The sequence below is a fragment of the Curtobacterium sp. ME12 genome, assembly GCF_903970855.1.
Taxonomy (GTDB): domain Bacteria; phylum Actinomycetota; class Actinomycetes; order Actinomycetales; family Microbacteriaceae; genus Curtobacterium; species Curtobacterium poinsettiae_A.
On record NZ_CAJCKD010000008.1, the window covers coordinates 1 to 56245 of the forward strand.

The 56245-nt window shown below is 71.1% G+C and carries 56 protein-coding genes and 1 tRNA gene; 23 read left to right on the forward strand and 34 right to left on the reverse strand.

Going from position 1 to position 56245, the window contains the following annotated elements:
- The 6 genes from H7A73_RS05845 to H7A73_RS18035 all read right to left on the reverse strand — a co-directional run.
- Window positions 1-537: hypothetical protein (locus H7A73_RS05845; RefSeq protein WP_220456594.1), on the reverse strand; the 537-nt coding region annotated here is incomplete at its 3' end.
- 210 nt (window positions 538-747) lie between these two features.
- Window positions 748-1011 carry a hypothetical protein gene (locus tag H7A73_RS05850; RefSeq protein ID WP_182065083.1) on the reverse strand — a complete coding sequence of 88 codons (264 nt, stop codon included), beginning with the start codon at window positions 1009-1011 and terminating at the stop codon, window positions 748-750.
- Window positions 1012-1061: 50 nt separating this feature from the next.
- Window positions 1062-1400 carry a hypothetical protein gene (locus tag H7A73_RS05855; RefSeq protein WP_182065084.1) on the reverse strand — a complete coding sequence of 113 codons (339 nt, stop codon included), beginning with the start codon at window positions 1398-1400 and terminating at the stop codon, window positions 1062-1064.
- A gap of 387 nt (window positions 1401-1787) precedes the next feature.
- Window positions 1788-2141, reverse strand: a complete 354-nt coding sequence (locus H7A73_RS05860) for a hypothetical protein (RefSeq protein WP_182065085.1) — start codon at window positions 2139-2141, stop codon at window positions 1788-1790.
- Between the two features lie 142 nt (window positions 2142-2283).
- Window positions 2284-3093 (reverse strand): BRO family protein, encoded by an 810-nt coding sequence (locus H7A73_RS05865; protein ID WP_182065086.1) that lies wholly within the window; start codon window positions 3091-3093, stop codon window positions 2284-2286.
- Between the two features lie 2 nt (window positions 3094-3095).
- Window positions 3096-3227: a hypothetical protein gene (locus H7A73_RS18035; protein ID WP_259362731.1), complete on the reverse strand. Its 132-nt coding sequence runs from the start codon at window positions 3225-3227 to the stop codon at window positions 3096-3098.
- 323 nt (window positions 3228-3550) lie between these two features.
- Between H7A73_RS18035 and H7A73_RS05870 the strand changes: the two genes are divergently transcribed.
- Entirely contained in the window at window positions 3551-4108 is a 558-nt protein-coding gene (locus H7A73_RS05870) for a helix-turn-helix domain-containing protein (RefSeq protein ID WP_182065087.1), read from the forward strand.
- A 137-nt stretch (window positions 4109-4245) separates the two neighbouring features.
- Entirely contained in the window at window positions 4246-5226 is a 981-nt protein-coding gene (locus H7A73_RS05875) for a tyrosine-type recombinase/integrase (RefSeq protein ID WP_310648855.1), read from the forward strand.
- Between the two features lie 36 nt (window positions 5227-5262).
- On the opposite strand, the gene H7A73_RS05880 is transcribed toward H7A73_RS05875, so the two are convergent.
- From H7A73_RS05880 to serS, 3 genes are all read right to left on the reverse strand, one after another.
- Window positions 5263-5350 (reverse strand) — tRNA-Ser (locus tag H7A73_RS05880).
- A gap of 83 nt (window positions 5351-5433) precedes the next feature.
- Entirely contained in the window at window positions 5434-6297 is an 864-nt protein-coding gene (locus H7A73_RS05885; RefSeq protein WP_182065089.1) for an HAD family hydrolase, read from the reverse strand.
- On the reverse strand, window positions 6294-7559 hold the full coding sequence (gene serS / locus H7A73_RS05890; protein WP_182065090.1) for a serine--tRNA ligase: 1266 nt from the start codon (window positions 7557-7559) through the stop codon (window positions 6294-6296). The genes H7A73_RS05885 and serS overlap by 4 nt, the downstream gene beginning before the upstream one ends.
- Before the next feature lie 55 nt (window positions 7560-7614).
- Here serS and H7A73_RS05895 point away from each other — a divergent pair, with 55 nt between their 5' ends.
- Window positions 7615-8685: a diacylglycerol/lipid kinase family protein gene (locus H7A73_RS05895; protein WP_182065091.1), complete on the forward strand. Its 1071-nt coding sequence runs from the start codon at window positions 7615-7617 to the stop codon at window positions 8683-8685.
- A 24-nt stretch (window positions 8686-8709) separates the two neighbouring features.
- Here the strand turns inward: H7A73_RS05895 and pheA are convergent, their stop codons facing one another.
- The 4 genes from pheA to H7A73_RS18040 are packed head-to-tail and all read right to left on the reverse strand — an operon-like array spanning window position 8710 to window position 12135.
- The gene (pheA, locus tag H7A73_RS05900; RefSeq protein WP_182065092.1) at window positions 8710-9666 is read right to left on the reverse strand and encodes a prephenate dehydratase; all 957 of its coding nucleotides are present in this window, start codon (window positions 9664-9666) and stop codon (window positions 8710-8712) included.
- Window positions 9667-9705: 39 nt separating this feature from the next.
- Window positions 9706-10251, reverse strand: coding sequence for a MarR family winged helix-turn-helix transcriptional regulator (locus H7A73_RS05905; RefSeq protein WP_182065093.1), 546 nt, complete (start codon window positions 10249-10251; stop codon window positions 9706-9708).
- Window positions 10252-10279: 28 nt separating this feature from the next.
- Window positions 10280-10759 carry a hypothetical protein gene (locus H7A73_RS05910; RefSeq protein WP_182065094.1) on the reverse strand — a complete coding sequence of 160 codons (480 nt, stop codon included), beginning with the start codon at window positions 10757-10759 and terminating at the stop codon, window positions 10280-10282.
- A complete protein-coding gene (locus H7A73_RS18040) occupies window positions 10756-12135 on the reverse strand; it encodes a molybdopterin-dependent oxidoreductase (RefSeq protein ID WP_259362733.1) in 1380 nt (459 codons plus the stop codon). The genes H7A73_RS05910 and H7A73_RS18040 overlap by 4 nt, the downstream gene beginning before the upstream one ends.
- Window positions 12136-12225: 90 nt before the next feature.
- Between H7A73_RS18040 and H7A73_RS05920 the strand changes: the two genes are divergently transcribed.
- Genes H7A73_RS05920 through H7A73_RS05930 form a run of 3 tightly spaced genes read left to right on the forward strand, consistent with a single transcriptional unit; the run spans window position 12226 to window position 14966 of the window.
- A complete protein-coding gene (locus tag H7A73_RS05920; protein WP_182065095.1) occupies window positions 12226-13665 on the forward strand; it encodes a glycosyltransferase 87 family protein in 1440 nt (479 codons plus the stop codon).
- Between the two features lie 5 nt (window positions 13666-13670).
- Window positions 13671-14723 (forward strand): GTP 3',8-cyclase MoaA, encoded by a 1053-nt coding sequence (moaA, locus tag H7A73_RS05925; protein ID WP_182065096.1) that lies wholly within the window; start codon window positions 13671-13673, stop codon window positions 14721-14723.
- A 3-nt stretch (window positions 14724-14726) separates the two neighbouring features.
- Complete coding sequence (locus tag H7A73_RS05930; protein ID WP_182065097.1) at window positions 14727-14966, forward strand: MoaD/ThiS family protein; 240 nt, start codon at window positions 14727-14729, stop codon at window positions 14964-14966.
- Between the two features lie 134 nt (window positions 14967-15100).
- On the opposite strand, the gene H7A73_RS05935 is transcribed toward H7A73_RS05930, so the two are convergent.
- Genes H7A73_RS05935 through H7A73_RS05955 form a run of 5 tightly spaced genes read right to left on the reverse strand, consistent with a single transcriptional unit; the run spans window position 15101 to window position 19270 of the window.
- Window positions 15101-16141 (reverse strand): ABC transporter ATP-binding protein, encoded by a 1041-nt coding sequence (locus H7A73_RS05935; protein ID WP_259362734.1) that lies wholly within the window; start codon window positions 16139-16141, stop codon window positions 15101-15103.
- Window positions 16138-16938, reverse strand: a complete 801-nt coding sequence (locus H7A73_RS05940) for an ABC transporter permease (RefSeq protein WP_071246956.1) — start codon at window positions 16936-16938, stop codon at window positions 16138-16140. Before H7A73_RS05940 ends, H7A73_RS05935 begins: the two co-directional genes overlap by 4 nt.
- A gap of 3 nt (window positions 16939-16941) precedes the next feature.
- Complete coding sequence (gene modA, locus H7A73_RS05945; protein WP_182065098.1) at window positions 16942-17745, reverse strand: molybdate ABC transporter substrate-binding protein; 804 nt, start codon at window positions 17743-17745, stop codon at window positions 16942-16944.
- The gene (locus H7A73_RS05950) at window positions 17742-18158 is read right to left on the reverse strand and encodes a molybdopterin-binding protein (RefSeq protein WP_182065099.1); all 417 of its coding nucleotides are present in this window, start codon (window positions 18156-18158) and stop codon (window positions 17742-17744) included. Before H7A73_RS05950 ends, modA begins: the two co-directional genes overlap by 4 nt.
- A gap of 59 nt (window positions 18159-18217) precedes the next feature.
- Window positions 18218-19270, reverse strand: coding sequence for a ThiF family adenylyltransferase (locus H7A73_RS05955; RefSeq protein ID WP_182065100.1), 1053 nt, complete (start codon window positions 19268-19270; stop codon window positions 18218-18220).
- 95 nt (window positions 19271-19365) lie between these two features.
- On the opposite strand from H7A73_RS05955, the gene H7A73_RS05960 reads away from it, so the two are divergent.
- Complete coding sequence (locus tag H7A73_RS05960; RefSeq protein ID WP_182065101.1) at window positions 19366-21018, forward strand: glycosyltransferase family 39 protein; 1653 nt, start codon at window positions 19366-19368, stop codon at window positions 21016-21018.
- 63 nt (window positions 21019-21081) lie between these two features.
- Here the strand turns inward: H7A73_RS05960 and H7A73_RS05965 are convergent, their stop codons facing one another.
- The 5 genes from H7A73_RS05965 to H7A73_RS05985 all read right to left on the reverse strand — a co-directional run bounded on the left by H7A73_RS05965 (window position 21082) and on the right by H7A73_RS05985 (window position 26506).
- Window positions 21082-22014 carry a 4-(cytidine 5'-diphospho)-2-C-methyl-D-erythritol kinase gene (locus H7A73_RS05965; RefSeq protein WP_182065102.1) on the reverse strand — a complete coding sequence of 311 codons (933 nt, stop codon included), beginning with the start codon at window positions 22012-22014 and terminating at the stop codon, window positions 21082-21084.
- A 9-nt stretch (window positions 22015-22023) separates the two neighbouring features.
- Complete coding sequence (locus H7A73_RS05970; protein ID WP_182065103.1) at window positions 22024-23343, reverse strand: O-acetylhomoserine aminocarboxypropyltransferase/cysteine synthase family protein; 1320 nt, start codon at window positions 23341-23343, stop codon at window positions 22024-22026.
- Entirely contained in the window at window positions 23343-24383 is a 1041-nt protein-coding gene (locus H7A73_RS05975; protein ID WP_182065104.1) for an LLM class flavin-dependent oxidoreductase, read from the reverse strand. The genes H7A73_RS05970 and H7A73_RS05975 overlap by 1 nt, the downstream gene beginning before the upstream one ends.
- Window positions 24384-24468: 85 nt before the next feature.
- A complete protein-coding gene (locus tag H7A73_RS05980; protein WP_182065105.1) occupies window positions 24469-25467 on the reverse strand; it encodes a RimK family alpha-L-glutamate ligase in 999 nt (332 codons plus the stop codon).
- Between the two features lie 196 nt (window positions 25468-25663).
- Window positions 25664-26506, reverse strand: coding sequence for a helix-turn-helix transcriptional regulator (locus H7A73_RS05985; RefSeq protein WP_182065106.1), 843 nt, complete (start codon window positions 26504-26506; stop codon window positions 25664-25666).
- Between the two features lie 101 nt (window positions 26507-26607).
- Between H7A73_RS05985 and H7A73_RS05990 the strand changes: the two genes are divergently transcribed.
- On the forward strand, window positions 26608-27348 hold the full coding sequence (locus H7A73_RS05990; RefSeq protein WP_182065107.1) for an SDR family oxidoreductase: 741 nt from the start codon (window positions 26608-26610) through the stop codon (window positions 27346-27348).
- Between the two features lie 15 nt (window positions 27349-27363).
- Here the strand turns inward: H7A73_RS05990 and H7A73_RS05995 are convergent, their stop codons facing one another.
- From H7A73_RS05995 to rsmI, 7 genes are all read right to left on the reverse strand, one after another.
- The gene (locus H7A73_RS05995) at window positions 27364-27849 is read right to left on the reverse strand and encodes a hypothetical protein (RefSeq protein WP_182065108.1); all 486 of its coding nucleotides are present in this window, start codon (window positions 27847-27849) and stop codon (window positions 27364-27366) included.
- A gap of 53 nt (window positions 27850-27902) precedes the next feature.
- Window positions 27903-28442 carry a hypothetical protein gene (locus H7A73_RS06000; protein ID WP_182065109.1) on the reverse strand — a complete coding sequence of 180 codons (540 nt, stop codon included), beginning with the start codon at window positions 28440-28442 and terminating at the stop codon, window positions 27903-27905.
- Window positions 28443-28488: 46 nt separating this feature from the next.
- Entirely contained in the window at window positions 28489-29031 is a 543-nt protein-coding gene (locus tag H7A73_RS06005) for a hypothetical protein (protein WP_182065110.1), read from the reverse strand.
- A gap of 367 nt (window positions 29032-29398) precedes the next feature.
- Entirely contained in the window at window positions 29399-30250 is an 852-nt protein-coding gene (gene rsmA, locus H7A73_RS06010) for a 16S rRNA (adenine(1518)-N(6)/adenine(1519)-N(6))-dimethyltransferase RsmA (protein WP_182065111.1), read from the reverse strand.
- 2 nt (window positions 30251-30252) lie between these two features.
- Complete coding sequence (locus H7A73_RS06015; protein WP_182065112.1) at window positions 30253-31185, reverse strand: TatD family hydrolase; 933 nt, start codon at window positions 31183-31185, stop codon at window positions 30253-30255.
- Entirely contained in the window at window positions 31182-32750 is a 1569-nt protein-coding gene (gene metG, locus H7A73_RS06020; protein ID WP_182065113.1) for a methionine--tRNA ligase, read from the reverse strand. Before metG ends, H7A73_RS06015 begins: the two co-directional genes overlap by 4 nt.
- A gap of 134 nt (window positions 32751-32884) precedes the next feature.
- Entirely contained in the window at window positions 32885-33706 is an 822-nt protein-coding gene (gene rsmI / locus H7A73_RS06025; protein WP_182065114.1) for a 16S rRNA (cytidine(1402)-2'-O)-methyltransferase, read from the reverse strand.
- A gap of 65 nt (window positions 33707-33771) precedes the next feature.
- On the opposite strand from rsmI, the gene H7A73_RS06030 reads away from it, so the two are divergent.
- Window positions 33772-35403 (forward strand): dolichyl-phosphate-mannose--protein mannosyltransferase, encoded by a 1632-nt coding sequence (locus H7A73_RS06030; protein ID WP_182065115.1) that lies wholly within the window; start codon window positions 33772-33774, stop codon window positions 35401-35403.
- Window positions 35404-35521: 118 nt separating this feature from the next.
- Here H7A73_RS06030 and H7A73_RS06035 read toward each other — a convergent pair whose 3' ends face one another.
- Complete coding sequence (locus tag H7A73_RS06035) at window positions 35522-36184, reverse strand: TetR/AcrR family transcriptional regulator (RefSeq protein WP_182065116.1); 663 nt, start codon at window positions 36182-36184, stop codon at window positions 35522-35524.
- Window positions 36185-36353: 169 nt separating this feature from the next.
- Here H7A73_RS06035 and H7A73_RS06040 point away from each other — a divergent pair, with 169 nt between their 5' ends.
- From H7A73_RS06040 to H7A73_RS06070, 7 genes are all read left to right on the forward strand, one after another.
- Window positions 36354-37895, forward strand: coding sequence for an MFS transporter (locus H7A73_RS06040; RefSeq protein WP_182065117.1), 1542 nt, complete (start codon window positions 36354-36356; stop codon window positions 37893-37895).
- A gap of 280 nt (window positions 37896-38175) precedes the next feature.
- Window positions 38176-39036: a sulfurtransferase gene (locus H7A73_RS06045; RefSeq protein WP_182065118.1), complete on the forward strand. Its 861-nt coding sequence runs from the start codon at window positions 38176-38178 to the stop codon at window positions 39034-39036.
- Between the two features lie 112 nt (window positions 39037-39148).
- Entirely contained in the window at window positions 39149-40216 is a 1068-nt protein-coding gene (locus H7A73_RS06050; RefSeq protein ID WP_182065119.1) for an NAD-dependent epimerase/dehydratase family protein, read from the forward strand.
- Between the two features lie 4 nt (window positions 40217-40220).
- Entirely contained in the window at window positions 40221-40751 is a 531-nt protein-coding gene (locus H7A73_RS06055) for an AAA family ATPase (RefSeq protein ID WP_182065120.1), read from the forward strand.
- Window positions 40752-40842: 91 nt separating this feature from the next.
- Window positions 40843-42675 (forward strand): thioredoxin domain-containing protein, encoded by a 1833-nt coding sequence (locus H7A73_RS06060; RefSeq protein WP_182065121.1) that lies wholly within the window; start codon window positions 40843-40845, stop codon window positions 42673-42675.
- A gap of 39 nt (window positions 42676-42714) precedes the next feature.
- Entirely contained in the window at window positions 42715-46566 is a 3852-nt protein-coding gene (gene hrpA / locus H7A73_RS06065; protein WP_182065122.1) for an ATP-dependent RNA helicase HrpA, read from the forward strand.
- Window positions 46567-46585: 19 nt separating this feature from the next.
- On the forward strand, window positions 46586-46954 hold the full coding sequence (locus H7A73_RS06070; protein WP_182065123.1) for a VOC family protein: 369 nt from the start codon (window positions 46586-46588) through the stop codon (window positions 46952-46954).
- On the opposite strand, the gene H7A73_RS06075 is transcribed toward H7A73_RS06070, so the two are convergent.
- On the reverse strand, window positions 46935-47492 hold the full coding sequence (locus H7A73_RS06075) for a YbaK/EbsC family protein (protein ID WP_182065124.1): 558 nt from the start codon (window positions 47490-47492) through the stop codon (window positions 46935-46937). The two genes, H7A73_RS06070 and H7A73_RS06075, sit on opposite strands and share 20 nt — an antisense overlap.
- A 41-nt stretch (window positions 47493-47533) precedes the next feature.
- Between H7A73_RS06075 and H7A73_RS18045 the strand changes: the two genes are divergently transcribed.
- From H7A73_RS18045 to H7A73_RS06100, 4 genes are all read left to right on the forward strand, one after another.
- Entirely contained in the window at window positions 47534-49249 is a 1716-nt protein-coding gene (locus H7A73_RS18045) for a CatA-like O-acetyltransferase (RefSeq protein ID WP_259362739.1), read from the forward strand.
- On the forward strand, window positions 49246-50289 hold the full coding sequence (locus tag H7A73_RS06090) for a Gfo/Idh/MocA family protein (protein ID WP_182065125.1): 1044 nt from the start codon (window positions 49246-49248) through the stop codon (window positions 50287-50289). Before H7A73_RS18045 ends, H7A73_RS06090 begins: the two co-directional genes overlap by 4 nt.
- A 28-nt stretch (window positions 50290-50317) precedes the next feature.
- A complete protein-coding gene (locus H7A73_RS06095; RefSeq protein ID WP_182065126.1) occupies window positions 50318-51331 on the forward strand; it encodes a LacI family DNA-binding transcriptional regulator in 1014 nt (337 codons plus the stop codon).
- 139 nt (window positions 51332-51470) lie between these two features.
- Complete coding sequence (locus tag H7A73_RS06100) at window positions 51471-51857, forward strand: VOC family protein (RefSeq protein WP_247737634.1); 387 nt, start codon at window positions 51471-51473, stop codon at window positions 51855-51857.
- Between the two features lie 80 nt (window positions 51858-51937).
- On the opposite strand, the gene H7A73_RS06105 is transcribed toward H7A73_RS06100, so the two are convergent.
- Window positions 51938-52633 (reverse strand): esterase/lipase family protein, encoded by a 696-nt coding sequence (locus tag H7A73_RS06105; RefSeq protein ID WP_182065127.1) that lies wholly within the window; start codon window positions 52631-52633, stop codon window positions 51938-51940.
- A gap of 71 nt (window positions 52634-52704) precedes the next feature.
- Window positions 52705-53478, reverse strand: coding sequence for an alpha/beta fold hydrolase (locus tag H7A73_RS06110; protein WP_182065128.1), 774 nt, complete (start codon window positions 53476-53478; stop codon window positions 52705-52707).
- A gap of 82 nt (window positions 53479-53560) precedes the next feature.
- Here H7A73_RS06110 and H7A73_RS06115 point away from each other — a divergent pair, with 82 nt between their 5' ends.
- The 3 genes from H7A73_RS06115 (at window position 53561) to H7A73_RS06125 (ending at window position 56059) form a co-directional block, all read left to right on the forward strand.
- Entirely contained in the window at window positions 53561-54088 is a 528-nt protein-coding gene (locus H7A73_RS06115; RefSeq protein WP_182065129.1) for a hypothetical protein, read from the forward strand.
- Window positions 54089-54109: 21 nt separating this feature from the next.
- Window positions 54110-54658: a dihydrofolate reductase family protein gene (locus H7A73_RS06120; RefSeq protein ID WP_182065130.1), complete on the forward strand. Its 549-nt coding sequence runs from the start codon at window positions 54110-54112 to the stop codon at window positions 54656-54658.
- A 102-nt stretch (window positions 54659-54760) separates the two neighbouring features.
- Window positions 54761-56059 carry an NAD(P)/FAD-dependent oxidoreductase gene (locus H7A73_RS06125; RefSeq protein WP_182065131.1) on the forward strand — a complete coding sequence of 433 codons (1299 nt, stop codon included), beginning with the start codon at window positions 54761-54763 and terminating at the stop codon, window positions 56057-56059.
- Window positions 56060-56245 lie beyond the last annotated feature (186 nt).

The window sequence follows — 56245 nt, forward strand, 5'->3', positions numbered from 1 at the left end:
CTCCTTCTCCTTCTCCTTCTCCTTCTCCTTCTCCTTCTCCTTCTCCTTCTCCTTCGACTCTTTCACGACGTCCTCGAACGCATCGCGGTAGGCCACTGCAATCCCCTGCTGCCACGACTGGACTGCCACGATGACGATCATCAACACGACGAACGCAATGAGGGTGGTTCCCACCAGCGCGAACGCGTTGAAAGCCGAATCGAACGCACGGTCGACCATGTCTGAGGCAAGCTGCTTCGTAACCTCTCCTCGCTGCGTTTGCCCAGCGGCAGTGAACTCGTCTGACTTTTTCAGCCAGTACTGCGAGAACCCGATGCTTGAGTTCGACGTCGCGATCACGATGCTGAAGCCGATCGCGATCAGTGAAGTCATGCCGGCGACTGCGGCGGAGACCGTCGGCGCCAGCCATGCGCCCGTTGTCGTCGCACGCGCACGCCACATCGCGAGTGCATCGGTTCGTTCTTCAGGGCTCGCCTGGCCGAACTTCTTGACGCGGGCAGCGAAGTCTCGGCGCGTGAAATATTTGTGCTTCCCCATTTGAGATGCCCCTCCTTTTTCCGGAGACACAGTACCGGAAACGAGCGACCCTCATTTGGGGGTGATGGGGCTGTCGGAGCCACTTCGGTTGGCTCCGGCGACATGGTGGTGGTGACCCACCCGCGGAGCATGTCCGCGACAACAAAGCGTCGTGAAGGCGAGCGGCCGGTCGAATCGCCGGCCGCTTGCCCGCGGCTCAGCCTGAGCGGGTCACTGCCCATCCTTCGCATCAAGCGCGCGCAGCGTCGATTCATCGGCCATCCACTGAATAAGCGCCTTCTCGAGATCGAGAACGTGGGATGCGAGGCCCATGCTGAAGGACTGCAGGCTCAGCACCGCCGAGGCCTCTGGTGTCCCGCTCACGGACAGGGGCTGCAGCAGAGGTTTGAACGCGTCTGACTGCTGAGTGATGAGTGCGCTGAGCTCGAGGATGTGCTGGTGGATCTGCTGGATCGTCGTTGATTCGAAAGCCATGCGAACGAAGCTACCTGCCCCTTAGAGCGCGCGGGTCTGCACCGGACAAATTAGGAGGTTGACTCGTGCGAATCCCCCGGATCCTCCGAACTCGGCGCGTCCATCAGCCCGTACTCCACGGCGAGGGCCCCAGTGTTGTCTTTCAGCCGTTCAAAGAATTCGGTGTCGCCGAACTCCTGCTCGCCGTGAACAAGGTGGATGACGTACGAGCTCGCCGGAGTGATCAGGTGCGCGGTAGTGAAGGACGAACCGGACGCATCGGTACCGCTGACACGAAGCTGACGTACATCGCCTGATTCGACGATGCGCTCGATGACTGCCCCAAGCATCAAGGCTTGGCTTCCCCGCATCGACATTTCGACGCCATTGACTGTGATGCTGCTCTGCATGAGCCGAGCGTAGTCACCCCCAACACTTCCTCGTGCCCGCCGACACGTACCAGCACCGCACCTAGCCGCCGGCCCCGACCTGTCACGTCAGGGCGACACCGGCCGCACAGCGACCCAACGAACGCGGCGCGAGCACGAGGTACCCCCTCAAGACCGTGACCCTGAGTAACCCGCTGTGGCGCGCGGAAATTAGCCGTGAGCGGTCGACCACTTGGCGTACATGGCACACATGGAGGCAACGATGCTGTTCCCCATCGGCACGACCGCCATCTACCGCGAAGAGGTCTGGGCGATCGTCGGCGTACGCAACCAGACACGGCAACTCGAATCCCTCGATGGGGCCCGCACGATTTACGAACCCGCGGACAGGTTTCGTGATGTCGCTCATCAGTCGGTCACCGTCCGCTCGGCGTTCAGGGTGTCGGTGATGTCACCGCAGATGGTCAGGGTTCGGGCGAAGCGCCTCACCTCGTCCGGCGTCGAGTTCTCGTCCCAGACCTCGACCGAGTCCTCCCACGTGTTCGAGCACGAGAGCCGCCCGACTGCGACCCGAAACTTCGGGTCGGTCACGGCAACGTAGTGGTGCATGAACAGCGGGTCTTGGCGGTCGGCCCAGTGGCCGTGGTTGACGTAGGCGCAGTCGGGCTCGTCGCAGGGGACGAGCACGCTCCTGGTCCCCGAACTGGCGAGTTCCTCGTTGTCGGGACCCGTTGCTAGTCTCTTGGCGGACGTAAGCTTCATTTCGGTCTTCACTTCCTTGTAGGGGTTGGGATCGTCGCCTCCGACTGAGTTGCAGCTCTGGTCGGAGGCTTTCTTCTTGACGCCGATGATCTGGCGCAGGTTTCAGGGCAAGGACTCGTCACATCCCCGTCAAGCGTGGACATCACGCGACAGCCAGTTCCATCGGCACCAGTCCCCAAGAGGGCGCCACGCGAGCGATGGCGGCGGCTCCCTTCGGGGTCACCTTCAGCGTGTGCATGACCTCACTCTTGAAACGGGGAGCGTCATGGACCGGGACCGGACGGAAGTAGTCCCTCTTCGCAGCGAACGCGGAGTACCTGGTGGTCATTTCCTTCGCCCGCTTGCTCTCAGACCATCGATCCGTGTGCTCGGCGTAGATCCACCTGTGATCGATGAGCGCATCCCGAAGCGCGCTCTCGGCGGCTCCAATGGACTTCGCGACGTTCCGAAGGAGTCGGAGGTCCTCGGACGCGACGTAGGTGTCGACGTATCCGACTTTCGGGGCGTCCTCCGCGACCTTCGCTTCGAGCGCAGCGTTCTGCTCGACGGTGCTGGCGAGTTCGCGGAGAGCTTCGGCGTACGACTGCGGGGGTGTCGGCTGCACTGTGTAGGTGCCGGTGCGGCGGATCGCCGGGAGGACATCGTGCGTGACCCAGCGCTGGAACTGCTTGATTGCGGCAGCCTGCTGCTCGTCCATGCGGCCGGTCTGTCGCTGCATCACGGCCTGGTAGAAGCCGGACTCGGTGACCGTAGTTATCGCTTGGGTCCCGCCAGGGGTACTCGTCTGATGAGTACCCCTCTCGTCGGCGTCGAGCGAGCGGACCATGTTGCTCGCGTCGCGGTGTCCGAGGAAACGGGCGACGTCCGCAGCGGCGAACCAGGGTTCGCCGTTCTCGCCGATGCCGGCGCGCAGGTCAGCGTCACCGTGGCGGAAGATTCCGAGGGTGCTCATGGCTACTCCCCCGCCTCGGGCTTGCCTGCTGCAAGCCAATCGGTGAACCCGTCGAGGTCCGGCTCCTCGGACGCAGCACCAGAGGATCCGTCGAGGCTCGTGCCACACATGACCGTGCCGAACGAGTCACTCATCAGGAGACCTCCTGAAGCGTGCCAGTCTGCGTCCGCGCAGACGCCTCGATCCATGCCTGTACGTCTGCCTCTCGGTAGCGGATTGTTTGAGCGCTGAGCTGGCGGTAGACAGGACCAGTACCTCGATACCGCATCTGCGCGAGGGCCTGCTCGCTGACTCCAGCGATCTCGCCTACCGCCTTCGGAGCGAGAAGGACTTCCATGACGACTCCTTGTGTGGTGACTGCGCAACTTGTGTTTTCAGTACACAGTAATGTGCGCAGAAAAACAAGTCCCGACGCTGAGGTCGTCAGCGTGTCGTGGACTTGGTTAGTGTGTCGATCATGACTTCGCGCCCTAGCACCGGCCTCGGTGACCGCCTTGCCCGCTACCGCAAGATGGCTGGCCTCAGCGCTCAGGACGTCAGCGAGCGCCTTGGCGGCGAGCTCTCGCGATCCGTCATCGCGAACATTGAGTCGGGGCGCAAATCGGACATCACCGTTGACCAGCTCCTTGCCCTCGCTTGGGTCCTCGACATCCCACCGGTCGCTCTTGCACTCCCGATTCACGAGCCGTTCCGACACGTACAGGTTGTCAAGGGGGATTCGGTTACCCAGTCGATGACAGCCGCGACGCTGATCGACTGGTTCCTCGAGCGTCCAGGATTCAACGAGCGCCTTAAGCCCGCGGGGCCCGGACGCACACTCGTTCTCGCCATCCTGAAGGCGCTTAGCAGGTACCAGTCCGATCGGCGCCGGGCATACCTTGACAGTCGCCGCACCGATGAACAGAAGAACTCCGACCCGGCTCGATACGCAGAGAATGAGCGCGAGCTAGCTGCCAGCCGCCAGGAACTCCTCGACCTCGGGGTCGACGTCGCCGAACGCGGACCACTTGACTGATGGGTTCCGTCGAGCCGTACACAACGAAGGCCGGCCGCCGGTACCGAGTCCGCTACCGCACGCCCGACCGAATGCAGACCGACAAGCGCGGGTTCACGACCAAGCGCGACGCCGGGCTGTTCCTCGCCTCAGTCGAGGTGTCGAAGGCCCGCGGCGAGTTCGTCCGGCCGGAGGACGCCCGGGAAACGATCGGCGCACTCGGCCCGGTCTGGCTGGCGAACCAGACACACCTCAAGCCGTCGTCGTTCCGTCCCCTCGAGATCGCCTGGCGACTCCACGTCGAGCCGGTTTGGGGCGCAAAAAAGGTGTCCGAGGTGAAGCACAGCGCGGTGCAGACCTGGGTGACGTCGATGAAGTCAGCGAGCGCAACAACGGTGATCCGGAACTACGGGGTACTCGCGAGCATCCTGGACACCGCGGTGAAGGATCGGCGCATCCTGAGCAACCCTGCGCGTGACGTGAATCTTCCGCGGAAGAAGCGCAAGGAGCACGTCTACCTGACGCATGAGCAGGTGTCTGACCTCGCGCTCGCTGCAGGCGACCGGTCGACGCTTGTCCTGGTGCTGGCATACACGTGCCTTCGGTGGGGAGAGGCCGTCGGACTCAGGGTGAAGGACGTGGACTTCGCGCGCCGGCGGCTGAACGTGACGGTGAACGCGGTCGAGATCGCGAACGTCATCACGGTCGGGACGCCGAAGACGCACAAGCGGCGGTCTGTGCCCTTCCCGGCACTGCTGGCGGCAGCCCTGCGCGAGCGCTGCTCGGGGAAGGGAGACGACGACCTCGTGTTCGCCACGAAGCACGGAACCCACGAGCGTCGCTGGCACAACGACCACGGGTGGTTCCCGGCCGCGGTGAGGAAGGCGGGCATCCCGTCGACGACACCGCACGGACTTCGGCACACAGCCGCGAGCCTCGCGGTCAGCGCCGGCGCGAAGGTGAAGGCCGTGCAGCGGATGCTCGGCCACGCCTCCGCAGCGATGACACTCGACGTGTACGCCGAGCTGTTCGAAGACGACCTGGACGTCGTTGCGGGCCGCCTCGATGACGGGCTCGCGCAGACGGTTGTGGGCAAGATGTGGGCAGAGGCCGCCCGGAATGAAGACGAGGCCCGCTAGATCCGCGTGTTGCTGCGGATCTACGGACCTCGGTAGTGGCGGAGGGTGTGGGATTCGAACCCACGAGACATCTCTGCCCACCTGTTTTCAAGACAGGCTCCATCGGCCGCTCGGACAACCCTCCAGTGACGCGACCACGTGGCGAGACGTGATCGCGTCCCGGGAAGTCTACCCGGGCCTCCAGGCTGGGGTGCGCGCGAGCGCGGACTAGCGGGGCAGGGAGTCGAGTGCCGCTGCCAGGCCGTCGTCGGTGATGCCGCCGGTGAGCTCGTTGCCGGCGTCGACGACGTCGTCGGGGGCCTGGCCCATGACGACGCCGCGACCGGAGGTCGAGGCCCAGCGGAGCATGTCGATGTCGTTGCGACCGTCGCCCGCGGCGAAGACGCGGGAACGCGGGATGTCGAGCCACTCGCGGACGCGCTCCATCGCGGTGGCCTTCGTCACGCCCTCCGGCGCGATGTCGAGCCACGACGTCCAGCCGACGGAGTACGAGACCTTGTGCAGACCCATCTGCTCGACGATCTGCAGGAAGTCCTCGGTGTCGTGGCCGGGCGAGATGACGACGACGCGGGTGGCCTCGACGCCGAGCAGCTGCTCGAACGGCACGTGCTCGCCCTCGACGGTCATGGTGTCGTCGGGGAAGTTGCCGGACAGCAGGAAGTGACCGGTCTCGTCCTCGACGCCGAAGGCGGCGTTCTCGAGCGCGCCGTGGATGGTCTGCAGCACCTCGGACGGGTCGAACCGCTCGACGTGTTCGCGCACGTAGGAGCCGTCGGCGCGGCGGGCCAGGATGAGCGCTCCGTTGGCGCAGACCAGGTACTTCGGCCGGATGCCGAGGGTCTCGAGCAGGGGCACGGTCATGCCCTCGCTGCGGCCGGTCGAGAGCATGACCTCGTGCCCGGCGGCCTCGGCATCGCGCACGGCGGCGACCACCGCTTCGGTGATGACACCGTCCTCGCGCATGGTGGTGCCGTCGATGTCGAGCGCGACGAGCCAGCGCTTGGTGCGGGCGGGCGCGTCGGTGCCCGCGCCCTGTCGGGTGCCGTCCACGAAGCGTCCCTGGGTGCTCATCGGGGCTCGATCACCTCGACGCCACCGAGGTAGGGGCGCAGGACCTCGGGCACGACGACGGAGCCGTCGGCCTGCTGGTGCGTCTCGAGGATCGCGACGATCCAGCGGGTGGTGGCGAGGGTGCCGTTCAGGGTGGCGACCGGGGCGGTCTTGCCGCTCTCGGTGCGGTACCGGATGTCGAGGCGGCGTGCCTGGAACGTCGTGCAGTTCGACGTCGAGGTGAGCTCGCGGAACGTGCCCTGGGTCGGGACCCAGGCCTCGATGTCGTACTTCTTCGCCGCGCTCGTGCCGAGGTCGCCGGCGGCGACGTCGATCACGCGGTAGTGCAGCCCGAGGTCCTGGAGCATCTGCTCCTGGTGCGCGACGAGCCGCTCGTGCTCGGCCTCGGCCTGGTCCGGGTGGACGTAGGCGAACATCTCGAGCTTGTTGAACTGGTGGACGCGGAGGATGCCGCGGTTGTCCTTGCCCGCCGAACCGGCCTCGCGCCGGTAGCAGGTCGACCAGCCGGCGTAGCGGTGGGCCTGTCCTTCCTCGAGCGGCAGGATCTCGTCGGCGTGGAACCCGGCGAGGGCGACCTCGCTCGTGCCGGTCAGGTACAGGTCGTCGGCTTCGAGCCGGTAGACCTCGGCCGCGTGCTCACCGAGGAACCCGGTGCCGGCCATCGTCTCGGGGCGCACGAGCGTCGGGGTGATGAGCGGCTCGAAGCCGGCGGCGATCGCACGGTCGAGGCCGAGCGACATCAGCGCGATCTCGAGCCGGGCGCCCATGCCGCGCAGGAAGTAGAAGCGCGAGCCGGAGACCTTCACACCACGCGGGATGTCGATGATGCCGAGGTGCTCGCCGAGGTCGGCGTGGTCCTTCGGCTCGAAGTCGAACTCGGGCTTGGTGCCCACGGTGCGGAGCGTGACGAAGTCGTCCTCGCCGCCCTCGGGCACCCCGGGGAGCACGACGTTCGGGATGCCGCGGACGACGGAGTTGAAGGCGTCCTCGGCCGCGGTGACGGTGGCCTGCGCTTCCTTCACCTTGGCGGCCAGGGCCTGGGCCTGCTGCACGAGCGCGGCCTTCTCGTCCTTCGGGGCCTTGGCGACGGTCTTGCCGAACGCGTTCTGCTCGGCGCGGAGCGACTCGAACGAGGTGATCGCACTGCGGCGGGCGGAATCGGCGGCGACGGCTTCGTCGACGACGGCCTCGGAGGCACCCCGTGCCCGCTGTGAAGCCTTGATGACGTCCGGGTTGTCGCGAAGCAGCTGTGGATCGATCACTCGCCACATCCTAGACGGGGCGAGCGCACGCAGCCTCGATCGGTAGCGTGGACGCATGTCGACCCCTTCGGAGACCGCGCCCGCGGATCAGGACGCCCTCCCCACCGAGCAACGGACGGCCGCGGTGGTCTACAACCCGGTCAAGGTCCACCTGCCGACCCTCAAGTCCACCGTCGAGCAGCACCAGCAGGAGGCCGGCTGGGCCGAGACCCTGTGGTTCGAGACGAGCGAAGAGGACCCGGGCGGCGGCATGGCCCGCGAAGCGATCGAAGCCGGTGCCGACGTCATCGCGGCGGCCGGCGGTGACGGCACGGTCCGTGCGGTCGCCGAGGTCGTGCACGAGGCCGGTTCGACCCTGGCGCTGCTGCCGAGCGGCACCGGCAACCTGCTCGCGCGCAACATGAAGCTCCCCCTCGACGACCTTGCCGCGAGCGTCCGGACGATCTTCCACGGCGACGACCGGAAGATCGACTTCGGGATGCTCAAGATCGAGCGCCCCGGCGGCGAGCGCGAGCGTTTCGGCTTCCTGGTGATGGCGGGCCTGGGTCTCGACGCCCGGATGCTCGTGAACACCCGTCCCGAGCTGAAGAAGAAGGTCGGCTGGCTCGCCTACGTCGACTCGCTGTTCCGCTCCGTGCGCGACGCGAACGCCTTCGAGTTCCGCTACCAGCTGGACGACGACGGCAACCGCTCGCTCCGGGCGCACTCCCTGATCGTCGGCAACTGCGGCATGCTGCAGGCCGGCGCGATCCTGCTGCCCGACGCCGAGATCGACGACGGTGTGTTCGACATCGCCGTGATGCGTCCCCGCGGGTTCTTCGGCTGGGTGCGGATCGGAGCCCGGGTGTTCTGGGAGAACGGGATCCTGCGGGCGTTCCGCCGGTCGAACCTGTCCAAGACCGCCGTCGGCAAGAAGATCGTCTCGAAGTCGCGCGAGGAACGACCCCTGCGCTACCTGCGCGGGCAGGAGTTCACGGCGCGGCTCGAGCGGCCCGACGAGTTCGAGATCGACGGCGACCCGGTGGGCGAGGTCATCGCCTTCCGGTCGCGCATCGACCCGATGGGGCTGTCCGTGCGGGTGCCCGACCCGGCGGACGACCGCCACGGCTCGCGCCAGGTGCCCTGAGCTGAGCCGGGTGCGGTTCCGCCGCTACCGAGCCCCGGGCTCGCCGGACACGATCGCGCGCAGCCAGTCGCGCGCCTCGACGAACGCGGCGTCCGAGTAGCGCGCAGGCACCTCGGGGCGGGCTCCGTCGGCGCGCGGGTACGACCCGAGGAACGTCACGCGCGGGCTGAAACGGCGCAGGCCGAGCAGCGCGTCCGCGACGCGCTCGTCCCGCACGTGCCCGTCGAGGTCGATGACGAACCGGTAACGACCGAGCTCGTCACCGATCGGCCGTGACGACAGCAGCCCCATGTTGATGCCCCGCGTCGCGAACTGCTCGAGCATGTCGACCAGGGCGCCGGGGTGGTCGGCGGGCAGCTCGACGATGACGCTCGTCTTGTCGGCACCGGTGGGCTCGGGCAGGGCGAGGGTCTTCGACACGAGCACGAACCGGGTGACCGCCGAGGCGTTGTCGCCGATGGACGACGCGAGCACGACGACGTCGTGGTGGTCGGTGATGCCGGGCGGTGCGACGGCGGCGTCGGCCGTGGGGTCCGCCTCGAGCAGGGCGAGCGCCGCGGCGACGTTCGACGACGCCGGGATGTGGCCGTGGCCGGGCAGGTTCGCCTCGAGCCAGTTGTGGGTCTGCGCGTAGGCGACCGGGTGTGCGTTCACGGTGCGGACGTCGGCGAGCGTGGTGCCGGGCCGGGCGACGAGCACGAAGTCGACGGGGACCAGGTACTCCCCCACGATCCGCACGCCGGGGATCCGGGCCAGGGCGTCCTGCGTGGCGCTGACCCCGCCGTCGACGCTGTTCTCGATCGCGATGACTGCCCCGATCGACCGGCCGGACACGACGTCGTCCAGGGCCTCACCGACGTTGTTGACGCTCCGCCAGGGCTTACCGGCGGCGGCCTCGACGAGTTTCAGGGCCGCCTCGGTGAAGGTGCCGGCGGGTCCGAGGTAGGAGTACGTGTCGGACGGCGCGGCGGGGTCGGTCATGCGGCGAGCCTATTGCAGGGACGCGACGGCCAGGCAGCCTCAGTCCGTCGCCGCACCCGTCAGCCGCTGCTCGCAGATCGCGGTGTCGTCGTCCTCGCGCGGGTACGTCAGCGCCGCGAACCGGCCCTCGGGGTCGAGCCGGGTCAGGAGCGACGCGGCGATGCCGTCGAGCTGCGCGACCTGTTCGTCGGAGAGCGCGTCGATCACCACCCGGCGGGCGGTGCGGACGTGGTCCGGAGCGGCCTCGACGATGGTGGTGTACCCGGCGTCGGTCAGGCGGACGTCGGTGGCCCGGCGGTCGGAGGTCGACGGGCACCGGGTCACGAGCCCGCGCTTCTCGAGGCGGGACACCACGTGCGACAGCCGCGGCAACGAGGCGTTCGTGGCCGAGGCGAGCGCCGACATCCGCAGGGTCCGGGTGTCGGTCTCGGAGAGCATCGCGATGACCATGTAGTCGAAGTGCGTCAGGTCGGCGTCACGCTGCAGCTGCTGGTCGAGCGCGGCCGGCAGGAGTTCCATGACGGCGACGAGCTTCATCCACGCGCGCAGCTGCTCGCGGGTGAGCCACGGGGTCTCGTCGGTCATGAGCTGATCATACCGAAAGGTTGTCCCTTCAACCAGTGGTGCGTACCGCGGACGAACCAGCCGGACCCGCCGGACCGGACGAACCGCCGGTCCGACGCGACCGCACCGCCCCGACCACGAGCACCACCACCACGACGACGAGCAGCGCCCCCTCGACGAGCAGCAGCCGCGTGCCGTAGTCGAACGGCAGCACGGTGGGGTTCTTCTGCCCGTGGTCCTTGGCCGCGATCTCCGGCAGGACCACCAGGGCGAGCACGCTGCCGAGGACGATCGCCGCCTGCACGACGACGAGCACCCAGGCCCGGAGCGAGCGTCCGGCCCGACGCAGCAGCAGCCCGGCACCGACCACGAACGGGGACAGGACCGCGTCGTGCAGCACCACCGCCGCGAGCAGCCACACCCCGAGCCCGCCGATGCGGTTCGGCGTGACGGACGTCACGAGCACGTACGCCCCGAACGCGATGACCAGCACGCCGATCACCACGAGCACGATCCGCGCGGCCTTCACCGGAGCACCTCGATCTTCTCGATCCACTTGGTCTGCAGCACACCGGGCCGTCCCGGAGCGATGATCCGCGCCGGGAACCCGTGGTCCAGGTCGAGCGTCGCACCGTTCAGCTCGAGGGCGACGAGCGTCGTCGGATCCTCGGCGTACTCCGGTCCCATGTCCATGATCCGGTAGCCGCCGTGCCGCTCCAGGCTCGTCACGCGCACGTGCGACCCCTGCGGCGCCTGCACGGCGTCGAGCAGGTCGCGCATCCGCACGCCCTTCCAGGTCGCCATCTGACTCCACCCCTCGACGCACGAGATCGGCAGGTCGACCTGCGCGGTGCCGAGCGCGACGAGTTCCGCCCGGACGAACGTCCGGCTCACGTCGTGGCCGACGACGGTGAGCGTCCAGTCGGCGGCGGTCGCGCTGGCGAGCACACCGGCCGCACGCGCGGTCCGGTTCACCGGCAGCCCGTTCGCCCCGATGCCCCGGCCGCGGGCGCCGAACACGTTGAACGGTTCCGCGAGCTTCGAGGACTGCCCCGCCGTGAGCGCGACGACACCGACGGTCGCCGCCGTCACGCCGGCGAAGAACCCGCGTCGGGCGATGCGCTGGCGTCGTCCGGTGGCTGCTTCCGGCGTCGGCCGGGAGGCCCGGCTCGCCTCCGGCACGTCGGCCGTCGGCTGGGCGGGACTCGGCTCCTCGGACCCCTCGCGGGTCTCCGGGGCCGTGTCCGGTCCGGTGGGACGGGGCTCGGCGCCGCCGGGGGCGGCGTCGACGCCGTCGATCCAGCGGAACACGCGGCCCAGCAGGCCGGGGGCGGTGGACCCGGTGGTCTCGGCGACCGCAGCGTGCGGGGCGGACGCGGGATGCGCCTCCAGGCCGGGTGGGAGCAGCTCACTGCCGGACGCGGGGTCCGCGATGAACCGGCCGTGCACGTCGTAGGAGTCGCGCTTCCGCCAGTAGCGGGCGATGACCGGCAGCTTGGCGGCGATGTGGATGGCCAGCGACCCGATGATCACGTAGGCCATCGCGTTGTGCACCTGGCGGAACGGGAACGGCCACGGGTACCACTGGTACGTGTTGAGCAGGCCGGTGACGACCTGGATGATCGACGCGGACACCAGCACCGCGATCGACAGCCGCTCGAGCAGGTGCAGCACGCCACGCACCGGCGGCACCTGCACCAGGGCGGGCATGACGGTGTTGAGCTTGGCGAGCAGCAGCGGGATGATCGCGATCCCGGTCGTGATGTGCAGGCCCTGCGTGAACTGGTACAGCTGCGTCGGACGGGTCGGGAACCGCATCCAGCCGAGCGGTTCCTGCAGCAGGTGGCTGTAGATCCCGGTGCCGAAGCAGATCAGGAACGCGATGCCGAGCAGACGCCCGAGCACCACCGCCGAGCGGGCGTTGCGGTTGGGGGACGCCAGAGCTGCTCGTCCGTCGTGCAGCAGGCGCTGGAGGCCGGATAGCCTCGACCCACCATGAGCGACCGACTGCGTGCCCTCCGACCGTCCCTGGCCGACGGCACCGCCGCCCGGATCGGCACGGTGCTGGCCGTCGTGGGAGTACTCGCCCTGTCGGGCGTCATCGCCGTCGGCGTCACGCATCTGGGGTTCCTCCGATCGGGCCATCGTTCTGCATTCGTTGCGTGGACGCTGATCGCTTGGACCGTCTTCGTCATCGCCGTGCTCGGGGTGCGCTTCGTGCCCGTCCGGTGGATGACCACCGTGGTCATCGGCGGAGCGGTGGTGATCGGCATCGCCGCGCTGGTCGGCCCGCCGAACACGAGCACCGACTCCGCTCGGTACGCGTGGGACGGCATCGTCCAGCATGCCGGTGTCTCACCGTACGCGCACACCCCCCAGTCCGCGGCACTGTCCGGTCTGCGACCCGACTGGTTGTTCCCCGACAAGGTGGACGGCACGTGCGATCCGCTGAAGCCCCGGTTCCGCGGGCTCGGCGACGGCGCCGACGGGCACTGCACCGCGATCAACCGGCCGGACGTCACGACGATCTACCCGCCGATGGCGCAGCTGTGGTTCGCCGCGGTGCGGTTCTTCGTGCCCGCGACCGCGCAGTACCTGCCGTTCCAGGTCGCCGGACTGCTCGTGTCGCTCGGCGTGTCCGTCGGACTCGTCCTGGTGCTCCGTCGGATCGGCCGTCCGACCTGGTGGGCGGCGCTCTGGGCCTGGTCGCCGCTCGTCGCCTCCGAGGCGGTCACCAACTCGCACGTCGACGTCGTCGGCGCCGCACTCGCCACGGCCGGTGTCGTGCTCGTCGCGTTCGGCCGGCCGATCTGGGGCGGCATCGCGCTCGGGGCCGCGACCGCGACGAAGCTCATCCCGGCGATCGTGTACCCGCCGTTGCTCGGCCGCGGTCGGGCCTGGTGGGCGATCCCGATCGGCATCGCGGTGTTCGGGTTGCTCTACGTGCCCTACGTGCTGACGACCGGGCTCGACGTGCTCGGGTACCTGCCCGGCTACCTGAGCGAGGAGGGCTACGAGGACGGCTCCCGGTTCGCACTGGTGTCGCTCGTGGTCAAGGGCGACGCGGCGACCCTGGTGGTGGGGCTCCTGGTGCTGCTGGCGGCGTTCGTGGCGTGGCGGCTGTCCGACCCGGCGCGGCCGTGGTCGGGCGAGGTCCTGATGATCGGCGTGACGTTCCTCGCCGTGACGCCGCGCTACCCCTGGTACGCGCTGCTGCTCATCCCGTTCGTGGTGCTGTCCGGGCGCTGGGAATGGCTGTCGATCGGCCTCGCCATCGCACTGCGCGGGGTGTGGCCGTCGGCGGACGCCTACCGGTGGTGGTTGCTCGCGGCCGTGGCGGTCATCGTGCTCGTCACGCTGCTGCGCACGGAGCGGTCGGAGTGGCGACGGTGGTGGGAACAGCTGTCGTTCCGGCGCGTGGAACACGTACGCTGACGACCATGGCACCCGCGATCCTGCTCGGCACGACCGGCTCCGTGGATCCGGCTCCCGCCGGGCTCGTCGACCGGTTCGGGCGACGGGCCGTCGACCTGCGGGTCTCGTTGACCGAGCGCTGCAACCTGCGCTGCACGTACTGCATGCCCGCGGCCGGGCTGCCGTTCGCCCCCGACGAGGCCCTGATGACGGCGACCGAGATCGAGCGCCTGGTGCGGATCGGCTCGTCGCGGTTCGGCGTCCGCAAGGTCCGGTTCACCGGCGGCGAGCCGATGCTCCGGCACGACCTGGTCGACGTGATCGCCCGGTGCGCCGCGCTGCCCGACGCGCCGGAGCTGTCGCTCACCACGAACGCCATCGGCCTGGCCCACCGCGCCCAGGGCCTGTACGACGCCGGGCTGCGGCGCGTGAACGTGTCGCTCGACACCGTCGACCCCGACGTCTTCACCACCGTGACCCGCCGCCCGTTCCTCGACAAGGTCATCGCCGGGCTGTCTGCCGCGCACGACGCCGGGCTCGACATCAAGGTGAACGCGGTGCTGCTGCGCGGCATCAACGACGAGGCCGCCCCGGAGCTCCTCCGCTGGTGCCTGGAGCGTGGCTACGAGCTGCGGTTCATCGAGCAGATGCCCCTCGACCCCGACCACGCCTGGGACCGCACCTCGATGATCACCGCCGCCGAGACCCGCGCGCTGCTGGCGACGTCGTTCGTGCTCACGCCCGACGACGCTCCGCGCGACGGTGCCCCGGCCGAGCGGTACCGCGTGCACGATGCGGTCACCGGGGAGCCGCTCGGCACCGTCGGGATCATCGCGAGCATCACCGAGTCGTTCTGCGCCGACTGCACCCGGACCCGGCTGACCGCCGACGGGCACGTGCGCAGCTGCCTGTTCTCCGACGAGGAGACCGACGTGCTCGGGCCGATGCGCTCCGGGGCCGACGACGACCACGTCGCCGAGCTCTGGCGGCTCGCAATGTGGGCGAAGCCGCGCGACCACGGTGACGACAGCGACGAGCTCGTGCACCCGACGCGCGGCATGAGTGCGATCGGCGGCTGAGGCATGACCACGATCCGGTTCTTCGCCGCTGCCCGGGCCGCCGTGGGTGTCGACTCGATGACGACCACGGCCGACACGATCGACCAGGCGGTGCGCGAGGTCGTGCCCGCCGACCCCGAGCGCTGGACGGCCCTGCAGGAGCGTTGCTCGTACCTGGTCGACGGCGTGACGACGCGTGACCGGGCGACTGCGCTCCACGGTGTCGAGGTCGTCGACGTCATGCCGCCCTTCGCCGGGGGCTGAGCGGCGCCCGTTCCTTCCCAGAACACCCGCGATACCAGGCGTTTTCGGGCATACCGTGTCGGAACTCCTGACCAGGTACGCCCGAATCGACCCGGCATGCCCGATGCGACCAGGTACGCACGCAACGGCCTGGTTCAACCAGGGGGTGCGTAGACCGCCACCTCGGCTGCGGGGACGTCGATGCGCACCGCGTCGCCCGGGGCGATCCCGAGCGCGGTGAGCCGGGCGAGCGTCAGGTCCGCCACCAGGTCACCGGCCCGGACACGCACCAGTCCGTCGCGCGGTTCGAGCGACGAGACGGTGCGCGCGGCTCCGGCACCGTCCCGCGTCAGCACGGCGGCCGTCGGGTGGAACGCAGCCAGGGCGGGCCGGCCGGGAGGCACGGCGTGCGTCCTCGACGCCAGCTCGCCCCCGCCGTCGATCGCGATCCCACCCCCGGTGGCGGTCCCGCGCACCAGCGCGAGCCCGGAGAACGTCGCGGCGAACGCACTCGTCGGACGACCGAGCACGGCCGCGGGGGTGCCCTGCTCCACCATCCGTCCGCCCTCGAGCACGACGACGCGGTCGGCCAGGGCGACGACCTCGACCGGGTCGTGCGTGACGAGCACGGCGGGCCGGCCGGCGACCGCGGTCCGGAGTGCCGCGCGGACCTCGTCCTGCGCGCCGACGTCGAGCGCCGAGGTCGGTTCGTCGAGCAGCAGCACCGCCGGTTCGGTGGCGAGCGCCCGGGCGATCGCGACGCGCTGCGCCTGACCGCCCGAGAGTGCTCCGGGGTGGCGGGTGGCCAGGTCGGCGACCCCGACGGTGTCGAGCGCGTCGAGGGCACGTTCCCGGGCCGTGGCACGACCTGCTCCGGCCGCACGGGGCCCGAATGCGACGTTCCCGACGACGTCGAGGAACGGGAACAGGTCGGACCGCTGCGCGACGAGTCCGGTCCGTCGACGGTGCGCGGGCACGGTGTGCCGTGGACTCGAAGCACGGACCCCGTCGAGTTCGATCCGGCCGGCGTCGATCGGCAGCAGGCCGGCCAGGGCCTCGAGCAGCGTCGACTTGCCGGCACCGTTCGGCCCGATGACGGCCAGGCACTCCCCCGCTCGGACCTCGATCGCGACGTCGACGTCCCGCGACCCGACGACGACGTGTGCCCGGACGCCCACCGTGCCCTCGGCCGTCACGCCAGGGCTCCGCGGGTCCGGAACGACGAGGCGCCGATGACGACGACGGCCACCACGACGAGCACGACCGCCAGGGCCACCGCGGTGTCCGGGTCGACCTCGCGCTGCAGGTAGACCTCGAGCGGCAGGGTCCGGGTGACCCCCTGCAGGCTGCCGGCGAAGGTCAGGGTGGCGCCGAACTCGCCGAGCGCCCGGGCGAAGCAGAGCACCAGCCCGGACACGATCCCCGGCAGGACCCGCGGCGTCGTGACGGTCAGGAAGGTCCGGGTCGGTCCGGCGCCCAGGGTCGCGGCGACCCGCTCGTAGCGGTCGCCCTCGACGCGGAGTGCCCCCTCGACCGAGGACACCAGGAACGGCATCGCGACGAAGGTCTGCGCGATGACCACCGCCGTCGTGGTGAACGCGATGTGCAGGCCGTGGTCGTCGAGGAAGGCCCCGACCACCCCGAGCCGACCGAAGGCCGCGAGCAGCGCGAGGCCGCCGACCACCGGCGGCAGGACGAGCGGCAGGAGCACGACGGCCCGGGCGACGCCGACCCACCGTGACCGCGACCGCGCGAACAGCACGGCGAGCGGGTACCCGAGGACGAACGCGACACCCGTGGCCGCGAGCGCCGTGCCGAGGCTGAGCCCGAGCGCGGTCAGCGACGCGGTGGAGGTCACGAGCCCGACGAACGACGACCAGTCCACCCGGCCGAGCATCGCGAGCACGGGCACGACGACGAACAGCCCGCCGAGCACCGCGGGCAGCGGGAGCCACCACGCGACCGGCGGCCGTCCGTCAGCGCGCGGAGCCACGGGTCAGGGCTTCCCGAAACCCGCGTCGGCGAGCACACGCTGCCCGGCGGCGGAGCGGACGTACTCCGAGAACGCCTGCGCGAGCGCCGGGTCCTCGGAATCCCGGAGCACGCCGATCGGGTACGTGTTGACGGCCGTGGCCGACTCGTCGAACGGCACGCCGTCGACCTTGCCGCCGGCCCCTCGGACGTCCGTCACGTAGACGAGTCCGGCGTCGGCCTGACCGGATTCGACCTTGCCGAGCACGTCGGTGACCGACTGCTCCTCGCTGACCGGCTCGAGATCGACGCCCGATGCGGACTCGACCTCCGCCGTCGCGGCACCGCACGGCACCGGGGCGGCGCACGTGACGAGCTGGACGCCCGGAGCCGTCAGGTCGTCGAGGTCCGTGATGCCCTTCGGGTTGCCCGGAGCGACGGCGATCTCGAGGACGTTCGTCGCGAAGTCCCGCGGCGATCCGCTCGCCAGGTCGGTCGACGACAGCTTCGCCATGTTCGCTTCGTCGGCGGACGCGAACACGTCGGCGGGGGCACCGTTCTGGATCTGGGTGACGAGGTCGCTCGAGCCGGCGAACGAGAACCGGATCGAGGCGCCGGGGTTCGCGGTCTCGAACCGCTTGCCCAGGGTCGTGAAGGTCTGCTGCAGGGACGCGGCGGCGAACACGGTGATCGAACCGGTCGGCCCCTCGGTGTCGGACCCCGCCGAGGCCTGAGCCCCCGAGCCCGTGTCCGGAGCCGTGCACGCTGCGAGCCCGAGCGCGACGGTGGCGGCGAGGGCCAGCGCCGCGAACGGCCGGAGGAGGCTCATCGTTCGTCCTCGTGCCGTGCGGGTGCCTCGACCGCGACCATGGTGGCCTTGACGGACGCCACCGCGACGGAACCGACCTCGAGCCCCAGGTCGCGGACGGCCTCGGCACTCATCAGGGACACCACGCGGTGCGGGCCGCACTGCAGTTCGACCTGCGCCATCACGGTGTCGACGACCAGGTCGGTGACGATCCCGACGAAGCGGTTGCGCGCCGAGCTCTTCACCGCGGACGCCGGGTCGGTCGGCTCGGTGCTGCGTTCCCGTGCGTACGCGGCGACCTCGCGACCGTCGACCACGGCTCGCCCCGCGTCGTCCGTGGCACGGGTGAAGGTGCCCCCGTCGACGAGCCGTCGCACGGTGTCGTCACTGATCCCGAGGAAGGCCGCAGCGTCCCGTACCCGCAGTAGCGTCATGATCGACCAATCCTACCCGCAGACGCGGCGGCAGGCGCAGTGGACGTGACCGAACGAGGTCAGGACCGGTGCTCGATCGCCACGGGCAGGCCCTCGCGACGCCAGGCCTCGAAGCCGCCGTCGAGGACCGCCACGCGCCTCCCGGCCGGCTGCCGCGCCGCCCACGCGTCTGCACGGGGTCCGCGCGCGCAGTAGACGACGACCTCGTCCGAACCGGTGTCGTCGGTGACGGCACCGGCGACCACGCCGGCCGCGCGTTCCTCGGCGGTCCGGACGTCGACGACGACCAGCGGATCCGACGGGTCCGCCACCCTGGCGGCCAGGGCTGCCGGCGCGATGCGCGGCGCCGCGGCGCCGGCGGGTGCCGGTCGACGCGAGGCGGGACCACGACGGACGGGGCTCTCCGTCCAGCGCCACCGGCGGGCGTCGACGGTCAGGACGCGTCCGAGCAGGGGGTCGCCGCTGCCGGTGACCAAGGCGAAGACCTGCCCCGCCATCACCGCACCGACCGCGCCGCACAGTGCCGGGACGACGCCGTCGAGGGCGCACGAGCCCTCGTCGGGCAGGGCGTCGGGGTGCAGGTCGTGGAAGTCGACGCCGTCACCTCCGGCGTCGCGGAAGACGCTGACCTGCCCGTCGTGGCCGAGCACGGAGCCCCACACGAACGGCACGCCGGCCGCGGCGCAGGCGTCCGAGACGGCCCGGGTGACCACGACCGAGTCGGCGGCGTCGACCACGACGTCGTGTCCGGCGACCAGGTCCGGCGTGAACGACCCGACCACGGCGACCGCGTCGAGTTCCGGGTCGACGGCGACGGCTCGGGCGACCGCGACCTGCGCCTTCGGCGAGCCGACGTCCGCGGCCGTGAAGAGCGTCTGCCTGGCCAGGTTCGAGGCGTCGACCACGTCGGGGTCGACCACCGTGAGTCGACCGATCCCGGCGAGGTACGCGACCACCGGCGCCCCGAGCCCGCCGGCCCCGACGACGAGGATGCGCGATGTGGCCAGGCGGCGCAGCCCGGTGACCCCGACGTCGGCGAGCGCGGCGGTCCGCGAACCGAGCTGCGTCCGTCCCGGGGAGAGCGCGGCGGCGGGGGCGGCGAGGGGTTCCATCCCGTCATTCTGGCCCGTCGCACCGAACGCCTGCATGTGAGAGTTCAACGCCCGGACGCGGCGGATCCCCAGAGCAGATCGGTACGGTCGCGGACGTGAGTTCCCCGCGTACCGGTACCGTCCCGGTCCGACGCACGACGTCGGACGCGTCGGTGCGTGCGCGCTCGCGCGGGGTCGTCGTGGCGGCCGTCCGGGCCCTCGCGCGGACCCCCGAGATCACCGTCGGCGCGCTCGGCGTCGTCGTCGCCGCGGCCTTCAGCTGGGTGCCGTCGGTCTGGTACGACGAGGCCGCGACCATCGCGAGCGCGCAGCGGAGCTGGCCGGCGCTCTGGGCCGAGCTGCAGAACGTCGACGCCGTCCACGGCCTGTACTACGCCGTGATGCACGTCTGGTTCACGCTCGTCGGGTACTCGCCGTTCACGCTGCGGTTCCCGAGTACCCTGGCCATCGGGGTCTCCGCCGGGCTCGTCGTCGCCCTCGGCCGTCGTCTCGGCGGTGTGCGGCTCGGCGTCGTCTCCGGGATCGTGTTCCTGGTCCTGCCCCGCGTCGCCTGGGCCGGCACCGAGGGGCGCCCGTACGCCACCGTCACGACCTTCGCCGTCGCGCTGACCCTCGTGGGGATCACCGCGGTCCGGCGCACCCGGACCCGGCACCACGCGACCCGGTGGTGGGTCGTCTACGGCCTGCTCGCCGTGGCGGCCGTGCTGTTCAACGTCTACCTGGCCCTGGCCGTCGTCGCGCACGGGGTCGTGCTCCTCTGGACCGCCGTCGCCGACCGTGCCGCACGGCGCGACGCCGTGCTCTCGCAGCGAAGCGGTCCGGTGGCCGCGCCGATGGTCGACCGCGCCGCGCTCGTGCGCTGGGGTGTCGCCGCCGTCGGGGCCGCCCTCGCGGTGTCGCCGTTCATCGTCCTCGCCGCAGGTCAGGCCAAGCAGGTCGGCTGGATCACCGGCGTCGGGTGGGCCACCGTGCGCCAGGTCGTCGCGACCGCCTGGTTCGGTGCCGTCTGGCCGTACGCGGTGCTCGGGTGGGTCCTGATGATCGTCGGCGTCGTGCTCGCCGTGCGCGCGGCGCGACGCCCCTCCCCCGCTTCCCGTGACCTGCTGCGGATGCAGGCCGTGCGCGTCGCCGTCCCCCTGACGGTCCTGCCCACCGCACTGCTCGTCGGCGCGACCGCGGCCGGGGAGCACCTGTACTCCCCGAAGTACGCCAGCCTGAGCCTGCCGTTCGTCGCGCTGCTCATCGGCCTGGCGATCACGGCGATCCGGCCTCGGCGGTGGCTGGCGCTCGCGGTCGTCGGGATGCTGCTCGTGTCAGCACCGACGAGCACGATCGTCCGGCTGCCCCACGCCAAGCAGGAATCGCACTGGGCGAACGCGGCGGCGATCATCGAGCGCGAGCGGGACCGCCGCACCGACCAGAACGAGGGCGTCGTCTTCGGCAGTGTCTGGGAGCACCCGGGCACCACCGCGCAGGTGATCGCCGACTCCTACCCCGAGGCCTTCACCGGGATGCGCGACCTCGCCGTCGCCGAGACCGGTGCCGAACGCGGCCAGCTCTGGAACGTCAACGGCGACATCGCGACGACGGTGCCCGAGCGGGTCTCGGGGATCGACACCGTGTGGTTCGTCGGCGGCAAGTCGCGGAACATCCGCCCGCAGGTCACCGACACGCTCGTGGCCGAGGGGTTCCACGTCGTGCGCTACTGGCACACCGGCACGGTCATCCTCTGGAAGTACAGCCGCTGACGGTGGCGGTCCAGCCGCTGACGGTGGCGGTCCTGCCGCCGACGGCTGCGCCGGGGCGTCGGGTCAGTGCACCACGCGTGCGCCGTGCACCGGGCCGGTGGCACGGAGTGCGACGAGCCCGGCGGCGCTGAGCTCGACCTGCAGCTCGAGCGCGGCGTCGCGGTCGCCCACCAGGAACGCCACCGTCGGGCCGCTCCCGGACACCAGACCGGCCAGGGCACCGGACTTCTCGCCGAGCTCGAGCGTCGCCGCGAGCCGGGGCTGCAGCCGCATGGCCGGAGCCTGCAGGTCGTTGTGGACGCAGTCGGCGAGCAGGTCGGGGTCGCCGGCGCGCAGGGCCTGCAGCACGTTCGCCTCGACCATGGGGTGCGACGGCGCCGGGGAGATGTCGGCTCGGTACCGCTCCCGGTGCTCGTCGAGCGCACGGTAGACGGCCGGGGTGCTCAACCCGTCGTCACTCAGGGCGAGGACCCAGTGGAACTCGCCCTTGGCCAGCGCCGGGCTCAGCTCGTCACCGCGGCCCGTGCCCACGGCGGTGCCGCCGGCGAAGGCGAACGGCACGTCGGCGCCGAGCTGCGCGGCGAGCCGGAGCAGCTCTTCGCGACCGAGCGCGGTGCCCCAGAGCGTGTCGACGGCGAGCAGGGTCGCCGCGGCGTCCGCGGAGCCACCGCCCATCCCGCCGGCGACGGGCACCTGCTTGTCGATGGTCAACCGCACCCCGCCGCGGTGTCCGGCCGCGTCGGCCACGAGCCGGGCCGCACGGATGGCCAGGTTCGACTCGTCGACCGGCACGGTGCTGGTGTCGATCGGACCCGTGAAGGTGACCGAGAAGTCGTCGGCGGCTTCGGCGGTGACGTCCTCGTACAGGGACACCGCCTGGTACGCCGTGGCGACGTCGTGGTAGCCGTCGTCCTGCAGCGCCCCGACGGACAGGAACACGTTGATCTTGCCGGGGGCGCGCGTCCGTACGCGGGTCGGTGCGGCCAACGTGGTCATGCCCCCAACCTATCCCGCTGCGGCTGCCGTGAACCCCCGCGCCAGGTCCGCGGTGATGTCGTCGATGTGCTCGAGGCCGATCGACAGGCGGATGAGACCGTCCCCCACCCCGGCGGCCGCCCGCTCGGCGGAGGACATCTGCACGTGGGTGGTCGATGCGGGGTGCACGACGAGCGAGCGGACGTCACCGAGGTTCGAGACGTGGTCGAACAGCTCGAGCGCCGCCACGAACCGTCGGCCCGCGGCGACCCCGCCGGCCAGGTCGAACGACAGCACGGCCGACGGCCCCTTCGGCACGTAGCGCTGCTGCAGGTGGTGCCACGGCGAGTCCGGCAGGCCGGCGTAGTGCACGTGCTCGACCTGGTCGTGCGCGTCGAGCCAGGACGCCACCGTGGCGGCGTTCGACACGTGCCGGTCCATGCGGAGTGACAGCGTCTGGATGCCCTGCAGCACCAGGAACGCGTTGAACGGTGCGATCGCTGGCCCGAGGTCGGCGGACAGCTTCGAGCGGGTGCGCTGGATGAACGCCCGTCGCCCGAACTTCTCGGCGAAGTTCGTGTTCGCGAACCCGGACTGCTCGGTCGAGGCCAGCTGCGGGTACTGCTCGGCGTGCGCCGCCCAGTCGAAGTTCCCGCTGTCGACGATGAGCCCGGCGATGGCGCTGCCGTGCCCGGCCAGGTACTTCGTCGCCGAGTGCACGACGATGTCGGCACCGTGCTCGATCGGGCGCACCAGGTACGGCGTCGCGATGGTGTTGTCGACGATGAGCGGCACACCGGCCTCGTGCGCGACCGCGGCCACCCCGGCGAAGTCCAGGACGTCCCCGCGGGGGTTCGGGATGGACTCGCCGAAGAACGCCTTCGTCTCCGGGCGCACGGCCGACGCCCACTCGGACAGGTCGGTCGGGTCCTGCACGAACGTGAAGGTGATGCCGAGGTCCCGCAGGGTCGAGGCGAACAGCGTGTAGGTCGCGCCGTACAGCGAGGCGCTCGACACCACGTGGTCACCGGCGCGTGCGACGCCGAGCACGGCCAGCGACGTCGCCGCCTGTCCGGACGCCAGCGCCAGCGCACCGATCCCGCCCTCGAGGTCGGCGATCCGGCGCTCGAGTGCTGCGGCCGACGGGTTGTTCACCCGCGTGTAGGTGTGGCCGGCGGCGTCGAGCATGAAGCGTGCGGCGGCGTCCTCGCCCGACGGGTAGACGTACGCGGCGCTCTGCGCGATCGGCGGTACGTTCGCGCCCCAACCCGGGTCGGCCTTGAAGCCGGCGCGGATCTGGCGGGTCTCGAACGCCCAGCCGTCCTCGGCGTTGGTCGACGCGGCACCCATCAGGACTGCGCCCCGACCGACTGCCGGACGAGCGGGATGACCTGCTCACCGAACCGGTCCATCTCCTCGAGCTGCGGCGAGAACTGCAGCAGGAGCGTGTCGACCCCGGCGTCCTCGAACTCCCGGATGCGGTCCGCCACCTGCGACGGCGTCCCGACGAACCCGGGGCGCAGGCCGCGGTTCGACACCGAGTAGTCCTCGAGCGAGGGCACGTGCTCGAGCTGCGACTTCGAGATGAAGTCCTGGTACGACTCGTACGCCCCGCCGTGCTGCACGTCGGTGATCCGGGCGAGTTCCGCCTGCGCCTCTTCCTCGGTCTCGCGCACGATGACGTACGCGGCCATGCCGAACGCCTCGAACGGCGGCAGGCCGGCGTCGACGCGGCGCTGCTTCATCTCGTCGATCTTCGCGCGGAGTTCCTCGACGGTGCCGCCGTGCGTGACGTAGGCGTCGGCGTACCCGGTGATCGCGGCCTTGCCGGCCTCGCTCTCCCCACCGGCGTAGATGCGCGGCGTCACGCGGGGCTTCGGCTCGAGGTGCGCGTTCTCGATGTCGTAGTACTCGCCCGAGAACGAGTACGGGGTCTCGCGCCACAGGCCCTTCATGACCTCGACGAACTCCGCGGTGCGCTTGTACCGGTCGTCGTGCTCCGAGAAGATCCCGCCGTACTGCTTCGCCTCCTCCGCCCACCAGGCGCTCACGACGTTGAAGGTGAACCGGCCGCACGAGATGTCGTCGATCGTCGCCGCCTGCTTCGCCGTCACCGCGGGCAGGTGGTACCCGGGACGCATCGCCGCCATGATCTCGAGGCGCTCGGTCGTCGCCGCGATCGCCGCCGCGAGCGACCAGGCCTCGAGCGAGGGCGCCGCGGTGCCCTTGATGTCGTTGAGGTTGAGCTCCGGCACGAGCGTCAGGTCGAAGCCGATCCGCTCGGCGCGCTGCGCCAGGCGCTTCACGTAGTCGAAGGTGACCGGCATGTTCTCGTTGTCGACGTTGCGCAGCCAGCCGCCGAAGAGCGGGGTCCAGTATCCGAATCGCACGATGGTTCCTTGGGGGTGTGGGAAGGCGGACGGGAGGTCCGTGGCGGGCCCGCCACGGGCCTCCAGTCCGGTGGGTCTAGCGTCCTCAGGCCGTGAGCTGCGCCGCGTACTCGTCGGCCAGGAGGCCGCCGAGGTACCGGGCGATGGAGCGCGGGCCGGAGGCCGGCGCGGACTCCTCGACCGTGGGGTTGTAGTTCGTGTTCGTGTTGATGTCGTAGACCACGGTGCGGCCGTCCGTCGTCTCCATGAACTCGACGCCCGCGATGGTGATGCGCTGGTCGGCGAGGAACGTGCGGAGCTGCTGGACCAGCGGGTGCTCGGCGGTGACCTCGGTGCGCACGCTGAACGCCGGGGGCGCGCCGGCGATCTCGGTGCCGGGGACGTCGCAGACCGCACCCGCGATGGTCTGCGGGACCTCGCACGCGTCGGCCGGGCAGAGCTCGAAGCTGCCGGCGCTCGTGTCGACGCGGACGGCGTAGACGAACTCGCCGCCGACGAACTCGACGCGGGTGATGAAGGGCTCTCGGGCCGTCAGGTACTCCTGCAGCAGGGTGATGCCGTCGACCGGGGCCTCGAACTCGGGGCTGTCGACGTAGGCGTCGAACTCGGCGAGCGAGTCGAACCGCCGCACGCCCAGGCCCTTGCCGCCCTGGTTGTGCTTCGTGATGAACGGCACGTCCTGCCCGTCGGTGAAGGTGCGGGCGGCGTCCTTGAGCGTCGACGTGCCGAACACGGCGGTGGTGCGGGGCACGTCGAACCCGGCCTGCTGCAGGAGACCGTGCTGGGCGACCTTCGACACCTCGAGCTCGAGCACGTGGCTGCCGCCCACGACCTGGCGGCCGGCGCGCTCGAGCCAGCCGAGGATCGCCCGGGTGTACTCCTTGCTGTGCTCGTGGCCGCGGGTGTGGGAGCTCGCGGACATGCGGCTCCAGTAGACGCCGGGTGCCGGCTCGGCCGCGAGGTCGATCTGCCCCTCGGTCAGCAGGATCTCCTCGACCGGGACACCCTCAGCCTGGAAGGCGGCGGCGAGCGGCGGGAACCACTCGGGGTTCTCGTGGATGACGTACACGCGGGGAGTGCTCACGCCCCCACCCTAGGCACGGTATACCGCACGTGCCCAAGTGTGTGACGCGGCGTTGCTTCGCGGCGAGGGCCGCACGGGGTCCTGGTCGCTCGGTGCGAGGTTCCGTACTCGGTGCGACCTGCTCGCCGTCGCACGGCGTACGGAACCTCGCACCGTTCGGTACCGGCGGTGGTCGACCTCGCACCGTGCGAGGTCCTCAGCCGGCGAAGGTCTGCTGTCCGACGACGCCGAGGAGCTCGAGCTTCTGCGCGTCCTCCGATCCCGGAGGCGCCGTGAACAGCAGCAGTGCCTGCGCCTGGTCGTCGGTGTGCAGCACCTGGCAGTCGACGGTGATGCGGCCGAGCTCCGGCTGCACGATCGTCTTGTTGTCCGACCAGCGCGTGGCGACCTCGTGCTTCGCCCAGAGCTCGCGGAACTCGGGGCTGCGGGCCTCCAGCTCGGCGATGAGCTCGGCGGCCCGGCGGTCGCCCGGGCCGGCCAGGCCGACGGTCGCGCGGAGCGACGCGACGACGGTCCGCCCCAGTCGTCCGTGTTGCTCGGGTGCGTACTTGGCGCGTTCCTCGCCCGTCACGAACCACCGCCACGCCTGGTACCGCTGGTTGCCGGCCAGGCCGACCGAGCTGCCGAGGAGTGCCGCAGCGAGCCGGTTCTCGACCAGGGTCTCGCCCAGGTGGCTCACGACGATCGCCGGGGTGTCCTCGAGCCGGTCGAGCACGCGCAGGATGGCGGGGTCGACGTGGTCCGCGCGGTGCATCCGGGTCGGGGCGTTCTGCCCGGCCAGGTGGAACAGGTGGTCGCGCTCGTCGAGGCTGCAGCGCAAGGCCCGGGCGATCGCCGCGATCATCTGCTCGGACGGCTGCGGACCGCGCTGCTGCTCGAGTCGCGTGTAGTAGTCGACGGACATCCCGGCGAGGGCGGCGACCTCCTCACGGCGGAGCCCCGGGGTCCGGCGTCGCGGACCCTGCCCGAGACCGACGTCCTCGGGGCGCAACAGCTCCCGGCGACGGCGGAGGAAGTCGGCGAGCGCGGCACGGTCCATGGGTCGATCATCGTCCGGTTCGCGTCGAGGTGCCAGGGATCGCCGATCCCCCGATGACCGCGCTCTGGTTGCACCCCTGCCCGCGGAGCATCGTCGTGGTCATGGACATCACGAACTCCACCGTCTTCATCCCCGGCGCGACCTCGGGCATCGGTCTCGCGCTCGCCCAGCGCCTGCAGGCCGCCGGCAGTACCGTCGTCATCGGCGGGCGTCGTCAGGCGCTCCTCGACTCCCTCGCCGCCGAGCACGGCTTCGGCACCGTGCAGATCGACGTCGCGGACGCGGCGTCGATCGAGGCCGCTGCCAGCTCGGTGCTCGAGGCGTACCCGACCCTCGACGCCCTCATCACCATGTCCGGCATCATGCGCAACGAGGACCTGCGTTCCTCGGATCACATGGACGACGCGATCGAGACCATCCAGACGAATCTCGTCGGGACGATCCGGCTCATCGACGCCTTCCTGCCGCACCTGCTCGCCCAGCCCGCCGCGACGCTGATGACCGTCACGTCCGGTCTCGCGTTCGTGCCGCTGACGGCCACGCCGACCTACAACGCCACGAAGGCCGGGGTGCACTCGTACACCCAGGCCCTGCGACAGCAGCTCGTCGGTTCGTCCGTCGAGGTGCTCGAGCTCGCCCCGCCGGCCGTCATGACCGACCTGATGGGCGGCGCCGACTTCGGCGGGATGCCGCTCGACGCCTTCGCCGACGAGGTCATGGCGCTCATCGAGTCCGGCGCTGCCCCGGAGATCCTGGTGCAGAACGTGCACCCGCTGCGCTTCGCCGAGCGGAACGGCAACCACCAGCAGATCCTCGAGATGATGGCCGGCGCGGGGCACTGAGCCCGGCGAGCAGGTTCAGCCGGCGGCGTTCTCCGGACCGGGGGCGTCGCCGGCCTCGCGTCGGGCAATGACCCGGTCGAGGAACTGGTTGAGCACGGGGAGGCCGCACACCACGACGAGGCCGAGCGCGGAACCCCACACGGTCCATCCGAACCACGACCGGAGGATCTCGTAGGCCCACGCCGCGATCGCGGTCCACATGAACGCCGTGGCCGCTCGCTGGACCGGACGAACGGGCGTGGAGCCGAGCGCGACGGCGTCGTCGGCGCCGCGCGAGTCGGCGGCGTCGTCGTCGTCGGCATTCGCGTCATACCGGCCGAGCATGCTGAAGGCGACGCCCCAGCCGATGATCGCTGCACCTGCCAGCAGTCGCACCCAGACCACGTCGTCGGTCGGACGCTGCACGAGGTCACGCACCGAGAGCACGATGATCGCGATGCCACCGATGACGGCGATCAGGGTGATGGCGATGGCGAGGCGGCTGACGGGTCGACGGGGCACGGAGTCGATCGTAGGGGCGTCCGCGCTCGGCCCGCGCACCCCCGTTCGCGGTGTCAGAGTCCGGCGAGGAGCCGCTGCAGTTCGGCCTTGGCGTCGGGCATCCGCTCGGGGCCGGTGAGCCGCTCCCGCTGCACCGAGATGCGGACGGTGTCCGGCCGGGGACCGTCCTCGGTGGTGAGCAGCACGGACTCGCGGTCGGGGAAGGTCCACCGTGCCGACGGGCGCTTGCCGCCGCGGCGTCCGGACGTCGGCGCCGACCCGAGTGCGGCCGTGAACACCGGCACGATCCGGTCGAGCACCGCCTCGCGTTCACCCGGGACCTGTCGTGACGCCGACACCGCGAAGGTGCCGTCCGTGCGCTGACCGGGGATGCGGAGTCCGCGGGCCTGCTCGTAGCCGATGGTGATGCCCTGCGCCCACCACGGTTCGACGCCCTGGTCGATCAGCCAGGACGCGATCGCCGCGTGCCCGATGGTGGTCCCGTCTGCGCCGTCGATCAGGGCGTGCCACTCGTCCGGTGACCTGCCCGTCGCTGCGAGGACGCGGTCGGGCGCCATCCCCTGTGCGTGCGAGCGAACCGTGCCGTCGGTCATGCCGTCATCGTAGGGCGCAGAGCGTGCGGAGCACCGCCAAGTCAGGTCAGGTCACGTCACGACCGGACCGCGCCCGCAAGCGACGCGCCTGCTTCGCGCCCCCGGCGTCGATGATCAGCGGCAGGCGCTCCTTGTCGACCCCTCCGAATGCCGGATCGACCGTCACGAAGCCGTCGACCTCCCAATCCGACGCTGTTGCGACGTGAACGGCACCCGAAACGGTCAACCCGAACTGCTCCATGAGGTGCGGGACCTCGTCGCTGACGGCATCGATCCCGACCCAGTGCAATTGAGTCGACCGCAGCAATTCCCTCCAAGCGGCGACGTGGCGACGAGCGGCTTCCGCGCCCATCCCGTGAGCAGCCTGCAGCACCTCGAACTCCGTGTAGGCGCTGTACAGGATCTCGGTGCCGACCAGGTCGAGGTGATCGAGGAAGGTGACCACCTCGGCATCCTGACGCTCGCATCGGCGCAGAGCGCTCCGGATGAAACTGGAGTCGACGAGGACGACGTCCGGCCGGGCGGCGCAGTCGTTGAACTCGAGGACCCGGTACTCGTCGAACTGATGCGGCTCGAGTCGATCGAACACGGTCAGAGTCGACCGTGGAACGCCGCGGTCGGCTCGACCCAGAAGTCCGGATCGATCAACTCGGACGCTCGCCGCCGACGCTCGCGACGTTCTTCGAACGTGCCCTCCGGCCGCGGTGTCCCGGCGAAGAGGGCTCGACGTTCCGCCGCAGTGGAGATGCTCGTTGCTCGCTGATGATCGAGGTCAGCTCGCCGCAGCGCTCGAAGACGTCCCTCTGCGGCCTGCGCCTCGGTCGGGACACGGCGGAGCGGATGGGGTGATTCGGCTGGTCGCACGGTGCCTCCTTGGTCGATGGAGTCAACCGTAGGAGCGCCGAACGGACGCCACAGAACATTCCGTATTTCGCCGCCTGTCCGTCGACCAGACGTCACTCGGCAGCAGCGAGGACCGTCCGCCCGAGCCGCACGAAGTCGTCGACACCGATCGCCTCACCCCGGGCGGTCGGGTCGATGCCCGCCGCCGTCAGGACCTCAGAGGCGTGCGCACTGCCGCCGAGCACCCCGGACAGGCTCTGCCGCAGCATCTTGCGCCGCTGCTGGAACGCGGCGTCCACCAGCGTGAACACCCGCGACCGCAGGAGTTCGTCGCCCGGGGGCTCGTGCCGGTCGAACGCCACCAGGACACTGTCGACGTTCGGCACCGGCCAGAAGACCTGACGGCTGACCAACCCGGCGGTGCTCCACGCGCCGTACCAGGCGGCCTTGACGCTCGGTGAACCGTAGACCTTGCTGCCGGGGCCGGCGGCCAGCCGGTACCCGACCTCGGCCTGCACCATGACGAGCGACCGCTCGATCGACGGGAAGGTCGCGAGCAGGTGCAGCAGCACGGGGACGGAGATGTTGTAGGGCAGGTTCGCGACCAGGTGCGTCGGTGCGGTGTCGAGGTCCGACGCGGCGACGGTCATGGCGTCCTGCTGCACGACGGTCAGCGTCGCGTCCGGCTGCATGGTGCTGACGGTCGACGGCAGCTTGGCGGCCAGGCGCTTGTCGATCTCGACCGCTGTGACAGATGCGCCGGTCTCGGTCAGGCCGAGCGTCAACGACCCCAGGCCGGGCCCGATCTCGAGCACCCGTGCCGACGGGGTGACGCCGGCGACCGCCACGATGCGTCGCACGGTGTTGGCGTCGTGCACGAAGTTCTGCCCGAGCTTCTTCGTCGGGGTGACGTCGAGTTCGGCCGCGAGCTCCCGGATCTCCGCCGGGCCGAGCAGTGCACCCACGACTACTCGTCCACCGTCACGGGCTCGGCGTCCCACGCGCCGTAGACGAGCTCGGTGTTCGAGGCGATCTGGGCCGCGAGCATCGAGGCGTCCGTGCCGAGCGTCTCCGCCATCGACCGCAGGGTGAGGGGGATGAGGTACGGCGCGTTCGGGCGACCACGGAACGGGGTGGGCGTCAGGAACGGTGCATCGGTCTCGATCATGATCAGGTGCCGCGGGGCGACGACCAGGGCTTCACGCAGCACGGCGGCGTTCTTGAACGTCACGGTGCCGGCGAAGGACATGTACCAGCCGCGCTCGGCGCAGAGCCGGGCGAGGTCCGGGCCGCCGGAGAAGCAGTGGAAGACGGTCCGCTCCGGGGCACCCACGCGGTCGAGGACCTCGACCACGGCGTCGTGCGCGTCGCGGTCGTGGATCGTCAGCGCGAGGTCGTGCTCCTTGGCGATGCGGATGTGCTCCTCGAACGACCGGACCTGGGCGTCGCGGCCGTCCTCGCCGGTGCGGAAGAAGTCCAGGCCGGTCTCACCGATCGCCCGGACCCGCGGCAGCCCCGCGAGCAGTTCGATGCCGGCGAGGTGCTCGTCGAGCAGCCCCTGCTCCTGCAGCACGGGGGCTTCGTTCGGGTGCAGCGCGACGGCGGCCAGGACGCGGGGCTCCCGGGCGGCGATCGCGGCGGACCACTCAGAGGTGGCGAGGTCGGTGCCGACCTGCACGACCCCGCGCACCCCGACGCTCGACGCGCGGTCGAGGTGCTCGCGGTACTCCAGGGGCCCGTCGCCGCCGTCGCCCACGCCGTCGGCGATCTCCATGTGGGTGTGGTTGTCGTACACCGGCACGACGAGCGCCTGCGGAAGCGGCGGGTACGTCAGGTCGCGCTTCGAGCCACCGGACGCTCCGTCACCGCGGGACCGGACGTGCGACTCGGCGTCGGTCACGCGGAGGCCTGCTCGATCCGGGGGAACAGCCCGCTCTCGAGGGGCACCACGTGCGACGCACCCTGCCACTCGTACGCGCGGTCGACCCGCTGCTCGGCGACGGACCCGCCGGCGCCGATCGAGGCCCAGAGCTTCTCGGTCGCCTTCGGCATGACCGGGGACAGCAGGACGGTGACGGTGCCGAGGCCGCGGAGCGCGGTGGTCAGGACGGTACCGAGGCGCTCGCGGTCGGCGTCGTCCTTCGCCAGGGCCCAGGGCGCCTGCTCGGTGATGTACCCGTTCAGGGCGTCGACGAGCTCCCACACGCTGGCGATGGCCTCGTGCGGGGCGAAGGCGGCGATGGCGGCGTCGGCACGCTCGGTGACCGACACGGCCAGGGTGTCGATCGCCTGGTCGGACTCGGTCGACTCGGCGCGCACCGGGACCTCGCCGTCGTAGTACTTCTGCAGCATGGCGACCAGGCGCGACGCCAGGTTGCCGTACCCGTTCGCGAGCTCGGCCTGGTAGCGCGCCGAGATGTCCTCCCAGCTGAAGTTGCCGTCCTGCCCGAAGGTGATGGCGCGCAGGAAGTAGTAGCGGAACGCGTCGGAACCGAACGTGTCCGTGATCTCGGACGGCGCGATGCCGGTCAGCTTCGACTTGGACATCTTCTCGCCGCCGACGAGCAGCCAGCCGTGGCCGAAGACACGCTCCGGGACGGGCAGACCAGCGGCCATGAGCATGGCCGGCCAGATGACGGCGTGGAAGCGGGCGATGTCCTTGCCGACGATGTGGACGCTCGGCCAGAGGCGCCGGAAGGCCTCGTCGTCGTCGGTGCCGTAGCCGAGGGCCGTGACGTAGTTGAGCAGGGCGTCGAACCACACGTACAGCACGTGGTCGCTGTCCCACGGGATCGTGATGCCCCAGTCGAAGCTGGAACGCGAGATCGACAGGTCACGGAGCCCCTGCTTGACGAACGAGATGATCTCGTTGCGGACGCTCTCGGGCTGGATGAACAGTGGGTTCGACTCGTACAGGTCGAGCAGGCGCTGCTCGAAGTCGGACATCCGGAAGAAGTAGTTGCGCTCGGCCAGGACCTCGACCGGGATCGAGTGGATCGCGCAGACCTGCTGACCCTCGTACGCACCGGTGCCGGCGACCAGGTCGCTCGGCTGCTTGTACTCCTCGCACCCCACGCAGTAGAAGCCCTCGAACTCGCCCGCGTAGATGAAGCCGTCGTCGTAGAGCTTCTGCAGGAACGCCGTCACGCCACGCTCGTGCCGTTCGTCCGTGGTGCGGATGAAGTCGTCGTTCGCGACGTCGACCGTGTCGAGCAGTGGCTTCCAGGCATCGTTGACCAGGCGGTCTGCCCATTCCTTGGGCGAGACGTCGTTCGCCGAGGCGGTGCGCAGGATCTTCTGCCCGTGCTCGTCCGTGCCGGTGAGCAGCCAGGTGTCGTCACCGCGCTGCCGGTGCCAGCGCGCGAGGAAGTCCGCGGCGACCTCGGTGTAGGCGTGCCCGATGTGGGGCACGTCGTTCACGTAGAAGATCGGCGTGGTGATGCTGAACGAGGACCCGGCGGACATGCGGACCATCCTACGGGCGCACCGAACCCTGATGACGCGCGCGGCGGTGGACCGTGGAGAACCGGGTCCGGGAGGCCCGCGACGGGCCCGCCCCGCGCCTCCAGACCGGCGAACGGGAACGTGACGAGCCCCGCTCAGCGCGCCGCGAGCGCCCCCTCGTACAGGTCCCGCTTCGACAGCCCGGTTGCGTCCGCGACCGCTGCGGCGGCCTCCTTCATGCGCATACCGGCGGCCACCCGCTCGAGCACCAGGCGCACCCCGTCGTCGAGCGTGGCTTCCTCGGTGGCCTCGGCGGCTCCGGCGACGACGATGCAGATCTCGCCTCGGACGCCCTCGGACGCCCACTCGACGAGTTCGTCCAGCGGCCCACGGCGGACCTCTTCGTAGAGCTTCGTGAGCTCACGGCACACCGCGGCGCGGCGGTCGCCCCCGAACCCGACGGCCATGTCGGCCAGGGTCTCGGCCAGCCGGTGCGGGGACTCGAAGAACACCATCGTCCGCTGCTCCCCCGCCAGCGCCTGGAACGCCCGGCGACGCTCCCCGGCCTTGCGGGTCGGGAACCCCTCGAACGTGAAGCGGTCGGTGGGCAGCCCGGACACGGCGAGCGCCATGAGCACGGCCGACGGCCCGGGCACGGCGGTGACGGTGACCCCGGCGGCCGCGGCGGCCTCGACGAGGGGGAAGCCCGGGTCGCTGATCGCGGGCATGCCGGCGTCGGTCAGGACCACGACGTCCTCGTCACGGGCGAGCTCGACGACCTCGGACGCCTTCGCCCGCTCGTTGTGCTCGTGCAGGGCGATGAGCCGCGGACGGTTCTCGATGCCCAGGGCGCGCATCAGGTGGATGGCGGTCCTGGTGTCCTCCGCCGCGACGACCGTGGCGTTGGAGAGGGTCTCGACGAGACGGCGCGAGGCGTCCCCGAGGTTGCCGATGGGCGTTGCTGCGAGGACGATCACGCACCCATTGTGGGTGCACCGCCGTCCGAGCGGGGACACGCGGTCGATCCGTAGGATGCTCAGCGATGACCAGCGAGCTGACCGACGACCGCACGGCCGTGCCCGACGGGCCGGTCGGCTCGCGCCTGGACGACTGGTGGGGGCGGGTGCTCTCCACGTCGCAGCGGGTCGCCGTGTGGCGGTGGACGGGTCCGCTCGCGGTGACGCTCCTCGCCGCCGTGCTGCGGCTGGTGAACCTCGGCAACCCGCACTCGCTCGTGTTCGACGAGACGTACTACGTCAAGGACGGCTGGTCGATCGTGCACCTCGGGTACGAGGGCACCTGGCCCGCGAACCCGAGCGGTGACACCGCCCCGACGACCGACGGCCGGTTCGTCCGCGGTGAGACGGACATCTTCACGAGTGCCGCGGAGTTCATCGCGCACCCGCCGCTCGGCAAGTACCTCATCGGGCTCGGGATGCTGCTGTTCGGGGCGGACAACTCGTTCGGCTGGCGTTTCACGGTGGCCGTGCTCGGCATCGCGACGGTGTTCCTCACCGCGGTGATCGCCCGGTCGCTGTTCCGTTCGACGATGATCGGCACGCTCGCCGGCTTCCTGCTCGCGATCGACGGGCAGGCGATCGTGATGTCGCGGGTGACGCTCCTCGACGGCGTCCTGACCTTCTTCGTCATCCTCGGCTTCGGGGCGCTGCTGCTCGACCGTCGGCAGAGTCGACGGCGGCTCGACGAGTGGGTCGCCGCCCGCGCCGCCGCCGGCCGGCCCACCCTCTGGGGGCCGGTCCTCTGGTGGCGTCCGTGGCTGTTCGCGATGGGCCTGGCCCTCGGGCTGGCAGCGGCGACGAAGTGGTCGGGGGTGTACTTCCTGGCGTTCTTCGCCGTGTACTCCGTGCTGAGCGACATGATGATGCGCCGTCGCGCCGGGGTCGAGTTCTGGTCGTCGAGCGCGCTGCTGCAGCAGGCACCGGTGTCGTTCCTGCTGACCGTGCCGATCGCCGCGTTGACCTACGTGGCGTCCTGGACCGGCTGGTTCGTGTCGAAGGACGGCTGGGACCGCAACTGGCTGTCCTCGGGCGGCGAGCGGTGGACCGGAGTGCTCGCCTGGGTGCCGGACAGCCTGCAGAACTGGTGGCACTACCAGTCGGAGATCTACGCCTTCAACATCGGGCTGCACACCCCGCACTCGTACCAGGCGAACCCGCTGCTCTGGCTCGTGATGCAACGCCCCACGTCGATGTTCTACGTCGGCACGGACGCCGGACAGGACGGCTGCTGGGCGAACCGCTGCGGCGAGGCGATCACCGGCATCGCGAACCCGTTCATCTGGTACGCCTCGGTCATCGCGACGGTGGCGCTGCTCGTGCTCTGGATCCTGCGCCGGAAGTGGGAGTACGGCTTCGTCCTGCTCGGGGTCGCGGCGGGGTACCTGCCCTGGCTGATGTACGTCGACCGGACGGTGTTCCAGTTCTACACGATCGCCTTCGAGCCCTACATGGTGATGGCACTGGCCGCCGCGATCGGGGTGGTGCTCGGCAGGCGGAGCGACGAACGGTCGCGCAGGTCACGGGCGATCCTGTGGGTCGGTGTGTACCTGGGCGTCGTCGTGCTCGCCTCGGTCTACTGGTACCCGATGTGGACGGCGATGCAGGTGCCCTGGGACTTCGTCCGGTCGCACTACTGGATCCCCAGCTGGCTGTAGCCGGCCGGGCGGATCCGGCCGGTCCGGTCGCGCGCGTCGCGCCGCGCGCTCTGGTGGCGACCACCGCCGGACTGGAGGCCCGTGGCGGCGCCGCCACGGGCCTCCGGTCCGTCCCTGGTCAGGACTGCGCGTGCAGCGCGCGCTCGATCGACTCGCGGTCCAGCGGTTCGCCGAGCATCGGCGCGGTGTCGTCCGTGCCCGGCAGGACGCCCTGGACCAGGAGTTCCGCGTAGCGGCGCCAGGCGTCCGGGTCGTGCTCGCGGGTGGCGTCGGCGACCGCGCCGACCATCGCGGTGAGCATCGGCAGGTCCCGGGAGTCGAAGCCGGGGCGGACGACGCCGGCGCCCTCGGCACGGCCGATGATCGCGGCGACCTGCCGTTCGAGTCGGTCGCGCTCCTGCACGATGGACGGTCGGGCCTTGCCGGCACGGACGATGGCGTCGGCGAGGGCGCGGTCGCGCGCACGGAACGCGAAGACGCCCATCAGGTAGACGCGGAGCGCCTCGCGCGGGTCGGACACGTCCGCGGCGCGCGCAGCGGCCTCGTTCATGGCCTCGAACTTGGTGGCGAGCAGCGCCTCGATCAGGGAGTCCTTGTCGGCGAACCTGCGGTAGACGGTGCCGACCCCGACGCCGGCCTCGTGCGCGATGTCGTTCAACGTGACGGAGAGCCCGCGCTCCGCGAAGCACTTGCGCGCCGTCTGCAGGATCAGCTCGCGGTTGCGCGCTGCGTCGGCGCGCAGCGGTCGCTCGAGGTCGGACGCGGACTCGGTGGTGCTCACGAGGACGAACCTAGTTGAACTATCTGGGAACAAGTGGATGCGGTTCCTCCGTTTCGGTCTACACTGGCCACAAGCGGATGCTGTGCATCCGGTTCGACCCCCTCTCCTTTCGGAGCGCCCGACGGTGCGCGCTCCGAGTCCCCCTCCAACCTTCATGAAGGAGGCTGCCGTGACGGCAGAACACACCGTGCCGACCCCCACCGGGACAGCACCCACGACTCCGGGCACCACCCCCGCCAAGAGCAACCACCGCTGGATCGCCCTGGCGGTCATCGCCCTCGCACAGCTGATGGTCGTGCTCGACGCGACCATCGTGAACATCGCCCTGCCCTCGGCCCAGGCCGACCTGGACTTCGGCACCGACCAGCGGCAGTGGATCGTCACCGCGTACTCGCTGGCGTTCGGCTCGCTGCTGCTGCTCGGCGGTCGTCTCGGCGACCTGTTCGGCCGCAAGAACACCTTCATCATCGGGCTGGTCGGCTTCGCCGTCGCGTCGGTGCTCGGTGGCCTCGCCGATTCGTTCGGCCTGCTCGTCGCGGCCCGCGCACTGCAGGGCGTCTTCGGCGCGCTGCTCGCCCCGTCCGCCCTCGGCATGCTGACCACCACGTTCCGCGACCCCAAGGAACGCGGTCGCGCGTTCGGCATCTTCGGGTCCATCGCCGGCTCGGGTGCGGCCATCGGCCTGCTGCTCGGCGGCGTGCTGACCGAGTACGCCTCGTGGCGCTGGTGCCTCTACGTCAACGTCGTCTTCGCCGTGCTCGGCGTGATCGGCGCGCTCGTCTTCATGGAGCGCCCGCCGAAGGTCGAGCGTCCGCGCATCGACGTGCTCGGCGTCATCACCATCACCGCGGGTCTGGTCGGGGTCGTCTACGGCTTCTCGAACGCCGAGACCAACGGCTGGGACTCCCCCGTCACGATCGCCATGCTCGCCGCCGGCGTCGTGCTCATCGCCGCGTTCGTCTTCATCGAGACCCGCGTCGCTCACCCGCTGCTGCCCCTGCGCGTCGTGCTCGACCGTGACCGCGGCGGCTCGTTCATCGCCATCGGCCTCGTCGCGATCGGCATGTTCGGCATCTTCCTGTTCCTGACCTACTACCTGGAGCAGACCCTCGGGTTCAGCTCGCTGCAGACCGGTCTGGCCTTCCTGCCGATGCCGCTGTCGATCATGATCTCGGCGACGCAGATCGGTGGCCGTCTGCTGCCGCGCGTCGGGCCGAAGGTGCTCATCTTCGCCGGCGGCCTGGTCGCCGCGACCGGGCTCCTGCTGCTGCTCCGCACCGACCTGGACAGCTCCTACGCGGGCACCGTCCTGCCGGCGCTGATCGTGATCGGCCTCGGCATGGGCACGATCTTCTCGTCCGCGATGAACACCGCGACGACCGGGGTCGCCCGAGCCGATGCCGGTGTGGCATCGGCGACGGTCAACACGATGCAGCAGATCGGTGGCTCGATCGGCACGGCGCTGCTGTCGACGATCTTCGCGGACGTGGTGTCGAACAGCCTGTCCGGGCTGTCGGCCGCACCGACGAAGCTGCAGCAGGCCCAGGCCACGCTCGACGGGTACCACGTGGCGTTCGGCATCTCGGCCGGCGTGCTCGTGCTCGTCGCCCTGGCCGGCGGACTGCTCATCAACCGGCAGTCGGTGCGGGTCGAGCGGCTCGCACGTGCCGGGTCCGCCACGACCGGGAGCATCCCCGCCGCGGCGCACTGACGCTCGCGGCTCGCTCCGCACCTTCGGCCCGTTCCGGTTCTACCGGGGCGGGCCGTTGCGCGTGCGGGGGGCGCACCCGTTCCCCGACGATCCACCTGCCGAACGACGCGTGCATCGTCGATGGATGCGCACGCACTCGGTGCCCACGCACGTTCCGACTCACCACTCGTCGAACGACCGGCGCATCGTCGACCACTGCCCACGCATCCACCCCACCCCCGGTTGCGCCGTGTGTCCACGTCCCTGGCCCACGTCAGGGGTGCGGATTATGGTGTGCGACATGGCCCCCGTCCTGACCTCGCCACTCGTGTCGACGCAGTGGCTCGCAGACCACCTCGGTGCTGACGAGCTCGTCGTGCTCGACGCGTCGGTGCACACGGTCGGGGCCGGGTTCGACACCACCTGGCGCCCCGGGCGGGACGCCCACGAGCAGCGCGGCCACGTGCCCGGCGCCCGCTTCGCCGACCTGATCGACGACTTCTCCGCCGCAGACGCCGACGTCCCGTTCACCCGCCCCGGCGCCGAGCGCTTCGAGGTCGCCGCAGCACGGCTCGGCGTGACGAACACCTCGACCGTCGTGGTCTACGACGACAGCGTCGGCGAGTGGTCGGCACGCCTGTGGTGGATCTTCCGTTCGTTCGGCTTCGACTCGGTCGCGGTGCTCGACGGCGGCTTCACGAAGTGGCGCGACGAGGGCCGCCCGGTCCGCGTGGGCGCACTCCGCACCCCCGCGGCGCCGTCCGACCCCGATGCCGGTGCGTTCCTGGCCGGCGAAGAACGTGCGCTCTGGGCCGACCACGACCGCGTCACCCGAGCGGTCTCCGGCGAGGAGCCGGCGTCCCTGGTGTTCGCCGCGCCCTGGGCCGCCCTCGGCGACGACCACCCGCCGATCGTGCCGGGCAGCACCCCGATCACGGCGGACACCCTGGTGGACCCCGAGACGAACGCGTACCTGCGCGGTGCCGAACTCGAGCGGGCCTTCGCCGCGGTGATCGGTGCCGACGAGATCGTCACGTACTGCGGGGTGGGCAGCGCCGCGTGTGTCGACGCCCTCGCCCTGACGGTGCTCGGGCACGACCGGGTGAAGGTCTACGACGGCTCGCTGGCCGACTGGTGGCGGCACGAGCAGCTCGCCTCCTGACGGAACCGAAAGCGGAACGAGGACCCCGTCTGGCCGACGGACGCGGACCGAGGCCCGGCAGCCGAGGACCGACGGCAGCGGAACGACGGCCCCGCCGCACTACCGTTGCACCATGAGCACCAGACGCGCGGTCATCCTCGGCGGCACCGGCGGCATCGGCTCGGCCGTCGCCCGCGCACTCCTCGACGCCTCGGGCCGCGGCGGCGACGACTGGCAGGTCGACCTCGTCGCCCGACGCGGTGGCCCGGTCGCCGACAGCCTGACGGCTTCCGGGGCCACGTTCGTCCCCGGCGACCGACGCGACCGTCCCGTCCTGCGTGACCTGCTCCGCCCCGGGGCCGACCTGCTCGTCGACACCGTCGGTGTGACGCGCGACGACGCCCAGCAGCTCCTGCCGTTCCTCGACGACGTCGGCTCGACGGTCTTCGTCTCGTCCAAGGCCGTCTACGCCGACGAGCAGGGTCGGCACGCGAACTCGCTCGACAAGCCGGTGTTCGGCGGCGCGGTCACCGAGATCCAGCCCACCGTGAGCGCCGGGGACGGCGACCCGACGAGTCGTGACGGGTACGGCGCCGCGAAGGTGGCGGCTGAACAGGTCCTGCTGGACCACGGTGCTCCGGTCACGGTGCTCCGTCCGTCGAAGGTGTACGGCGTCGGCATCGGCCGCCCGCGGGAGTGGTTCGTCGTCCGCCGTGTGCTCGACGGCCGGGAGCGCATCCTGCTCGCCGACCACGGCCGCGGCGTCGACCACACGACGGCGGCGAGCGGCATCGGTTCGCTCGTCCGACTCGTGGCGGACGCGCCGGACCGCCGGATCCTCAACGTCGCGGACGCGTCTGCCCCGACCGTGCTCGAGATCGTCCGCACGATCGCCGGACACCTGGACCACCGGTTCGACGAGGTCCTGCTCGACGAGGACGCGCCCGCCTTCGTGGGCGGCACGCCCTGGTCGTCGCCGTCGCCGTTCGTCCTCGACACCACCGCAGCACGTGGCCTGGGTTGGGAACCGCCGGCGTTCGCGACCGCCGTCGCCCCGGAGCTGGCATGGCTCGTCGAGACCGCCCACGCGACGCCCGCCGACGGCGACGTCCCGTGGGCCGACGACCCGTTCTGGGACCACATGTTCGACTACGGCCCCGAGGACGCCGCCCTCGCACTCCTCTCCCTGAACCTGGGCTGACACGGTGCCCCGGTCCGAGGTCCTGTTCATCGGTGGACGCTCCGGTGTGGGCAAGTCCACGGCGGCCGAGGCACTGCACGACCTGCTCGTCGCGGCGAACGTCCGGCACGCGGTGATCGAGGGCGACGTGCTCGACCTCGCCCACCCGGCCCCGCACGTCGACCACCCCGAGGCCCACCTGGCCGAGCAGAACCTCGCCACGATCTGGGCCGGCTACCGGGCGATCGGTCACCACCGACTCGTGTACACCAACACCGTGTCCGTGCTCGAACACGAGCGACTCGCGGCGGCGATGGGCGACGACCCGCTGGTCAGCGTCGTCCTGCTCCGCGCGTCCGACGACACGACCGCCGACCGGCTCGCACGACGAGCGGGTGGTGCGGTCCCGCAGGCGCAGCTCGCGCACAGCACGCGGACGGCCGGGAGGCTCGACGCGGCCACCGCGGACACGGTCACCCGGGTGGGCACCGACGGCCGGAGCCCCGCCCAGGTGGCCGCACGGCTCGCGGCGGTCACGGGGTGGCTCGAGCGCTGATCTCTCCGCACGGCCTGTGCAGAGTGGCCAACCCGTCCACAGATGTCCCCGGGCGGTGGTCCGCTCAGTGGTGGGCGGGCACGCTGGAGCCATGAACGACAACCGCCTCGGCACCTCGGTCAGCCCGTACCTGCGTCTGCACGCCGACAACCCGGTCGACTGGCGCGAGTGGGGTCCCGAAGCCTTCGCCGAAGCGCGCGAGCGCGGGGTCCCGGTGCTGGTGTCCGTCGGGTACGCCACGTGCCACTGGTGCCACGTCATGGCGCGCGAGAGCTTCGCCGACCCGGAGATCGGCGAGCTGCTCCGGCGGGACTTCGTGTCGGTGAAGGTCGACCGCGAAGAACGGCCGGACGTCGACGCGAGCCTGATGGCTTCGGCGAGTGCGTTCACGCAGCAGCTCGGCTGGCCGCTGACGACGTTCCTGACGCCGGACGGGCACGTCTTCTTCGCGGGGACGTACTTCCCGCCCACTCCCGTCGGGCAGGTCCCGGCGTTCCGGCAGATCCTGGCCGCGGTGCTCGATGCCTGGACCGAGCGTCGGCACGAGGTCGACGCGAACGCCTCGGCCATCGCGACGGCGATCCGGCAGGGTGCCGTGGCGGACGCGACCGCCCGCTCGGGCGAGGGCGGTGCCGGCGCCGACCCGGGCCTCCCGTCCGTCGACGCCATCCGGGCCGTCACGGACCAGCTGTCCCAGGCCGAGGACACCACCTACGGCGGATTCGGCGGCGCGCCGAAGTTCCCGAGCACGCCGTTGCTCGAGTTCCTCGCCGACGCGGCGGCCGACGGGGACGCCGAGGCCGACGGGCTGCTCGAGCGGTCGTTGCACGCGATCCGCGCGTCCGAGCTGACCGACGCCGACGGCGGCGTCTTCCGGTACGCCACCAAGCGCGACTGGAGCGTGCCGCACTACGAACGGATGCTCTACGACAACGCGGGGCTGCTCGCGGTCGCGGGGGCCGAGCAGGCGCGCGGCATCGCCGACTTCCTCCGGGACACGCTGCGGCGCGCCGACGGGGCGTTCGTCGCCGCGCAGGACAGCGAGTCGACCATCGACGGCCGTCGGGTCGAGGGCGATTGGTACCGCCGGCCGGTCGCCGAGCGCGCCCAGCTCGACCCACCACCGCTGGACGACCAGGTGCTCACGGGCTGGAACGGCCTGGCGATCCGGGGGCTCGCGATCGCCGGCGCACGGCACGGCGATCCGGAACTCGTCGCGCTCGCGCGGGGCGCGGCCGACGCGGTCCTCGCCGCCCACGTGCCGGACGGCCACGTGGCGGTGCGGTCCAGCACACCGCGCGGGGTGTCCTCCGCCCCGGCCACCGTCGAGGACGTCGGACTGCTCGCCGAAGGGCTGCTCGAACTGGCCCTGGTGACGGGCGAGGTCTCCTACGCGACCGTCGCACGCTCGCTCGTCGACGACGGCCTGGCCGGGCGCTTCGACGTCGACCCGGTGCTGGCCGCTGCAGGGACCGCCACGGGCGAACAACCGCAGACCGCGATGCGGTCCGGCACCGTGGCGCTGGCATCGGCCGCCGCGACGCTCGGGGCGCTGACGGGCGACGAGGCACTGCGGAGCGCCGCGGCACGACTCGTCGCCGACCGCGCCCGCACCGGGACCGAGCGACCCCTCGGTCACGCGGATGCCCTCGGAGTCGCCCTGGCCCTGCAACGGCCGTCGCGTGAGATCGTCGTCGTCACGAGCGGCACCGACGACCCGATGCGAGCCGTGGCACACCGTGCTCGGCGCCCCGGCACGGTCGTCGCCACCACGACGCCGGAGCAGGCGCGCGGCTGGGCCGAGGCGGGCTTCTCGGTGTTCGAGGGACGCGACGTGCTCGAGCCTGCCGCGTACGTCTGCCACGACCGGGTGTGCGAACTGCCGACCCGGTCGGCGGACGCCCTGGCCCAGCAGATCGCCTGACGCACCAGCCGCCCGGCGCGCCTGTATCCTGGAATGCTCATGTCTTCTCCGCTGCCCGTCATCACGTACCCGCCCGAACTGCCGGTCTCGCAGCGGCGGGACGACATCGCGGCCGCCATCCGTGACAACCAGGTGGTCATCGTCGCCGGGGCCACGGGCTCCGGCAAGACGACGCAGCTGCCGAAGATCTGCCTCGAGCTCGGTCGTGAGCACATCGGGCACACCCAGCCCCGCCGGATCGCGGCGCGGACCATCGCCGAACGCGTGGCGGAAGAACTGGGCGGCGGGGAGCTCGGCGGGCTCGTCGGCTACCAGGTCCGGTTCACCGACAAGGTCAGCTCCGAGACCCGCGTGAAGCTGATGACCGACGGCATCCTGCTGAACGAGATCCACTTCGACCGCGACCTCAAGCGGTACGACACGATCATCATCGACGAGGCGCACGAGCGCTCCCTGACGATCGACTTCCTGCTGGGCTACCTGAAGCGACTGCTCCCCCGCCGCCCCGACCTGAAGCTCATCATCACGAGTGCGACGATCGACCCGGAGTCGTTCTCGAAGCACTTCGACGACGCCCCCATCATCGAGGTGTCCGGCCGCACCTACCCGGTCGAGATCCGGTACCGCCCCCTCGTCGCCGAAGACCAGGACGACGACGCCGACGACGAGTCGGACTCCCGCACCGGTGACAGCGGCAACGCAGCCGACGACCGCGACACCCTGCAGGGCATCACCGACGCCCTCGACGAGCTGGCGCAGGAGGACCCGGGCGACGTGCTCGTGTTCCTGTCCGGCGAGAACGAGATCCGCGACGCGCAGGACGCGATCGAGGGCAAGCGCTACCCCGGCACCGAGGTCCTGCCGCTGTACGGCCGCCTGTCCGCCGCCGACCAGCACCGGGTCTTCGAACGCCGGCACACCCCGGGCATCCGCCGTCGTGTCGTCCTCGCCACGAACGTCGCCGAGACCTCGCTGACCGTGCCCGGCATCAAGTACGTGATCGACACGGGGACGGCACGCATCTCGCGGTACTCCCCGCGGGCCAAGGTGCAGCGCCTGCCGATCGAGGCGATCTCGCAGGCCAGCGCCAGTCAGCGCTCCGGTCGAGCGGGCCGTACGAGTGCCGGCATCGCGATCCGGCTCTACTCCGAGGACGACTTCGGCCGACGTCCCGAGTACACCGACCCCGAGATCCTCCGCACGAACCTCGCCGCGGTGATCCTGCAGATGATCTCGCTCGGCTTCGGGGACATCGAGTCGTTCCCGTTCCTGCAGCCGCCGGACAGCCGCGGCGTGAAGGACGGCCTCGACCTGCTCCGCGAACTCCGTGCCGTCGACAAGGACGGCCGCATCACGAAGTCCGGGCGACAGCTGACCCGACTGCCGATCGACCCCCGGCTCGGTCGCATGGTGCTCGAGGCGGGGCGGCAGGGTGTCGGACGTGAGGTCATCGCGATCGTCAGCGCCCTGAGCATCCAGGACCCCCGCGAGCGCCCCCTCGAGAAGCGCGCGCACGCCGACCAGTTGCACGCCCGGTTCGCCGACCCGACGAGCGACTTCCTGACCCTGCTGAACCTCTGGAACCACATCGAGGACCAGCAGGAGGAACTGTCGTCGAGCGCGTTCCGCCGGCTGTGCAAGGCCGAGTTCCTGAACTACCTGCGCATCCGCGAGTGGCAGGACCTGTACCGGCAGCTCTCCCGTGCGGCGAAGCAGGTCGACGTCCGAGTCGGGCAGTCCCGTTCCGACGACGGTGACGCCGTGCACCGTGCACTGCTCGCCGGACTCCTCAGCCAGATCGGCCTGCGGGACCGCGAGAAGCGCGACTACCTGGGCTCGCGGAACACCCGGTTCGTGGTGTTCCCGGGCAGCGTGCTCGCGAAGAAGCAGCCCGACGCCGTGATGGCCGCCGAGCTCGTCGAGACGAGCCGGCTGTTCGCCCGGACCGTCGGCCGGATCGACCCCGCCTGGGTGGAGCCACTCGCCGGTGACCTGCTCAAGCGCACCTACGGCGAGCCGCACTGGGAGAAGAAGCAGGGCGCGGTCGTCGCCTACGAGCGGGTGACCCTGTTCGGGGTCCCGATCGTGCAGCGCCGACGCGTGCAGTACTCGCGGATCGACCCGGAACACTCCCGTGAACTCTTCATCCGGCACGCCCTGGTCGAGGGCGAGTGGGAGTCGCAGCAGGCCTTCGACCGTGCCAACCGGAAGCTCCGCAAGGAACTCGAGCAGCTCGAGGAACGCACCCGCCGCCGGGACATCCTGCTCGACGACGAGAACGTCTACGAGTTCTACGACGCCCGCATCCCAGCCGACGTCGCCACGACTCGCGACTTCGAGGGGTGGTGGCGCACCACTCGCCGCGAGCAGCCGGACCTGCTCACGATGCGCCGGTCGGACCTGCTGGACGAATCAGCGGCCGAGGCCGCCGAGGACGACGTCGAGTACCCGACCCAGTGGCGGAGCGGCGACCAGCGTCTCGCCATCCAGTACCGCTTCGAACCCGGCGCACAGGACGACGGGGTCAGCGTGCAGGTCCCCCTCGCGCTCCTGCCGCGGATGCGTGAAGAGGGCTTCGACTGGCAGGTGCGCGGCCTCCGCAAGGAACTCGTCACCGCGCTCATCAAGTCGCTGCCGAAGCAGATCCGCAAGAACGTCGTGCCCGCTGCCGACTGGGCCGAGAAGATCGTCGCCGAGCTGCCCGACGACGCCCCGACCGAGCCGACGGAGTCGTTCCGCGCCACCCTCGCCAAGGCGATCCAGCGCATGACCTACGTGCCGGTCTCCGAGTCCGACTTCGACCTGTCCCGCGTCCCCGCACACCTGCTGCCGACGTGGGCCGTGGTCGACGAGCGTGGTCGCCGGGTCGAGACCGGCAAGGACCTGTCGGCCCTGCAGACCAAGCTCAAGGACCGGACCCAGCAGAGCGTCGCCTCCGCCACGGCGAAGGGCGCGGGACGGACCGGAGGCGCGGCTCGCGTCGCATCCGCCGGTACCGGTCGTCCGCTGGAGCAGTCCGGACTCACCGCCTGGCCCGACCAGGACCTGCCGCAGACCCTCGACACCAAGCAGGCCGGCGGCGTCATCCGCGCGTACCCGTCCCTGGTCGAGGAAGGCACCGGCCCGAAGGCGACCGTGGGCGTGCAGCTGCTCGCCACCCCGTCCGACCGCGTCGTCCGGATGCCCGCCGGGGTCCGCCGTCTGGTGATGCACGCGGTGCCGTCGCCCGTGTCGTACATCCAGTCGCACCTGACCGCGCAGGAGAAGCTCGCGCTCGCCGCCAGCCCCTACCCGTCGACCGCCGCGCTGTTCGACGACGTACTGGCCGCCGTGGTCGACGCCGGCATCCGTCGTGCCCACCCGGACGGCCTCGTCTTCACGAAGGCCGAGTTCGAGTCGGTCCGCGATGCCGTTTCGGCCTCGGTCGTCGACACGATGTTCACCGCGGTGTCCGAGGTCGCGGCCGTCCTGGCAGCACAGCGCTCCGCCGAACGAGCACTCAAGCAGGCGAACTCGATGTCGCTGCTCGCCGCCCTCAGCGACATGTGGCAGCAGATGGAGCGCCTGGTGTTCCCGGGGTTCGTCGCCGTCGCGGGGCTCGACCGACTGCGCCGCATCCGCGTGTACCTGCAGGGCATCGAGGCGCGCGTGCAGAAGCTGCTGCAGAACCCCGGACGCGACGCCACCTGGATGCGCGAGGTCACCGTGGCGACCGACCGCTACACCGATGCCGGTGGCACCTTCCCGCCCGCGGTCGGTGCGCACCCCGAGCTCGTGCACGCGCGGTGGATGCTCGAGGAGTTCCGGCTGAGCCTGTTCGCGCAGGAACTCGGGACCGCCGAGACCGTCTCGTTGCAGCGGATCACGAAGGCTCTGACCGCCGCGCGCTGACGGGTCTACCGTGTCGGCCATGATCGGCACACTCGACGTCGTCGTCCTGGACTGCCCGGACACCCGCACCCTCGCCCGCTTCTACGCCGAACTGCTCGGTGGGGAGATCGTCGGCTTCGACGAGGACTGGGCGGAACTCGCCCTCCCGTTCACCGACCACCGTCCGATCCTGGCGTTCCAGCAGGTCGACGACTACCGGGCGCCGGACTGGCCGGGGCAGACGGTCCCGCAGCAGAGCCACCTCGACGTGAAGGTCGACGACCTCGACGACGGCGAGGCAGCGGTGCTCGCGATCGGTGCGACGGCGACGGGGTCGGGCACGGAGACGTTCCGCGTCTACCTCGACCCCGCAGGGCACCCGTTCTGCCTCATCCGGCCGTCGGACTGACCGGTTCGGTCGCCAGACCCTCGACCACGGTCACGTTCGGCAGCGCGGTGAGTGCGGCGCCGGGCAGGAACAGCTTGGCGGCGCGACGACCGGCACCGATGACGACCTCGGGGGCGTCGAGGACGCGCGCGTCGATGTAGAGCGGCCACGAGGACGGCAGCCCGATCGGGGTGATGCCGCCGTACTCCATGCCGGTCAGCTCGACCGCTTCGTCCATCGGGGCGAAGCTCGCCTTGCGGACGTCGAGCAGCTGCTTCACGACGCGGTTCACGTCGAGCTTGGTCGACGCCAGGACGACGCAGGCGGCGTAGCGGACCTCGTCACCGCGCTTCCCCGCGACGACGATGCAGTTCGCACCGCCGGCCAGCGGGTAGCCGTACGCCTCCGAGAACGCGGCGGTGTCGGCCAGGTCGGCGTCGATCGGGGCTCCCTCGATCTTCGCGACGACCTCGGCCGGCAACGCGACGAGGGCTTCGGCGACGGGGATGGCGAGGAATCCGGTGGCGACCAGGGCGGGAACACGTTCGAGCGTCGGCATGGCTCCACCGTAGGGAAGCGATCCCGCACGAGGGTGGAGCCATGACCGAACTCCGGGCGATCGACGTCGACCAGTGGCCCCGCCGGGAGCACTTCGAGCACTACCGGCACCGCGTGCCGTGCGCATACGAGGTGACCGTCGAACTCGACGTCACGGCCTTCGTCGAGCGCGTCCGAGCGACCGGCCGTCGGACCTACACGTCACAGCTCTGGGCGATCGCGACCGTGGTGAACCGGCACGACGAGTTCCGGATGCAGCTGCTCGACGACGGTTCCCCCGCCGTGTGGGACCGTGTCCACCCGATGTTCACCGTGTTCCACCCGGACACCGAGACGTTCTCTGCCCTCGTCGTGCCGTACGACGACGACTTCGGCGCCTTCCACGACGCTGCGGTGTCGACGATCGAGCGGTACCGCGACGACACCCGGATGTTCCCGCAGGACGACCGGCCCAGCAACGTCTTCGACGTCTCGACCCTGCCGGGAGCGTCGTTCACCGGGTTCTCGCTCCAGGTGCGCGACGGCTGGGACCACCTGCTGCCGATCATCACGCTCGGCGGGTACCGGACCGCTGCTGACCGGACGCTGCTGCCGCTGGCGCTGCACATCGACCACGCGGCTGCCGACGGGTTCCACACGACCCGGCTGCTGCGCGAGCTCGAGGAGCTGTTCGCCGACCCTGGCTGGCTCGGTCGACCTTGCCCGTCGTCCCACCGCATCTCCTACGCTGACCCCATGACGTCGCAGTCGGAGTCCTCGGCCCGCAAACGCATCGGCCTCGTCGGCGCGGGCGGTATCTCCGTCGCCCACCTGCCCGGGCTGCTCCGCCTGGGTGACGTGGTGGTGCACGCTCGCGAGGGCGCCCACGAACTCGTCGCCGCCTTCACCGACACCGCCCGGGCCGAGGGCAGCACGATCACCGTCGCCGACAGTCTCGACGACCTCCTCGCCGGGGTCGACGTCGTCGACGTGGTGGTCCCGACGCACGCGCACGCCGAGGTCGTCCGTGCGGCGATCGCGGCCAGCAAGGACGTCGTCTCCGAGAAACCCCTGGCCCGGACCGACGCGGACGCGGCGGACCTGGCGGCGCGCGCTGCGGACGCGGGCGTGCAGCTCTACCCGGCCCAGGTGGTGCGCTGGTTCCCTGCGTACGCGCGCCTGCACGAGGCCGCGACCACGGGCCTCCTGGGCGACCTGGCGGTGTTGCGGTTCTCGCGGTCCGGCGCTTTCCCCACCCACGTCCCCTGGTTCGGCGACCGCGCGCTGTCGGGTGGGATCGTGATGGACCAGATGATCCACGACCTCGACATCGCGCGCTGGGTGGCGGGCGAGGTGACCCGGGTGTCGGCGGTGAGCGTCCGCGCGGGTTCCGAGGCCGAGCCGGTCGAAGCGGCGCACGTCCTGCTCACGCACGAGTCCGGCGCGATCAGCCACGTCGCCGGGTTGTGGGGGCCGCAGCACCTCGCCTTCACGACCGAGTACTCGGTGACGGGGACGCTCGGCAGCCTGTCGCACTCGTCCCGGGCAGAAGAGGACACCCGCAGCGACCTCGCGGCACCGGCCTCCGTGGACGGTTTCCTGCCGACGGTCGACCCGGCGGACGACCCGTACGCGCTGGAGCTCGCCGACTTCCTCGCCGCGTTCGACGGTGGTGCACCGCCCCGGGTGACCGTGGACGACGGCGTCGCTGCGGTGCGGATCGCGAACGCGGCGATCGCCTCGATCGAGTCCGGCCAGCCGGTGGAGGTGTCGCGGTGACGCTCCGGGTCGGGGTGCTCTCCTTCGCCCACACGCACGCCATCAGCTATCTCGGTGCCCTTGCGGCGATGCCCGACGTCGAGGTGCGCGGGACGGACCCGGACGGGCTGTCGACGGGCGCGGTGTCGACGGGGACGGAGCTCGGCGACCTGCGCGGAGCCGAACTGGCACGCGCGCTCGGCGCCGGGTACGCGGACTCCGTCGACGAGCTGCTCGACTGGGGGCCGGACGCGGTGATCGTCACGAGCGAGAACGCGCGGCACCGCGAGTACGTCGAGCTCGCGGCGGCAGCCGGGGCGCACGTGCTCTGCGAGAAGCCGCTCGCGACGTCGTGGCAGGACGGCCTCGCCATCCGCGATGCGGTGGACCGCGCCGGGGTGCTGCTGATGATGGCCTTCCCGGTTCGCTTCGCCTCGGCCTTCGACCGGCTGCGTGCGACGCGGGACTCGGGCGCACTCGGCACGGTGTTCTCGGTGCGGGGCGCGAACAACGGCATGCTCCCGCTCGCCCGCGACTGGTTCACCGACGTCCGACTGAGCGGCGGCGGCGCCCTCGTCGACCACGTCGTGCACGTCGCCGACCTGATCGACGGACTGACCGGAGCGGCACCGGTGTCCGTCACCGCCGTCGCGAACCGGGTGCTGCACGCCGACCGCGCGAACGCCGAGACCGCGGGCTTGGTGACCATCACGTACGACGACGGCACGATCGCGGCGATCGACTGCTCGTGGAGCCGCCCGGACACGTCGCCGGTGTGGGGTGGGCTGACGCTCGACGTCGCCGGGACCGGTGGCACGGTGTCGGTGGACTTCTTCGGCGCGGCTGCTCGCGGGATCGACGCGGTCGGGGGCCGGCCGATCGAACTCCGGTACGGACCCGACCACGACCTGCCGATGCTCCGGACGTTCCTGGCGGCGGTGCGGTCCGGGGAGCAGCCGCAGCCGGAAGTCGGGGTCGGGCTGCGGACGCTGTCGATCGTGCTGGCGGCGCAGGAGTCGGTGCGGACGGGCAGGACGGTGCCGGTGCAGGTCGCGGACTGAGCACCGCCGGCGCGCTACGCTCGTCCCGATGCGCGCAACCGTGCGGGACGTGGCCGCCCTCGCCGGGGTGTCCCCGAAGACCGTCTCCAACGTCGTCAACGGCGGCGTGGTCGTGCGCCCGGAGACCCGCGAACGCGTCGAGCGCGCAGTCGCCGAGCTCGACTACGTGCCGAACCTGTCCGCCCGCGGGCTCCGGAACGGCCGCTCCGGAGCGATCGCGCTGACGCTGCCGGAGATGGGCAGCGCGTACTCCGCCGAACTCGCCCAGTCCTTCGTGGAACTCGCCCGCGAACGCGGCTGGGTCGTGCAGCTCGAGCAGACCGGCAACGACCCGGCCCGCGAACGCGAACTGGTCTCCCGTGCCCGCGCGCACCTGGTGGACGGGCTGATCCTCAACCCGGTGTCGCTCAGCGCGAGCGTCCTGGCCTCGACCGAGGGGCTGCCGCCGACCGTCGTCATCGGCGAGGTCGAGCCCGAGCACGTCGACCAGGTGCACGTCGACAGCCGCGCGGCGGCCGAGCAGGTCACCGAACACCTCATCGCCCACGGGCACCGGCGCATCGCGGTCGTCGGGGCGTCACCCGAGGGCGCAGCGACGGCGACGAGCGAGCTCCGCGAACGCGGCTACACCGCCGCGCTCACCGCCGCCGGCATCACGCCCGACCCGTCGCTCCGAGTCCCGCTGCCGGCGTGGACCACGAGTTCCGCGGCGACGACCTTCGCGGCCTGGCTGGACGAGCGCCCCCTGCCCGACGCCGTCTTCGCCTTCACCGACTCGATCGCGTTCGGGGTGCTGCACGTCCTGGCCGCCCGCGGCGTCCGCGTGCCCGAGCAGGTCAGCGTCATCGGGTTCGACGACGTCGACGCGGCCGCGTACGCGATCCCGTCGCTCAGCACGGTGTCGTTCGACCGTCGGGCCTTCGCGACGGCGGCACTCGACCTGCTGACCCGGCGGATCGCGGACCGCGGTGCCGCGCCGGAGACCGTCGTCGTTCCGCACCGGATCGTCGAGCGGGCGAGCGTCGGCGACCGCCCGCGCTGACGTCGACGCCGTTCCGCGCTGACCGACACCGCACGCGGTCGCACGCCCGTGGGGTGTCGCTCAGTGCGAACGACCGCCGGAGCGGGAGCCGCTGCCGGACTGCCGCCGCCGTCTGACCGTCAGGCGTACGCTCCGCCGCATGACCAGCGAAGACGCCTCGATGCCGACACTCGCCGCGACCGTCCTGCAGTCCCCCGAGCCGGTCGCCCTCGGCCGGTTCTACGGTGCCCTGACCGGGTGGACCGTCCACGAGGACGGGCCCACCTGGGTGCGCGTGCGCCCCGACGAGGGTCCAGGCCTGTCCGTGCAGTACGAACCGGCCTACGTCGCCCCGGTCTGGCCCGGCACCGAGGATGCCCCGGGCATGCAGCTGCACCTCGACTTCCAGGTCGAGGACCTGCCTGCTGCGGTCGCGCGCGCCGAGCAGCTCGGTGCCCGGCAGGCCGCGTTCCAGCCACAGGACGACGTCCGGGTACTGCTCGACCCGGACGGCCACCCGTTCTGCCTGTTCCTGCCCGGGGCGTGACGCGTTGCCCCTGCTGCCGCCGCTGCCGCGCAGTCGCGCTGACCGACACCTCGGGCGGTCGCGCGCCCGTGGGGTGTCACTCAGCGCGAACGACCGCCGGAGCGGGAGCCGCCGCCCTCACCCGGGTCCGCCGCCGCCAGCACCGCCGACCGCGTCCGCGCATCTCCGAGGATCCGGAAGTGCCCACCCACCGGCAGCCGCACGTTCGTTGCCCCCTGGAGCGCACTGCCCTCGGGGATGAGCGTGTCGAACACCCCGTACACCGACGTGATCCGCGCGTTCGCGTCGAGTTCCCGCGCGAGCCCCGCCAGCACCGGGTCGGCCGCCCGGAACGCCCGCAGGTGCGGCACCGGCGCGAGCCGCGCGTAGACCGAGCCCGCGAAGGGCGTCGACACCGCGACCATCCGGTCGATCCGCTCGTGCTGGTCGAGCTGCGTCATCGCGTACTTGCCGATCAGTCCGCCCTTGCTGTGTGCGAGCACGAGCACGTTCCGCAGGTCCTGGTCCTCCAGGTACGCGATCACCTCGCGCGCCGAGTCGGGCACGGGCCGCAGGTTGTGGCGCAGGACGGGCAGCACGTGCACCGGGTGTCCCCGATCGTGGAGCGCGTCCATCAGCGGCCGCATGAAGTGCCAGGTCTCGTAGACGCCGGGGACCACGACGACGGGCTGCCCGGTGCCGTTCCGGTAGTCGTCCGCGGTGGTCGGGCCGAGGCTCCGGACCTGCCACCTCGCCGCGTACCCCCAGTCGAGTGCGGCCCACCACGCACGTCGCACCAGCGGGACACGGCCTGGAGGCCCGGATCGCCCCGTCCGCGCCGCATCCGTCCCCGACGTGGCTGGCCGGGTCATCGCAGCCCCTCCAGGCGCTCGGCGCCGCGGAACGACTCGAGCAGGCGCGCGAAGGCGTCCGGCTGCCGTTCCTGCACGTGGTGCGGGCCGGCCAGTTCCGCGAAGGTGCCGTCCGGCGCGGCGGCCGCGACCCGAACCGACCAGTCGTGCCGCGCGATCGGGTCCTGGCTGCCGCGGACGACGAGGACGGGCTGCGTCACCTCGGTGATCGTCTGCTCGGTCGGGTAGCGGAGCATCGGCCGGAGCTCACGCGTGTACTGCCGCATGCTCCGCAGGTAGTCGGTGACCAGGACGCCGTTCATCCGGAGCCCCTCGACGAAGCCGTCGCGGCCCAGGTCGAGCGCCTGCAGCGGGAGCGATCGCCGTTCCGCGTTGATCACCGGACCGACGAGCACGATCGCCGCGACGGTCTCCCGGTGGCGCCGGGCGGACTCGACCACGACCTGGGCCCCCATCGACTGCCCGACGAGCACCAGGTCGCCGTCGACCAGGTGGCGGACCGCCCGCACGACCACGTCGCCGAGCTCCTCGATGGGCAGCTGCCGACCGGCCGCGGGCAGCCAGCCGAACCCCGGCAGGTCGACGCTGATCGTGCGGTGCTCGGCGGCGACGGCGCGCTGCGACCGGGCGAAGGACCGGTGGGACATCCCGATGCCGTGGACGAACACGACGGTGGGATCGGTGTCGTCGCGGACCGGTTCTCGCGCTGCCATGGTGTGCAGGCGCACGGGCAACCCGTCGATCCGGACGGTCTCCACAGCAGCGCGCACGAGCCGAGGCTACGCGGCGGTTCGCAGCACCGGGTCAGCCTCGTCATCGGCCGCACACAGCCGGGCCGTGTGCACTCCTGGCATGAGCGACACCACTCCCACCAACGGCCACGAACCGGACGGCTCCGACCGGGCGAACCGGGCAGCGGCTCCGACCGGCTGGGGCACCGCCCCGACCCCGACGTCGACCTCCACGCTCGACGCCCCCGCGCCGCAACAGCAGCAGCAGCAGCAGCAGCCGTACCGCGCGGACGCCGACGCCAGGAACCCGGGCGCCTGGGACTCCACCGCCCCGAACGGCGCCACCCCCTGGTACGGCGCCGGCGACGCGACCACCCGCCGCAGCACGGGCCCGAAGCCCCCGTGGTTCTGGCCGCTCCTCGCCGCGATCGTCGGGCTCGCCGCGCTGCTCGTCGGCGGCGGCGTCGGGTTCGCCATCGGCCACGCGATCGGTGCGGACCGGACGCAGTCGACCACGCAGGTGCCCGACACGAACCGGTTCCCGGGCAACGGCACCGGGCAGGCCCCCGGGTACGGCTCCGGCAGCAACGACGGGAGCACCAGCGACGGCACGAGCGACGGCAGCAGCAGCGACGGCACCGGCAGCTGACCGACGGGTACGATCCGTCCCATGCGGAAGACCACTGCCGGTCTGTTCACGTCGGTCGACGGCGTCGTGCAGGACCCCTACGAGTTCCAGTACGACAGCTTCGACGACGAGCTCGGTGCGGCGATGGGCGCCTGGATGGCCCGGACCGACACCGTGCTGCTCGGCCGGAACAGCTACCTGGAGTGGTCCGAGTGGTGGCCCGCCCACGCCGACGACCCCTTCGGGCAGTGGATCAACCCGATCGAGAAGCACGTGGCCTCCACCACGCTCCGCGACGACCTGACCTGGCAGAACAGCACGCGGATCCCGGGCGACGTCCCCGCGTTCGTCCGCGGACTGCAACAGCGCGATGGGGCGGACATCGCCGTGTGCGGCAGTGTCACGCTCGTCCGCAGCCTGCTGTTCGCCGGGGTCCTCGACGAACTGCAGCTCATGATCCACCCGGCGATCGCCGGCCGTGGCCGACGACTGTTCGAACCGACCGACCCGCCCACGCGGCTGCGTCTGGTCGACAGCACCGTGACGAGCAAGGGGAACGTGCTGAACACCTACGGGCGGCTCGACGCCTGACGGACGCACCACGGGCCTCCCGGCCCCACCCGTCATGCGCCCCGGCGAACCGCGCGTACCCTCGTGGGTGACCATCCGCACCCGAGGAACACCGGAGCAAGCATGACCCAGGACACCCGCCCGCACGTCGTCATCGTCGGCGGTGGATTCGCCGGTGTGGCCGCCATGCGGGAGCTCGCCGATGCGCCGGTCCGGGTGACCCTGGTCGACCGCCACGTCTACAACATGTTCCAGCCCCTGATGTACCAGGTTGCGACGGGTGGCTTGAACGCCGGCGACGTGACGTACTTCCTGCGCTCGCTCCGTGCCCGCCAGTCGAACGCCGAGTTCCGTCACGGCCTGCTGACCGGCATCCGCACCGACGAGCGCATCGCCGAGATGTCCGACGGCGAGCACCTGCACTACGACTACCTGATCCTCGCCAACGGTGTGAACACGAGCTACTTCGGCACGCCCGGTGCGTACGAGTACGCGTACTCGATGTACTCCCGCTCGCAGGCGCTCCGCATCCGCGACGAGCTGTTCACCCGGCTCGAAGAAGCGGCGGCGAACCAGGGCCCCGACGAGATCCGGATCGTGATCGTCGGTGGCGGTGCGACCGGCGTCGAGATGGCCGGCGCGCTCGCCGAGCTCCGCGACCAGGCCCTCGTCGGCGCGTACCCGGAGATCGAACGCGGCAACATCTCGATCACCCTCGTGCACCGCAGCGGCGAGCTGCTCAAGCCGTTCGCCCCGCGTCTGCGCCGCTACGCCGCCAAGGTGCTGCGCAAGCGCGGTGTCGTGCTGCGGCTGGACACGGGCGTCTCCGAGGTCAAGCGCGACGGTGTGATGACCGCTGACGGCGAGTTCATCCCCGCGTCGCAGGTGATCTGGGCGACCGGTGTCGCCGCCCACAAGGAGGTCTCCGGCTGGGGCCTGCCGCAGACCCACGGTGGCCGCATCCAGGTGAACGACGACCTGAGCGTGAAGAGCGCCGAGCGGATCTTCTCCGCCGGCGACATCGCCGCGCAGGACGACGCCCTCGCCCAGCTCGCCCAGCCCGCGCTGCAGGGCGGCCGGCACTCGGCGCGGCAGATCGTGCGCCTGCTCGAGGGCAAGGCCACCGAGCGCTTCAAGTACTTCGACAAGGGCACCATGGCGACGATCGGCACGAACGCCGCGGTCGCCCAGCTGCGCGGCGGGATCACCATGGTCGGCCCGGTCGCCTGGCTCGCCTGGGTGTTCGTGCACATCACGAGCCTGCTCGGCGCCGGCAACCGGATGTCGACCCTGACCCACTTCTTCGTCCGCTACGTGTGGTTCATGCGGAAGCGCTCGATCCCGATCGTCGGCGACGTTCGCCCCGTGCGCCCGAACGGCGACCGCGAGCCGGACCCCTGGCAGCTGCAGAAGGCCGAGTAGCCGCAGAGGTCGCTCGCACGCTCGCTTCGTGAGGTGTCGTGCTGCGTCGGCGCTGTCGTTCGGCGTCGGCGCTGTCGTTCGTCGCCGGCGCTGACGAGCCTGGTGCACCCCGCTCGTTGAGACTCCTCTTACCCGCGAGGAGGACCCTGGTCGGCGACACGCAACCGAGCAGCGCGGGGAGGGACC

What these genes read in the sequence shown, in the direction of transcription:
- pheA (WP_182065092.1), bottom strand. Translation starts at nt 9,666, where the DNA reads ATGACCGACCCCGCCGCGCCGTCCGACACGTACTCCTACCTCGGACCC.
- H7A73_RS05865 (WP_182065086.1), bottom strand. Translation starts at nt 3,093, where the DNA reads ATGAGCACCCTCGGAATCTTCCGCCACGGTGACGCTGACCTGCGCGCC.
- H7A73_RS05855 (WP_182065084.1), bottom strand. Translation starts at nt 1,400, where the DNA reads ATGCAGAGCAGCATCACAGTCAATGGCGTCGAAATGTCGATGCGGGGA.
- H7A73_RS06095 (WP_182065126.1), top strand. Translation starts at nt 50,318, where the DNA reads ATGCGCGCAACCGTGCGGGACGTGGCCGCCCTCGCCGGGGTGTCCCCG.
- H7A73_RS06125 (WP_182065131.1), top strand. Translation starts at nt 54,761, where the DNA reads ATGACCCAGGACACCCGCCCGCACGTCGTCATCGTCGGCGGTGGATTC.
- H7A73_RS18035 (WP_259362731.1), bottom strand. Translation starts at nt 3,227, where the DNA reads ATGAGTGACTCGTTCGGCACGGTCATGTGTGGCACGAGCCTCGACGGA.
- metG (WP_182065113.1), bottom strand. Translation starts at nt 32,750, where the DNA reads ATGTCCGCCGGGTCCTCGTTCAGCATCACCACGCCGATCTTCTACGTG.
- H7A73_RS06075 (WP_182065124.1), bottom strand. Translation starts at nt 47,492, where the DNA reads ATGCCGACGCTCGAACGTGTTCCCGCCCTGGTCGCCACCGGATTCCTC.
- H7A73_RS05955 (WP_182065100.1), bottom strand. Translation starts at nt 19,270, where the DNA reads ATGGAACCCCTCGCCGCCCCCGCCGCCGCGCTCTCCCCGGGACGGACG.
- H7A73_RS05950 (WP_182065099.1), bottom strand. Translation starts at nt 18,158, where the DNA reads ATGACGCTACTGCGGGTACGGGACGCTGCGGCCTTCCTCGGGATCAGT.
- H7A73_RS06070 (WP_182065123.1), top strand. Translation starts at nt 46,586, where the DNA reads ATGATCGGCACACTCGACGTCGTCGTCCTGGACTGCCCGGACACCCGC.
- H7A73_RS06100 (WP_247737634.1), top strand. Translation starts at nt 51,471, where the DNA reads ATGACCAGCGAAGACGCCTCGATGCCGACACTCGCCGCGACCGTCCTG.
- moaA (WP_182065096.1), top strand. Translation starts at nt 13,671, where the DNA reads ATGGCACCCGCGATCCTGCTCGGCACGACCGGCTCCGTGGATCCGGCT.
- H7A73_RS05860 (WP_182065085.1), bottom strand. Translation starts at nt 2,141, where the DNA reads ATGAAGCTTACGTCCGCCAAGAGACTAGCAACGGGTCCCGACAACGAG.
- H7A73_RS05885 (WP_182065089.1), bottom strand. Translation starts at nt 6,297, where the DNA reads ATGAGCACCCAGGGACGCTTCGTGGACGGCACCCGACAGGGCGCGGGC.
- H7A73_RS06030 (WP_182065115.1), top strand. Translation starts at nt 33,772, where the DNA reads ATGACCAGCGAGCTGACCGACGACCGCACGGCCGTGCCCGACGGGCCG.
- hrpA (WP_182065122.1), top strand. Translation starts at nt 42,715, where the DNA reads ATGTCTTCTCCGCTGCCCGTCATCACGTACCCGCCCGAACTGCCGGTC.
- H7A73_RS05990 (WP_182065107.1), top strand. Translation starts at nt 26,608, where the DNA reads ATGGACATCACGAACTCCACCGTCTTCATCCCCGGCGCGACCTCGGGC.
- H7A73_RS06050 (WP_182065119.1), top strand. Translation starts at nt 39,149, where the DNA reads ATGAGCACCAGACGCGCGGTCATCCTCGGCGGCACCGGCGGCATCGGC.
- H7A73_RS06045 (WP_182065118.1), top strand. Translation starts at nt 38,176, where the DNA reads ATGGCCCCCGTCCTGACCTCGCCACTCGTGTCGACGCAGTGGCTCGCA.
- H7A73_RS05895 (WP_182065091.1), top strand. Translation starts at nt 7,615, where the DNA reads ATGTCGACCCCTTCGGAGACCGCGCCCGCGGATCAGGACGCCCTCCCC.
- H7A73_RS18045 (WP_259362739.1), top strand. Translation starts at nt 47,534, where the DNA reads ATGACCGAACTCCGGGCGATCGACGTCGACCAGTGGCCCCGCCGGGAG.
- H7A73_RS06115 (WP_182065129.1), top strand. Translation starts at nt 53,561, where the DNA reads ATGAGCGACACCACTCCCACCAACGGCCACGAACCGGACGGCTCCGAC.
- H7A73_RS06120 (WP_182065130.1), top strand. Translation starts at nt 54,110, where the DNA reads ATGCGGAAGACCACTGCCGGTCTGTTCACGTCGGTCGACGGCGTCGTG.
- H7A73_RS05965 (WP_182065102.1), bottom strand. Translation starts at nt 22,014, where the DNA reads ATGACCACGTTGGCCGCACCGACCCGCGTACGGACGCGCGCCCCCGGC.
- H7A73_RS06060 (WP_182065121.1), top strand. Translation starts at nt 40,843, where the DNA reads ATGAACGACAACCGCCTCGGCACCTCGGTCAGCCCGTACCTGCGTCTG.
- H7A73_RS05970 (WP_182065103.1), bottom strand. Translation starts at nt 23,343, where the DNA reads ATGGGTGCCGCGTCGACCAACGCCGAGGACGGCTGGGCGTTCGAGACC.
- modA (WP_182065098.1), bottom strand. Translation starts at nt 17,745, where the DNA reads ATGAGCCTCCTCCGGCCGTTCGCGGCGCTGGCCCTCGCCGCCACCGTC.
- H7A73_RS05930 (WP_182065097.1), top strand. Translation starts at nt 14,727, where the DNA reads ATGACCACGATCCGGTTCTTCGCCGCTGCCCGGGCCGCCGTGGGTGTC.
- H7A73_RS05905 (WP_182065093.1), bottom strand. Translation starts at nt 10,251, where the DNA reads ATGACCGACGAGACCCCGTGGCTCACCCGCGAGCAGCTGCGCGCGTGG.
- H7A73_RS05870 (WP_182065087.1), top strand. Translation starts at nt 3,551, where the DNA reads ATGACTTCGCGCCCTAGCACCGGCCTCGGTGACCGCCTTGCCCGCTAC.
- H7A73_RS05985 (WP_182065106.1), bottom strand. Translation starts at nt 26,506, where the DNA reads ATGGACCGTGCCGCGCTCGCCGACTTCCTCCGCCGTCGCCGGGAGCTG.
- H7A73_RS05920 (WP_182065095.1), top strand. Translation starts at nt 12,226, where the DNA reads ATGAGCGACCGACTGCGTGCCCTCCGACCGTCCCTGGCCGACGGCACC.
- H7A73_RS06000 (WP_182065109.1), bottom strand. Translation starts at nt 28,442, where the DNA reads ATGACCGACGGCACGGTTCGCTCGCACGCACAGGGGATGGCGCCCGAC.
- H7A73_RS05850 (WP_182065083.1), bottom strand. Translation starts at nt 1,011, where the DNA reads ATGGCTTTCGAATCAACGACGATCCAGCAGATCCACCAGCACATCCTC.